57 protein-coding genes and 4 tRNA genes (2 of these 61 running past the window's edge) are annotated in these 55,433 nt (G+C 58.6%); 18 read left to right on the forward strand and 43 right to left on the reverse strand.

Going from position 1 to position 55,433, the window contains the following annotated elements; genetic code table 11:
• The 10 genes from V6N02_RS12860 to V6N02_RS12905 form a co-directional block, all read right to left on the reverse strand.
• A protein-coding gene (locus V6N02_RS12860) for a slipin family protein (protein ID WP_371226008.1) crosses the window boundary here: on the reverse strand, positions 1-936 show its 5' portion. The gene continues 213 nt to the left of window position 1, outside the view; the window shows 936 of its 1,149 coding nt (coding positions 1-936); the start codon lies at positions 934-936; its stop codon lies off the left edge, out of view.
• Positions 937-1,325: 389 nt separating this feature from the next.
• Positions 1,326-1,399 (reverse strand) — tRNA-Asn (locus V6N02_RS12865).
• A 2-nt stretch (positions 1,400-1,401) separates the two neighbouring features.
• Positions 1,402-1,471: transfer RNA gene (locus V6N02_RS12870), tRNA-Gln, on the reverse strand.
• 278 nt (positions 1,472-1,749) lie between these two features.
• Entirely contained in the window at positions 1,750-2,979 is a 1,230-nt protein-coding gene (gene trpB / locus V6N02_RS12875; RefSeq protein ID WP_371226009.1) for a tryptophan synthase subunit beta, read from the reverse strand.
• Between the two features lie 69 nt (positions 2,980-3,048).
• Positions 3,049-3,795 (reverse strand): hypothetical protein, encoded by a 747-nt coding sequence (locus tag V6N02_RS12880; RefSeq protein WP_371226010.1) that lies wholly within the window; start codon positions 3,793-3,795, stop codon positions 3,049-3,051.
• Between the two features lie 54 nt (positions 3,796-3,849).
• The gene (locus tag V6N02_RS12885) at positions 3,850-4,302 is read right to left on the reverse strand and encodes a GNAT family N-acetyltransferase (protein WP_371226011.1); all 453 of its coding nucleotides are present in this window, start codon (positions 4,300-4,302) and stop codon (positions 3,850-3,852) included.
• Positions 4,293-4,940, reverse strand: a complete 648-nt coding sequence (locus tag V6N02_RS12890; RefSeq protein ID WP_371226012.1) for a phosphoribosylanthranilate isomerase — start codon at positions 4,938-4,940, stop codon at positions 4,293-4,295. Before V6N02_RS12890 ends, V6N02_RS12885 begins: the two co-directional genes overlap by 10 nt.
• 8 nt (positions 4,941-4,948) lie before the next feature.
• A complete protein-coding gene (locus V6N02_RS12895) occupies positions 4,949-5,299 on the reverse strand; it encodes a LapA family protein (protein WP_371226013.1) in 351 nt (116 codons plus the stop codon).
• Positions 5,300-5,302: 3 nt separating this feature from the next.
• On the reverse strand, positions 5,303-5,584 hold the full coding sequence (gene ihfB / locus V6N02_RS12900; RefSeq protein ID WP_371226014.1) for an integration host factor subunit beta: 282 nt from the start codon (positions 5,582-5,584) through the stop codon (positions 5,303-5,305).
• Positions 5,585-5,816: 232 nt separating this feature from the next.
• Positions 5,817-6,698: a LysR substrate-binding domain-containing protein gene (locus tag V6N02_RS12905; protein ID WP_371226015.1), complete on the reverse strand. Its 882-nt coding sequence runs from the start codon at positions 6,696-6,698 to the stop codon at positions 5,817-5,819.
• Positions 6,699-6,801: 103 nt separating this feature from the next.
• On the opposite strand from V6N02_RS12905, the gene V6N02_RS12910 reads away from it, so the two are divergent.
• Both V6N02_RS12910 and V6N02_RS12915 read left to right on the forward strand, forming a co-directional pair.
• On the forward strand, positions 6,802-7,506 hold the full coding sequence (locus V6N02_RS12910; protein WP_371226016.1) for an SDR family oxidoreductase: 705 nt from the start codon (positions 6,802-6,804) through the stop codon (positions 7,504-7,506).
• Positions 7,496-7,747: a DUF6552 family protein gene (locus V6N02_RS12915; RefSeq protein ID WP_371226017.1), complete on the forward strand. Its 252-nt coding sequence runs from the start codon at positions 7,496-7,498 to the stop codon at positions 7,745-7,747. The genes V6N02_RS12910 and V6N02_RS12915 overlap by 11 nt, the downstream gene beginning before the upstream one ends.
• Positions 7,748-7,844: 97 nt before the next feature.
• Here V6N02_RS12915 and V6N02_RS12920 read toward each other — a convergent pair whose 3' ends face one another.
• The gene (locus V6N02_RS12920) at positions 7,845-8,759 is read right to left on the reverse strand and encodes an aldo/keto reductase (RefSeq protein WP_371226018.1); all 915 of its coding nucleotides are present in this window, start codon (positions 8,757-8,759) and stop codon (positions 7,845-7,847) included.
• 161 nt (positions 8,760-8,920) lie between these two features.
• On the opposite strand from V6N02_RS12920, the gene V6N02_RS12925 reads away from it, so the two are divergent.
• On the forward strand, positions 8,921-9,796 hold the full coding sequence (locus tag V6N02_RS12925; RefSeq protein WP_371226019.1) for an AraC family transcriptional regulator: 876 nt from the start codon (positions 8,921-8,923) through the stop codon (positions 9,794-9,796).
• Positions 9,797-9,907: 111 nt separating this feature from the next.
• On the opposite strand, the gene rpsA is transcribed toward V6N02_RS12925, so the two are convergent.
• Positions 9,908-11,662: a 30S ribosomal protein S1 gene (rpsA, locus tag V6N02_RS12930; RefSeq protein ID WP_371226020.1), complete on the reverse strand. Its 1,755-nt coding sequence runs from the start codon at positions 11,660-11,662 to the stop codon at positions 9,908-9,910.
• Between the two features lie 203 nt (positions 11,663-11,865).
• On the opposite strand from rpsA, the gene V6N02_RS12935 reads away from it, so the two are divergent.
• Together V6N02_RS12935 and V6N02_RS12940 are read left to right on the forward strand one after the other, a co-directional pair.
• Positions 11,866-12,273, forward strand: a complete 408-nt coding sequence (locus V6N02_RS12935; protein WP_371226021.1) for a hypothetical protein — start codon at positions 11,866-11,868, stop codon at positions 12,271-12,273.
• Positions 12,274-12,404: 131 nt separating this feature from the next.
• Positions 12,405-13,772 (forward strand): DUF3179 domain-containing protein, encoded by a 1,368-nt coding sequence (locus tag V6N02_RS12940; protein WP_371226022.1) that lies wholly within the window; start codon positions 12,405-12,407, stop codon positions 13,770-13,772.
• Here V6N02_RS12940 and cmk read toward each other — a convergent pair.
• On the reverse strand, positions 13,769-14,380 hold the full coding sequence (gene cmk, locus V6N02_RS12945) for a (d)CMP kinase (protein WP_371226023.1): 612 nt from the start codon (positions 14,378-14,380) through the stop codon (positions 13,769-13,771). The genes V6N02_RS12940 and cmk overlap by 4 nt on opposite strands.
• Positions 14,381-14,499: 119 nt before the next feature.
• On the opposite strand from cmk, the gene V6N02_RS12950 reads away from it, so the two are divergent.
• Positions 14,500-14,573 (forward strand) — tRNA-Gly (locus V6N02_RS12950).
• Between the two features lie 96 nt (positions 14,574-14,669).
• Positions 14,670-15,953 carry an NADH:flavin oxidoreductase/NADH oxidase family protein gene (locus tag V6N02_RS12955; protein ID WP_371226024.1) on the forward strand — a complete coding sequence of 428 codons (1,284 nt, stop codon included), beginning with the start codon at positions 14,670-14,672 and terminating at the stop codon, positions 15,951-15,953.
• Positions 15,954-16,006: 53 nt separating this feature from the next.
• On the opposite strand, the gene V6N02_RS12960 is transcribed toward V6N02_RS12955, so the two are convergent.
• Positions 16,007-16,354: an H-type lectin domain-containing protein gene (locus tag V6N02_RS12960; RefSeq protein WP_371226366.1), complete on the reverse strand. Its 348-nt coding sequence runs from the start codon at positions 16,352-16,354 to the stop codon at positions 16,007-16,009.
• Positions 16,355-16,479: 125 nt separating this feature from the next.
• Positions 16,480-18,078, reverse strand: coding sequence for a hypothetical protein (locus tag V6N02_RS12965; protein WP_371226025.1), 1,599 nt, complete (start codon positions 18,076-18,078; stop codon positions 16,480-16,482).
• 181 nt (positions 18,079-18,259) lie between these two features.
• On the opposite strand from V6N02_RS12965, the gene V6N02_RS12970 reads away from it, so the two are divergent.
• On the forward strand, positions 18,260-18,445 hold the full coding sequence (locus tag V6N02_RS12970; protein WP_371226026.1) for a hypothetical protein: 186 nt from the start codon (positions 18,260-18,262) through the stop codon (positions 18,443-18,445).
• A 72-nt stretch (positions 18,446-18,517) separates the two neighbouring features.
• On the opposite strand, the gene V6N02_RS12975 is transcribed toward V6N02_RS12970, so the two are convergent.
• From V6N02_RS12975 to V6N02_RS13000, 6 genes are all read right to left on the reverse strand, one after another.
• A complete protein-coding gene (locus V6N02_RS12975) occupies positions 18,518-18,943 on the reverse strand; it encodes a F0F1 ATP synthase subunit epsilon (protein ID WP_371226027.1) in 426 nt (141 codons plus the stop codon).
• 94 nt (positions 18,944-19,037) lie between these two features.
• Positions 19,038-20,462 carry a F0F1 ATP synthase subunit beta gene (atpD, locus tag V6N02_RS12980; RefSeq protein ID WP_371226028.1) on the reverse strand — a complete coding sequence of 475 codons (1,425 nt, stop codon included), beginning with the start codon at positions 20,460-20,462 and terminating at the stop codon, positions 19,038-19,040.
• Between the two features lie 20 nt (positions 20,463-20,482).
• Positions 20,483-21,364 (reverse strand): F0F1 ATP synthase subunit gamma, encoded by an 882-nt coding sequence (locus tag V6N02_RS12985; protein ID WP_371226029.1) that lies wholly within the window; start codon positions 21,362-21,364, stop codon positions 20,483-20,485.
• Between the two features lie 13 nt (positions 21,365-21,377).
• Positions 21,378-22,916 carry a F0F1 ATP synthase subunit alpha gene (gene atpA, locus V6N02_RS12990; protein ID WP_371226030.1) on the reverse strand — a complete coding sequence of 513 codons (1,539 nt, stop codon included), beginning with the start codon at positions 22,914-22,916 and terminating at the stop codon, positions 21,378-21,380.
• Positions 22,917-23,477, reverse strand: a complete 561-nt coding sequence (locus V6N02_RS12995) for a F0F1 ATP synthase subunit delta (RefSeq protein ID WP_371226031.1) — start codon at positions 23,475-23,477, stop codon at positions 22,917-22,919.
• Between the two features lie 510 nt (positions 23,478-23,987).
• Positions 23,988-24,185 carry a hypothetical protein gene (locus V6N02_RS13000; RefSeq protein WP_371226032.1) on the reverse strand — a complete coding sequence of 66 codons (198 nt, stop codon included), beginning with the start codon at positions 24,183-24,185 and terminating at the stop codon, positions 23,988-23,990.
• Positions 24,186-24,476: 291 nt separating this feature from the next.
• Here V6N02_RS13000 and V6N02_RS13005 point away from each other — a divergent pair, with 291 nt between their 5' ends.
• The gene (locus V6N02_RS13005; RefSeq protein WP_371226033.1) at positions 24,477-24,815 is read left to right on the forward strand and encodes a VanZ family protein; all 339 of its coding nucleotides are present in this window, start codon (positions 24,477-24,479) and stop codon (positions 24,813-24,815) included.
• 3 nt (positions 24,816-24,818) lie between these two features.
• On the opposite strand, the gene V6N02_RS13010 is transcribed toward V6N02_RS13005, so the two are convergent.
• A complete protein-coding gene (locus tag V6N02_RS13010; RefSeq protein WP_371226034.1) occupies positions 24,819-25,559 on the reverse strand; it encodes a methyltransferase domain-containing protein in 741 nt (246 codons plus the stop codon).
• Between the two features lie 63 nt (positions 25,560-25,622).
• Between V6N02_RS13010 and gloB the strand changes: the two genes are divergently transcribed.
• From gloB to V6N02_RS13025, 3 genes are all read left to right on the forward strand, one after another.
• Positions 25,623-26,390: a hydroxyacylglutathione hydrolase gene (gloB, locus tag V6N02_RS13015; RefSeq protein ID WP_371226035.1), complete on the forward strand. Its 768-nt coding sequence runs from the start codon at positions 25,623-25,625 to the stop codon at positions 26,388-26,390.
• A gap of 157 nt (positions 26,391-26,547) precedes the next feature.
• Positions 26,548-28,884, forward strand: a complete 2,337-nt coding sequence (clpA, locus tag V6N02_RS13020; protein WP_371226036.1) for an ATP-dependent Clp protease ATP-binding subunit ClpA — start codon at positions 26,548-26,550, stop codon at positions 28,882-28,884.
• Positions 28,884-29,855 (forward strand): M23 family metallopeptidase, encoded by a 972-nt coding sequence (locus V6N02_RS13025; RefSeq protein ID WP_371226037.1) that lies wholly within the window; start codon positions 28,884-28,886, stop codon positions 29,853-29,855. Before clpA ends, V6N02_RS13025 begins: the two co-directional genes overlap by 1 nt.
• On the opposite strand, the gene V6N02_RS13030 is transcribed toward V6N02_RS13025, so the two are convergent.
• From V6N02_RS13030 to V6N02_RS13040, 3 genes are all read right to left on the reverse strand, one after another.
• Entirely contained in the window at positions 29,842-31,590 is a 1,749-nt protein-coding gene (locus V6N02_RS13030; protein WP_371226038.1) for a peptidoglycan -binding protein, read from the reverse strand. The two genes, V6N02_RS13025 and V6N02_RS13030, sit on opposite strands and share 14 nt — an antisense overlap.
• 3 nt (positions 31,591-31,593) lie before the next feature.
• Complete coding sequence (locus tag V6N02_RS13035; RefSeq protein WP_371226039.1) at positions 31,594-32,808, reverse strand: biopolymer transporter ExbB; 1,215 nt, start codon at positions 32,806-32,808, stop codon at positions 31,594-31,596.
• A gap of 67 nt (positions 32,809-32,875) precedes the next feature.
• Positions 32,876-33,406, reverse strand: a complete 531-nt coding sequence (locus V6N02_RS13040; protein WP_371226040.1) for a gamma-glutamylcyclotransferase — start codon at positions 33,404-33,406, stop codon at positions 32,876-32,878.
• Between the two features lie 68 nt (positions 33,407-33,474).
• Here V6N02_RS13040 and V6N02_RS13045 point away from each other — a divergent pair, with 68 nt between their 5' ends.
• On the forward strand, positions 33,475-34,482 hold the full coding sequence (locus V6N02_RS13045; RefSeq protein WP_371226041.1) for a DUF2125 domain-containing protein: 1,008 nt from the start codon (positions 33,475-33,477) through the stop codon (positions 34,480-34,482).
• Here the strand turns inward: V6N02_RS13045 and V6N02_RS13050 are convergent.
• From V6N02_RS13050 to hisC, 3 genes are read right to left on the reverse strand one after another with little or no spacing between them, the layout of a single operon-like run.
• The gene (locus V6N02_RS13050; RefSeq protein ID WP_371226042.1) at positions 34,479-35,060 is read right to left on the reverse strand and encodes an extensin-like domain-containing protein; all 582 of its coding nucleotides are present in this window, start codon (positions 35,058-35,060) and stop codon (positions 34,479-34,481) included. The two genes, V6N02_RS13045 and V6N02_RS13050, sit on opposite strands and share 4 nt — an antisense overlap.
• Before the next feature lie 49 nt (positions 35,061-35,109).
• A complete protein-coding gene (locus tag V6N02_RS13055) occupies positions 35,110-36,027 on the reverse strand; it encodes a prephenate/arogenate dehydrogenase family protein (protein ID WP_371226043.1) in 918 nt (305 codons plus the stop codon).
• Positions 36,024-37,109, reverse strand: coding sequence for a histidinol-phosphate transaminase (gene hisC, locus V6N02_RS13060; protein WP_371226044.1), 1,086 nt, complete (start codon positions 37,107-37,109; stop codon positions 36,024-36,026). The genes V6N02_RS13055 and hisC overlap by 4 nt, the downstream gene beginning before the upstream one ends.
• A gap of 232 nt (positions 37,110-37,341) precedes the next feature.
• Here hisC and V6N02_RS13065 point away from each other — a divergent pair, with 232 nt between their 5' ends.
• On the forward strand, positions 37,342-40,503 hold the full coding sequence (locus V6N02_RS13065) for an ABC transporter transmembrane domain-containing protein (RefSeq protein WP_371226045.1): 3,162 nt from the start codon (positions 37,342-37,344) through the stop codon (positions 40,501-40,503).
• Between the two features lie 109 nt (positions 40,504-40,612).
• Here the strand turns inward: V6N02_RS13065 and rpsD are convergent, their stop codons facing one another.
• The 11 genes from rpsD to V6N02_RS13120 form a co-directional block, all read right to left on the reverse strand.
• Entirely contained in the window at positions 40,613-41,233 is a 621-nt protein-coding gene (rpsD, locus tag V6N02_RS13070) for a 30S ribosomal protein S4 (RefSeq protein WP_371226046.1), read from the reverse strand.
• Between the two features lie 145 nt (positions 41,234-41,378).
• Entirely contained in the window at positions 41,379-42,443 is a 1,065-nt protein-coding gene (locus V6N02_RS13075; RefSeq protein WP_371226047.1) for a Hint domain-containing protein, read from the reverse strand.
• 140 nt (positions 42,444-42,583) lie between these two features.
• Positions 42,584-43,726, reverse strand: a complete 1,143-nt coding sequence (locus V6N02_RS13080; protein WP_371226048.1) for a M24 family metallopeptidase — start codon at positions 43,724-43,726, stop codon at positions 42,584-42,586.
• A 77-nt stretch (positions 43,727-43,803) separates the two neighbouring features.
• The gene (locus V6N02_RS13085) at positions 43,804-44,388 is read right to left on the reverse strand and encodes a GNAT family N-acetyltransferase (protein WP_371226049.1); all 585 of its coding nucleotides are present in this window, start codon (positions 44,386-44,388) and stop codon (positions 43,804-43,806) included.
• Positions 44,385-44,777: a ketosteroid isomerase-related protein gene (locus V6N02_RS13090; RefSeq protein ID WP_371226050.1), complete on the reverse strand. Its 393-nt coding sequence runs from the start codon at positions 44,775-44,777 to the stop codon at positions 44,385-44,387. The genes V6N02_RS13085 and V6N02_RS13090 overlap by 4 nt, the downstream gene beginning before the upstream one ends.
• The gene (locus V6N02_RS13095; protein ID WP_371226051.1) at positions 44,774-45,235 is read right to left on the reverse strand and encodes an arsenate-mycothiol transferase ArsC; all 462 of its coding nucleotides are present in this window, start codon (positions 45,233-45,235) and stop codon (positions 44,774-44,776) included. Before V6N02_RS13095 ends, V6N02_RS13090 begins: the two co-directional genes overlap by 4 nt.
• A gap of 5 nt (positions 45,236-45,240) precedes the next feature.
• The gene (locus V6N02_RS13100) at positions 45,241-45,720 is read right to left on the reverse strand and encodes a UPF0262 family protein (RefSeq protein WP_371226052.1); all 480 of its coding nucleotides are present in this window, start codon (positions 45,718-45,720) and stop codon (positions 45,241-45,243) included.
• Positions 45,721-45,829: 109 nt separating this feature from the next.
• Positions 45,830-47,131, reverse strand: a complete 1,302-nt coding sequence (gene hisD, locus V6N02_RS13105; protein WP_371226053.1) for a histidinol dehydrogenase — start codon at positions 47,129-47,131, stop codon at positions 45,830-45,832.
• 27 nt (positions 47,132-47,158) lie between these two features.
• Positions 47,159-47,629 (reverse strand): DUF2948 family protein, encoded by a 471-nt coding sequence (locus tag V6N02_RS13110; RefSeq protein WP_371226054.1) that lies wholly within the window; start codon positions 47,627-47,629, stop codon positions 47,159-47,161.
• On the reverse strand, positions 47,626-48,894 hold the full coding sequence (murA, locus tag V6N02_RS13115) for a UDP-N-acetylglucosamine 1-carboxyvinyltransferase (RefSeq protein WP_371226055.1): 1,269 nt from the start codon (positions 48,892-48,894) through the stop codon (positions 47,626-47,628). Before murA ends, V6N02_RS13110 begins: the two co-directional genes overlap by 4 nt.
• 5 nt (positions 48,895-48,899) lie before the next feature.
• Positions 48,900-49,055, reverse strand: coding sequence for a hypothetical protein (locus V6N02_RS13120; RefSeq protein ID WP_371226056.1), 156 nt, complete (start codon positions 49,053-49,055; stop codon positions 48,900-48,902).
• A gap of 86 nt (positions 49,056-49,141) precedes the next feature.
• Between V6N02_RS13120 and V6N02_RS13125 the strand changes: the two genes are divergently transcribed.
• Positions 49,142-49,216 (forward strand) — tRNA-Thr (locus V6N02_RS13125).
• A 41-nt stretch (positions 49,217-49,257) separates the two neighbouring features.
• Here the strand turns inward: V6N02_RS13125 and V6N02_RS13130 are convergent.
• From V6N02_RS13130 to parE, 3 genes are all read right to left on the reverse strand, one after another.
• Positions 49,258-49,974 carry a BglII/BstYI family type II restriction endonuclease gene (locus tag V6N02_RS13130; RefSeq protein WP_371226057.1) on the reverse strand — a complete coding sequence of 239 codons (717 nt, stop codon included), beginning with the start codon at positions 49,972-49,974 and terminating at the stop codon, positions 49,258-49,260.
• 2 nt (positions 49,975-49,976) lie between these two features.
• A complete protein-coding gene (locus V6N02_RS13135) occupies positions 49,977-50,609 on the reverse strand; it encodes an MT-A70 family methyltransferase (RefSeq protein WP_371226058.1) in 633 nt (210 codons plus the stop codon).
• Between the two features lie 71 nt (positions 50,610-50,680).
• The gene (gene parE, locus V6N02_RS13140; protein WP_371226059.1) at positions 50,681-52,639 is read right to left on the reverse strand and encodes a DNA topoisomerase IV subunit B; all 1,959 of its coding nucleotides are present in this window, start codon (positions 52,637-52,639) and stop codon (positions 50,681-50,683) included.
• Positions 52,640-52,758: 119 nt separating this feature from the next.
• Between parE and V6N02_RS13145 the strand changes: the two genes are divergently transcribed.
• Positions 52,759-53,433: a hypothetical protein gene (locus V6N02_RS13145; RefSeq protein WP_371226060.1), complete on the forward strand. Its 675-nt coding sequence runs from the start codon at positions 52,759-52,761 to the stop codon at positions 53,431-53,433.
• 97 nt (positions 53,434-53,530) lie between these two features.
• The gene (locus V6N02_RS13150) at positions 53,531-54,286 is read left to right on the forward strand and encodes a hypothetical protein (RefSeq protein ID WP_371226367.1); all 756 of its coding nucleotides are present in this window, start codon (positions 53,531-53,533) and stop codon (positions 54,284-54,286) included.
• An 8-nt stretch (positions 54,287-54,294) separates the two neighbouring features.
• On the opposite strand, the gene V6N02_RS13155 is transcribed toward V6N02_RS13150, so the two are convergent.
• Entirely contained in the window at positions 54,295-54,690 is a 396-nt protein-coding gene (locus V6N02_RS13155; RefSeq protein WP_371226061.1) for a c-type cytochrome, read from the reverse strand.
• An 82-nt stretch (positions 54,691-54,772) separates the two neighbouring features.
• On the opposite strand from V6N02_RS13155, the gene V6N02_RS13160 reads away from it, so the two are divergent.
• Positions 54,773-55,433, forward strand: the 5' portion of a protein-coding gene (locus V6N02_RS13160) for a DNA-3-methyladenine glycosylase I (protein WP_371226369.1). The gene runs 2 nt beyond the window's last position; 661 of the gene's 663 nt are visible here — the first part of the coding sequence; its start codon is at positions 54,773-54,775; only part of the stop codon is in view: it crosses the right edge, with 1 base visible at position 55,433.

Genomic DNA, 55,433 nt, shown 5'->3' on the forward strand with positions numbered 1-55,433 from the left:
CTCAGCCGTGACAACACGGTTGAGGATTTCGCGCATCTCGCCGGGCAGGATCACGTCTTTCAACGCGATCTCGCCCAGTTCGATCCCGATCCGGGCCATGTCGGCCCGCACGGTTTCGGCCGCTTCGGCATCAATGGTCACTTTCTCGGCCAGCAGCCGGTCCAGTGTCATCGCACCCAGCGTCCGGCGAAACGCCAGCTGTAGCGCGCGGTGCAGGGCCTCGTCATGGTCCCGCACAGCAGCAACGGCACGCTCAGGATCAGTGACCCGGTAGGTCGCCGTCAGGTTGACCCGGATGGTCACCCGGTCCTTGGTCAGGATTTCCTGTCCAGTGACCTCGTGGGTCCGCATCCGAAGATCGACTTGCCGCACGGCCACGTGCCGTCCCAGCCGCCAATGCGCATGGATCCCGGGGGCAAGCCGCCCTTTCAGATCCCCATCGACGGTCAGCAAGCCAACATGCCCCTCGGCCACATGGGTGGCCGCGTAAGCCTGGGTCAGCCCGGCACGGGTGAGCGCATCCATCAGTGCCTTGGGCACTGTCAGCGTCTCGGTAACCGCGTGACGCTCTACCTCCCAAGGGCCTGCGTCGGTCCAGTAGACCACGCGTGTCCCGGTCAGCAAAACATCGTAGAGACGGCCATCACGCCGCACGATCAACACCTCACCGTCTTCTGCTCGCAGCTCGGTCAAATGCGCCGCGACCAGATCGGGACGATCCCGAAAGAGGGCGCCCTCAAGGGGCGTTGCCAGACGATGTTGTGTCAGATCGTGGGTCTCAAGGGTCAGCCCACGCCGCTTCAGGCGGTGCTCCCCTGCGCTCAGGATACCATCGATCCGCCCGTGCCGCAGCACCAGCATCCGCTCGGTTTCCATCACGGTGACGCGGGTAATCCCGGCCAGCGTTTCGATCAGTCGTGTCAGTGTATGTATCATCGTCTTTTTCCTTCTCTCTCGTCCTATCGTCGTCGCAAGGTGCGATCTCCTTTTGGTTGGGTGGGTTGCGGCAGAAGTGCCGACAGGTGTTAAGCTCCATGTTGGAACGTTGAAGTGGATCCGGAGCCGCCCCGCGCCAAAGCTTCGCGCGGGATGGGGCGAGAGGGCGTTGCGGTGATCCGGCGCGCGTTCCGGGGTAACCCCCGGCCTGCGGGCCGCCTCACGGCGTTTCCATCATCCCCGCTCCGGCGCAAATGCCAGAGCAGCGGCAATCCTTTGCCCTTCCCCTCCGAAGAGAGGTCAGGCACCGGGTGCCCCTGCTGAGACGACCCCGGACCCGTGATGTGACTGGCGTGGAAGGCCAGTGCTCCTGTTCAGGGAGCTTGAGGTGCAATGGCAGGATTCGAACCTGCGCCAAAACGATTAACAGTCGTTTGCTCTAACCAGACTGAGCTACATTTGCAGTTGCTTGGAAGGGAATCGAACCCTCGCCCACAGAACCAAAATCTGTTGCTCTACCACTGAGCTACCAGCATTCCCGCGCCGCCCGGCCCTGGCATACGGGGCTGGCAGGGCCGCCCGCACCGGCGGAGGTGAAAGCTCCAACCGCTAGGGTCCGATCCGCGTGATCGGGAGGCAGGTGATACCGCTAACGGCGCGAGTCGGACTACAGGGTAAAATACCAGCGCAAAACACTCGTGATCTTTGCGCAACAATATTTCAAGCCCAGGTAATAAATGAAAAAGCGCGCCCACTGGCGCGCCCTTCATTCGTCAAATCACGCCCTAAAGACGCAATTATCCTACGCGTCCCTCAGTCCGCCTCGGCCATCTCAAAACCCAGATGCTTGGCGACGGTAAAGATATCTTTGTCGCCCCGCCCGCACATGTTCATGACGATCAGATGATCGGCGGGCAGTTCGGGCGCGATCTTCATCACATGGGCCAGCGCATGGCAGGGTTCCAGCGCAGGAATAATGCCCTCTTTCTCACAAGACAGCTGGAACGCACCCAGCGCTTCTTTGTCGGTGATCGAAACATATTCGGCCCGGCCCGTGTCATGCAGCCAGGAATGCTCGGGGCCGATGCCCGGATAATCGAGGCCCGCCGAAATCGAATAGCCTTCCAGAATCTGACCGTCATCATCCTGTAGCAGATAGGTGCGGTTGCCATGCAGCACGCCGGGGCGCCCACCGGTCAGGGACGCGCAATGTTCCATCTTGGCATTCACACCTTTACCGCCGGCCTCAACACCGATGATCTGCACATCCTTGTCATCGAGGAACGGATAGAACAGGCCCATCGCGTTTGACCCGCCGCCAATCGCGGCGATGATCGTATCCGGGTAGCGGCCCTCGGCAGCCATGATCTGTTCCTTGGTCTCCTTGCCAATGATAGATTGGAAATCACGCACCATTGCCGGGTACGGGTGCGGACCCGCGACCGTGCCGATGCAATAGAACGTGTCGCGCACATTGGTGACCCAGTCGCGCAGCGCATCGTTCATCGCGTCCTTCAGCGTGCCGCGACCGGAGGTCACGGGCACCACTTCGGCCCCCAGAAGGCGCATGCGGAACACGTTGGGCTTTTGGCGCTCCACATCATGTGCACCCATATAGACCACGCATTTCAGGCCAAACTTGGCGCAGACCGTAGCGGTCGCCACACCGTGCTGCCCCGCGCCGGTTTCGGCAATAATACGGGTCTTGCCCATGCGGCGGGCCAGCAGGATCTGCCCCAGCACATTGTTGATCTTATGCGCGCCGGTGTGGTTCAGCTCATCCCGCTTGAGGTAAATCTTGGCCCCGCCCAGATGCTCGGTCAGACCTTCGGCGAAATACAAAGGCGAGGGGCGGCCCACATAATGGGTCCACAGATCGTTCATCTCGGCCCAGAAGCTTTCATCGGTTTTGGCGTGCTCGTACTGTTCCTCCAACTCCAGGATCAGCGGCATCAGGGTTTCGGACACGAACCGCCCGCCGAATTTGCCGAACCGGCCCTTTTCATCGGGGCCAGTCATGAAGGAGTTGAAAAGATCATTCATCGCAGAGTGCCTATCGCTATGGGTCTGCGTTTGAATATGGGACGCGCTCAGGATTTTCCAGCGAAAAGCTTAGTTTCCCAGCGCGCGCCAAGGCTTGGGCATAAACACCCAGCGGTCATTCACATGGATCAGCCCGTCAAAGGCCATGCCAATAGTTTCGCCGGGTTCAACGAACTTGAAGCGCACGATCGGAAAGTTCCCCTGCAAATAGGGGCGCACATCACCATACCCGCCTGGGAAATCCTCAAGCACAGGGTCACCGTCGCGCAATGATCCGGTGGTCCCGTGCCAGACAAGCACCTGGGTCTGCCCCTGTTTTGGGCCGATCTGCGCATCCGGGGTGAACATGCCTTCATACATCGGGATCAGCCGCTCGGCCAATTCTGGCGCATAGACCGCACGGATATCCGCCTCGGTCGGTTTCAGTGCCGCCGTCAATGCAATGCGATCCGCAGATGGGTCGAGGAACTGGTTCAGAAACGCTTCGGCATTAGCTTTGGTGCCAGCGGTCTCGGGCGTGTTCTTCTGGCTGGCCTGTACGATCTGGATCAACGTGGCCTGCGGGTTGGACTCGCAAAAGGCAGCCACATTGCGCATGACCGTCACAGCATTATCCACCCGGATCAACGTGCTTTGGGTGTTGTTGACGCTGTCAAGATAGCCCGTGACCCAAGCCCCCAGCATGACGCGTTCGATATCCGAGGCGTTTTCAAATATCTGCGCACAGCTGTCCGTGGTCTGAAAACCGTCGTTCGCCTTAGCCAGTGTGGGTGCCATCATCAGCCCAGCCACAAGGGCGCATGTAAAATCTCTCATCTAAAGCTCCGATAAAATAACCTTGGACACAGGTTACAGGGCAAGAGCCGATTTTCAATCCAACATGCGCTTAAAGCCTGTATGGGTGGGCTCAAATCCGATCCCGGTGTAAAACCGGTGGGCGTCTTCGCGCGTCTTGTTCATGGTTAGCTGGATCAAGCGACACCCAGCCTCCCGCGCACGTGTCTCAACATCCTCAAACATCTGATGACCAAGGCCCTGCCCGCGCATAGCGCTGCTGATCCGCACCGATTCCACTTGCGCCCGGCGCGTGGCCGACAACGACAGGCCGCTGATAAAGGTAATCTGGTAGGTGGCAACAAGGCTGCCATCCGGAGCTTCGCCCACGATCAGATGATTGGCCCCCTCGGCCTGCATCTGCGCAAACGCCGCTTGATACCGGGCAAGGTCATCTATCTCGCGGTTTTTTCCCAAGATATCATCGCTGAGCAGAGCAAGGACCTGCGGAACATCCTCTGCCCGCGCGACCCGAAAGTTCATGCGCATCTTGCGGCTTCTATAAAGACATGGATCAGCGCCGGATCCTTGACGCCCGGAGCACTTTCGACACCCGAAGACAGATCAATCTGGCGTGCGCCAGTCTGGGCAATCGCCTGCCCCACGTTCTGTTGCGTCAAACCACCCGCCAGCATCCAAGGCACGCTCCAACGCCGCCCGGCGATCAGGTTCCAGTCAAAGCTGGTGGCATTCCCACCGGGTCGATCGGCGCCCTTGGGCGGTTTGGTGTCGACCAACAGCTGATCGGCCACCTGCGCATAAATATCCAACTGCGCCAGATCGCTGGCATCTCCCACGCCCACGGCTTTCATCACCGGCAGACCATAGCGCGCTTTGATCTCGCTCACCCGTTCGGGGGTCTCATGGCCATGCAGCTGAAGCATATCAATCGGCACGACCGAGGTGAGTTTGTCGAGAAACGTATCATCGGCATCCACGACCAGAGCCACCTTGGCCACGCCCGCAGGCACCGTTGCCGCCAATTGCGCGGCCAGTTCAGGTGTCGCATAGCGCGGCGATTTAGGGAAGAAGTTGAACGCAACATAGGCTGCTCCCGCTTCAACGGCAGCATCCACGGCGTCTTGTGTGGTGAGACCACAAATCTTTACACGAATATCCTGCGGCATGGCCCTGCTTAGCTGGCCTGCTCCAAAAGGGCCAGCACCTCGTCCTTGCCTTCATGCTTTTCGCCTTTAAGACGCGCAATCTCGGCGCGCAGGCGTTGCATTTCGCGGGCCTGACGGGCGGCCTCGGCGCGCTCTCCGGCTTCGCGGATCCATTCCCATATGAACCCAACAATCAGCCCTGCCAGGACGCCACCAAAGATCACCATGAACAACGGCACTTCAAAGGTGGGATTGGTCGCGGCCAAACCCGCCAACTCATCCGGCCACACCTTGAGCGACACCATTCCTCGGTTGGCCAAAGCAATCAGGATCAGCGCCACCGCGAAGATGGCGATCGAGGCATAGCGAATGTAACGCATGACTTACTTTCCGTTCAGGCGGTCACGCAGCAGCTTTCCGGTCTTGAAAAACGGCACGTGCTTTTCATCGACATGCACCGATTCACCGGTGCGCGGGTTGCGCCCAATACGGGCGTCACGTTTCTTGACCGAAAATGCTCCAAACCCGCGTAACTCAACACGGTTTCCACTGGCCATTGCTTCGGTGATTTCATTGAAAATCGTGTTAACGATTCTTTCCACATCGCGGTAGTAGAGATGTGGATTTTCGTCGGCGATCTTTTGAATCAATTCCGATCGGATCATCGGTGTCCTCTCCCCCGTGCTTTTTAGCGCGTTATCCGAAGACTATAGATAGAATTGCGGGAAACAAAAACGTTTAGGCGGGTTGTGAGAGGGTGTTTTGGCTAAAATTCGCGCCTCAAGTCCCGAAAAATGGCGCAAGCCGGGTGCACAATCCACTTTGCAGCGCCGAAGCGCCAATCTCGAACTTAATCAAAAAGCCATTGATTCGGCTGCACAATCGCCGAACCCACCCCTAACTGGCGTAGCCCGACAACCAATCCCAGGCCTTCGCAGCCGCTCTCTGATCGCGGGATTTGCGTGCCATGAGAAGGTAGAAATCCTGCTGTCCTTCCAACGCCCGGTCCACGGGTTGAACAAGGCGGCCAGCATCCAGATCGCGCTGCACCAAAAAGCGGCTGGCCAGCGCCACTCCCTGCCCGGCCAGCGCGGCCTCAATGCTCAAAGACGTCTGGTTGAATTGCAGTCCATGGTCACGACGAGACCCGGCCAGACCAGCCTTTCCACCCAGAAATTCGGGCCAGAGATTGTGAGTGTCATGCAGCAGGACAAGCCCGTCGAGAGGGTTTCCTTCGCCGTGGGTGTGGCTTTCCAGAAGGTCAGGCGCGCAAACCGCAATGATGTCCTGACGAAACAATCGCAGCTGCCGCAGGCTGGCCCCAAACGGAGGGCGGCCCTGCCGAACGGCCAGGTCAATGCCGTCGCTGTGGAAGCTCGACACACGTTCGGTCGCCAGAATGCGCAGATCGATACCGGGATACCGGGTTGTGAATTCGGGCAAATGCGGGATCAACCAACGGGACGCGAAACTGGGTGTTACGCTGATCGTGACCTGTTGGGCCGAAGGTTTCAGTGCGCGTGTCGCCGCTTCCAGCGTTTCGAAGGCACCCGTTATCTGCGCATGATAAGCGCGCCCGGCCTCGGTAAACGCCAGACCGCGCGGCAACCGGTCGAACAGACGCATGCCAAGATCGGCTTCAAGCCCGCGCACCTGTTGGGCCACCGCCCCCTGCGTGACCGACAAAGCCTCGGCCGCAAGACGAAAGTTCAGGTGCCGCCCTGCCATGTCAAAGGCGCGCAGCGCGTTCAGTGGTGGAAGGTGATCTGAAGTAGGCAATAGTTTTTCTACATCCTTACAGTTGGTATTCTCATCTGCTTATCCTGCATTTTTCATATATATAATACAGAAAGATGACAAACTGACCCCGAAGGATAGCTCTATGACAGTAGAAAAAGTGGCTCTTGTGACAGCTGGAGGCAGCGGGATGGGTGCGGATGCAGCGCGCCATTTGGCGGCAGATGGATTTCAGGTTGGGATTCTCTCTTCCTCTGGCAAGGGCAAGGCCCTGGGGGAAAGCTTGGGGGGATTTGGTGTGACTGGGTCAAACCTTGACCCTGATGCGCTGCAAGAACTGGTTGATGGCGCGACCGAACGTTGGGGCCGGGTGGACGTTCTGGTCAACTCGGCCGGGCACGGTCCGAAAGGTCCGGTGCTGGAGATCGGCGATGACGATTGGCACAGCGGCATGGAGGTGTATCTGATGAATGTGATCCGGCCCACGCGGCTTGTGACCCCATTGATGCAGGCCCAGGGCGGCGGTGCGATCATCAACATCTCGACCTTTGCGGCGTTCGAACCGGACCCGCTTTTCCCCACCTCGGGTGTGTTCCGCGCCGGACTGGCGGCGTTTACCAAGCTTTACTCTGACAAATACGCCGCCGACGCTATCCGGATGAACAACGTGCTGCCCGGCTTTATCGACAGCCTGCCCGAAACGGATGACCGGCGTGCGCGTATCCCGATGGGACGGTACGGACGCACCGACGAAGTATCATCGCTGATCTCGTGGCTGGCCTCTGATGCGGGGGGATACATGACCGGTCAAAACCTGCGGGTCGATGGCGGACTGACCCGTGCTGTCTGAGCCCATTGCACAACAGGTCCGGCGCGACAGGCTTGCCTTCGGGGTGAAATGGGTGGCTTCGGCGATCCAGATTGCCGGCTATGCCGCGACGGGGATGGGATGGACCCCTTGGAACCTTTACCTCTTTGTTGTGGGGGTCATCGGCTGGTTCATGGTCGGAGTGCTGTGGAAGGACCGCGCAATCATGCTGGTGCATATCGTGGCACTTGGGGCGATGCTGGTGGGCATGGCCGCCAGGTAGTTCATCCCTTGGATAACCGCCGGAACATAATAAACAATCATCCTCAAACCGGCATGCTGGGCCAGCCAAGCAATCCAAGCAGGCCCGTTTAATGGCATCATTCAGCGGTGCTTGGATCGCCCGTTGCCCAGGCAACACCCTCGCCCCGGTCCATGGTTCGGATCATTGCCATATCTGAGTCGTCGATTTCGAAACCGAAGAGACTGATGTTCTGTCGCATGCGATCGGGGTTCAGGCTTTTGGGCAGCACGGCATATCCGTTTTGTACGCCCCAACGCAGCAAAAGCTGTGCTTCTGAGACGCCGTATTTTTGCGCCATACTCGTGAAGACACTTCCATCGGCTTTCATCTTGTCGGTCTTGGCGCTGGCCTGCCCCTCTTCGACACGCCATGTCGAAAGCGGCACAAGGCTACTATAGGCAATCGGCGCAATTCCGTTTTCGGCCATGTAGGCCAGCAAATCGGGCTTCTGAGACCAGGGATGAAGCTCGATCTGGTTCGCATCCGGCACCTGAAGGCCAGCGGCTTTAATCTCATCAAGGTGGGATTGGTTGAAATTGCTCACCCCGATCGCACGTGCCTTCCCGGCCTTTTGCAACTCAATCAGAGCACGCCATTGCTCGAGGCGCCTGGAGCCGCCGTATGGGGCATGGATCAAATAGAGATCTACGTACTCCAGGCCAAGCCGCTCCAGGCTGGCATCGCACTCCGCCACGGTTTGCGCCCCGGATTTCGGCTCATCGCCCCACGCCGGATTGCCGGGCCAAAGCTTGGTTGTCACAAAAATGTCGTCGCGCGACAGGCCGGTCGAAGCCAGCCCGGCGCGAATGCCCTCACCAACGGCCTCTTCGTTCTGATAACCGGCAGCAGCATCGATATGGCGATACCCGGCTTCGATGGCCGCCTTTACCACGGAGGGAGCGTCTTCATTGGAAACCAGGTAGGTGCCGAATCCAACGGCGGGTATGTTGGTATTGCGATTGAGGGGAAAGGTGCATTGCGTGGTGGTCATGGTCATCTCCGGTGGTTGACGTGTTTGGGGTCACCATACCGGGCTGGCGCATCGCCTGCCTGCCACTTTCTATAGTTTATCTATCAATTCCTACAAATATCTGAAGAATAAGATGCATCGGCATGTTCCTGATGCTAGGAAGCAGAAAGGAGGGTTAGCCAATGCATATTCGTGATCTTATTGAACCTGCACTGATGCATCTGGAAGAAATAAAGGAAAAGAAGGATGGTGAACTACCCAACCTGTTTGTTTTTCGGGCAGATGGGATCACGGAGTTCGAGGCGGTTGTCTATAATCCTGTAGTCTGCCTGATCCTTCAAGGCTCTAAAGAAACTGTCATTGGCGATCAGGTCAGCAAGTTAGATGCGGGCGATGCTTTGGTGGTCAGCCACGACCTGCCCGTTCACTCGAAGATCACCATGGCATCCGCCGACAGACCCTATCTTGCCTTGATCCTCTCCTTGGATCTGAGCGTGGTAAGAAGTCTCTATGAACAGGTTGGGGCACATCTGGCCGAGGTACCAAGCGCGCGTGCACTCTCCTCTGGTCCGGCCAACCCCGAATTGATTGGGTCAATTGCGCGATATCTTGCTTTGTTGGACAGCCCCTTGGACGTCGATGTTCTGGGGCCACCTATTTTGCGCGAAGTCCACTACCGGCTGCTGATGTCGCCCATCGGGGGCATGTTGCGCAGCCTTCTGTCTGTCGACAGCCACGCGAGCCGGATATCAAAAGCGATCCTGAAGATCCGATCAGAATACCGCCACCCCCTGACCGTTGCGGATCTGGCGCACACCGCCGGGATGAGTCAATCGTCATTTCACGGCCACTTCAAGCTTGTGACAGGCACGACACCCCTGCAGTATCAAAAAGACCTGCGCATGATCACAGCACGCGATTTGCTGCGTACCGGACAGCACAGCGTGGCAGCGGCAAGTTTCGAGGTCGGATACGAAAGCCCAACCCATTTCAGTCGTGACTATCACCGAAAGTTCGGCGTGGCTCCGAGCAAGGAGTTCGCATTGGAACGCGCATAGGAACGGACGCTTGGGTTAATGCGTCATCCAGCGATCACGGCCGCAGGAGGCAATCATGAAAAAGGCCCCGCCAGTTTCCCGGCGGGGCCTTTTTATCTTCAGCTGTCAGACTTACTTGTCGTCGTCGCCTTTCAGCGCCGCGCCAAGGATATCGCCCAGCGATGCGCCCGAGTCAGACGAACCGTACTGTTCCACGGCTTCTTTCTCTTCCGCGATCTCGCGGGCTTTGATCGACAGGCCCAGACGGCGGGTTTTGCTGTCCACGTTGGTCACGCGCACATCCACCTTGTTGCCGACCGAGAAGCGCTCGGGGCGCTGCTCGGAGCGGTCACGCGACAGGTCGGAACGACGGATGAAGGATTTCATGCCTTCGTATTCGACCTCGATGCCGCCATCCTCGATCGAGGTGACTTCAACGGTGATGATCGAGCCACGCTTCACGCCGCCCACGGCTTCGGCGAACTTGTCACCGCCCAGGGCTTTGATCGACAGCGAGATACGCTCTTTCTCCACGTCCACTTCGGACACAACGGCCGAAACCATGTCGCCCTTCTTGTAGCCCTGGATCGCGTCTTCGCCACGCTCGTCCCACGAAATGTCGGACAGGTGAACCATGCCGTCGATCTCGCCTTCGAGGCCAATAAACAGACCGAATTCGGTGATGTTCTTGACTTCGCCTTCGACCTCGGTGCCCTCGGGGAATTGCTCGGCGAACACTTCCCACGGGTTGCGCATGGTCTGTTTCAGGCCCAGAGACACGCGGCGCTTGGCCGAGTCGATTTCCAGAACCATGACTTCGACTTCCTGAGAGGTCGACACGATTTTGCCGGGGTGGACGTTCTTCTTGGTCCAGCTCATCTCCGAGACATGCACGAGGCCTTCAACACCGGCCTCCAGTTCAACAAAGGCACCGTAATCGGTGATGTTGGTCACGCGGCCTGTGTGGACTGAGTTGAGCGGGTACTTGCCAGCCACCAGATCCCACGGATCGTCCTGCAGCTGTTTCATGCCCAGGGAGATACGATGCGTTTCTTTGTTGATCTTGATGACCTGAACCTTGACCGTTTCGCCAATCGTCAGGATTTCCGACGGGTGGTTCACACGGCGCCAGGCCATATCGGTGACGTGCAGCAGGCCGTCGACACCGCCCAGGTCCACGAAGGCACCGTATTCGGTGATGTTCTTGACCACGCCGTCGACATTCTGACCTTCGGTCAGGTTGCCAATAACCTCGGCGCGCTGTTCGGCACGGCTTTCTTCCAGGATGGCGCGACGCGACACAACGATGTTGCCACGGCGACGGTCCATTTTCAGGATCTGGAAGGGCTGCTTGAGACCCATCAGAGGGCCGGCATCGCGCACGGGGCGCACATCCACTTGCGAACCGGGCAGGAACGCAACAGCGCCGCCCAGATCAACAGTAAAGCCGCCTTTGACACGACCAAAGATCGCACCTTCAACGCGCTGATCATCCGCGTAGGCTTTTTCCAGACGATCCCAGGCTTCCTCGCGGCGGGCCATCTCGCGGCTGATAACAGCCTCACCGCGGGCGTTTTCGGCCGCGCGCAGATACACCTCGACCTCATCGCCAACTGCGATTTCGGGGGCTTCACCGGGATTTGCGAATTCTTTGAGCTCGACACGGCCTTCCATTTTGTAGCCGACGTCGATGATGGCTTGGCCCGCTTCGATCGCGATGACCTTGCCTTTGACAACAGACCCTTCTTCGGGTGTGTCCATTTCGAAGCTTTCGTTCAGGAGGGCTTCGAATTCCTCCATTGATGTGTTTTCAGCCATGTGGCGTTTCAATCCTAACGTTTCGTGTTTCTGGCCGTGCGGTTGTCTCCGCCGGTCTTGGGGTTTCATTGGTCAAGGCAAAGCGCAAAACAAAGAGGGCCGGTATTCCCGACCCTGCTCTCTCATTAATTTCGCGACGGTCTCCGCCGTGTCGACAGGGGCCGTATAGACAGGCCTATTGAAGGAATCAAGACCTAAGCGGGGGCATCGGTGGTCCTTTGCCTTGCCTTAATGCGTTTGCGCACTCCTTATTGGGCATAAAGGAGACATGCATGACATTTGCCGAGGCCGCCGCAACCCAACCGTTTCATCTGCAAATCTGGTTCGCCTGGCTGATAGGCGTGATGTTTCTCGCCCCGGTCGCCCTGCTGGCCTTTGCGCAAAGTCGGCGGATCGGGCTGGTCTGTCTGATCGTGGCGCTGGTCACGGGCCCGGTGATGCTGTGGCTTTATGCGCAAGTGGGATATGTGCGTCTGTTGGGCCTAGGGCATGTCGTGCTGTGGACACCGCTGCTGGTGTGGCTCTGGCCGCGCCTGCGTTCCGGAGCCTTGAATGGCTTCCCCCTGATCATTGCCTGGGTGTTCTTTGGGACGTTGGGCGCGTCACTGGTGATCGACTATGTGGATGTGATCCGTTGGGTGATGGGCGACCGCGCGTCCCTGATTCCTCGCCCCAGCTAACAAAGCCTTGCGGCCCGGTTCATCATTCCCCGTGAACTGACGCTGGCCCTCACCCTTTTATCACTCAGATGTTTGATGCGTGTGAGCGGCAATGGCGTCATGTTGGTGTCACCCATAACGGAGCCACACCGATGCCCTTGACCCGCCGCCAATTCGCCACCTCGCTTGCCGGGCTGGGCCTAACCCCGACCATGGCTTTTGCCGCTACGCCGGAATTCGACATGTTGATGGCCACGGTCAACGGCCCCGGCGATGCCGCCTTCGCCGCGCTGAAACAGATCAGAGAGCGCGGACAACCCGACCTGGCCGCGGGCGTGATCATGGCGATGCGGTTTTCGCGCCTGCCGGTGGTGCACTTCGCCCAAACGCTGAGCGCCATCACCGGAGAAGACGCAGGGGATACATGGTTCGACTGGATGCTCTGGCAGGAGCGCAATCCCCAGATCATTCCGCATCAACCCTCGCTGATTGCCATGAAGCGCGAGATTTACCTGCGCATCGATCCCAATTTCGAGGTCTTCCTCGCCCCGCGCTACCTGCGTCGGGATAAAATGGCGATCCGGCTGGAGGAAATCACCTGGGGCGGCGTGCGCAAGGATGGTATCCCGTCGCTCGACAATCCCGCCCTGATTGCCGCTGCCCAGGCGACCTATATGCGCGATGATAACTTGGTCTTTGGCGTATCGATCAACGGTGACACCCGCGCCTATCCGCTGCGCATTATGGGCTGGCACGAGATGTTCAACGAGGTGATCGGCGGCGTGCCCGTGGCGTTGGCCTATTGCACGCTCTGCGGCGCGGGCATTCTGTTTGAAACCAAGGTAAGGGGGCGCTCAAAGCAACTGATCTTTGGCTCCTCCGGGTTCCTTTATCGCTCCAACAAGCTAATGTTTGACCGCGCCACCAACTCGCTGTGGAACCAGTTCACCGGGAAACCTGTCTCGGGCAAACTGATGGGGCGCGGACTCGAGTTGCAACAGCGCCCAGTGGTGATTGCCCCCTGGAAAGACTGGAAACGCAACAACCCCGACACCAGAGTGCTGTCTTTGGAGACCGGGCATCGGCGCAATTACGGCTCGGGCGTTGTTTATCAGGACTATTTCGCCTCGCGCGATCTGATTTTCCCGACGGTCGTGGATCAAAGCCGCCATCGCCAGAAGGATTACGTTTTTGGAATCCGCGAATTCGGCGGCGCCAAGGCCTGGCCGCTGAAGGCCTTCAGGCGCAAAAAGGTGATCAACGATTCAATGCAGGGCAGACCACTGGTTTTGATCGGGGATAACAAGGGGCGTACCGTGCGTGCCTATGAAAGCAACGGCGCGCGCTTTTCCGGCACGGCGCAAAAGCTGACCTCGGATGATGGCACGCGTTGGCAAGTCACAGAAGACGCGTTGATTGCCCCGGACGGGCTACGCTTGCCGCGCGTGGCCGGGCACGTAGCTTACTGGTTTGCGTGGAACGGGTATCTCGGGGCCGAAAGCGCGCTTTACGACGGTTAAGCGGCGTGCACGGTTTTAATTAACCGGATCGCCTCGGCCACAGCATCCTCGATGGTCATATGGGACGTGTCGAGGATCAACGCATCTGCAGCAGGTTTCAACGGCGCCGCCGCGCGCGCAGAGTCGCGGGCATCCCGCTGGCGCAGATCATCCAGCACCTCTTCGTAGGTGACGTCGTGGCCCTTCTCGATCAGCTCTTTGCGGCGACGACCCGCGCGGACGTCGTCACTGGCCGTGACATACAGCTTCACCTGCGCATTGGGGCAAATCACCGTCCCGATATCGCGCCCGTCCAGCACCGCGCCACCGGCCCGCGCGGCAAAGGCCCGTTGGAAATCCAACAACGCCGCACGCACCTCGGCAATGGCGGCAACCCGGCTGGCGGCCTGGGCCACCTCGGGCGTGCGAAGGTCTTCACCGTTAAGGTCTTCGGCCTGCAACGACCGTGCGGCTGCAATCGGATCGGTCCCATCCAACGTGCGCCGCCCGGTGGCACGATAAAGCAGCCCGGTATCGAGATGCCCAAAGCCAAAATGCGCCGCCACCTCCTTCGAGATGGTGCCCTTGCCCGCCGCGGCCGGCCCGTCGATTGCCACTGTAAAACTCATGCGCGCTGCCTAGCGGATGGTCCCCGGCGGCTCAAGCCCCCTGCGTCACAAGAAAACCCGTGGCAGCACACCCCGCCCCCTTGCATCGCGATCAGCGGCAAAGTAGACCATGGCGCGTTGCGGGTATGGTGAAAAGGTATCACGGCAGCTTCCCAAGCTTTAGTTACGGGTTCGATTCCCGTTACCCGCTCCATCATCAGACAATCTCGGGTGCAATTTGGAACACCTGTGGCCTTGCGTTCCGAGGTCTGACACACTCGCCCCGATATCAGGTATAGGGCAGGTCATCATGACGCATTCGGTTCTTTCTCAACCTCTGGACCTGCCATGCGGCGTTCGCCTGGAAAACCGCCTGTCCAAAAGCGCGATGACCGAGGCGCTGGCCGACCGCCGTGATCGGCCGACCGAGGCGCACCAAAGGTTGTACAAGCGATGGTCTGAGGGTGGGTTGGCGCTTCAGGTTACCGGAAACGTCATGGTCGACGGACGCTATCTTGAGCGACCCGGGAATGTGGTTGCTGAAGACGAAAGCGGGCTTGAGGCGTTGAAGGCTTGGGCCGAGGCAGCGAAATCAGGGGGCAGTCACATCTGGATGCAGATCAACCATCCCGGCCGCCAGTGCCCCGTCGTTGTGAACACCAAGCCCCTGTCCCCCTCTTCGGAAAAACTGCGGATTCTGGGACTGTTCGGCAAACCCAAAGAAATGACAGAGGCAGACATCGACGATGTGATCGCGCGCTATGCTACAACGGCCCGGATCGCGCAGAAGGCAGGATTTGACGGGGTGCAGATCCACAGCGCCCATGGGTATCTGATCAGCCAGTTCCTGTCGCCGATCACCAACCGACGCAACGATCAATGGGGCGGATCGCTGGAGAACCGGGCGCGGTTCCTGCGCGGTATTTACGCGGCAACCCGCGCGGCCGTCGGCCCGGATTTTCCAGTGGCGGTCAAGCTGAACTCGGCTGATTTTCAGAAAGGCGGGTTCACTTTGGAGGACTGCGCACAGGTTGCCAAATGGTTGGAAGCGGACGGCATTGACCTGATCGAACTTTCGGGGGGAACTTATGAGCAGATGAGCTTTGTCACCGGCACCGAGGAAGAACAGCGCGAGAGCACGCAAAAGCGCGAGGCCTATTTTTTGGACTATGCGCGGGAAGTGCGCCGGGCGGTAAACGTTCCGATCATGGTGACCGGCGGCTTTCGCAGCCGCACAACCATGGAACAGGCGGTTTCTCAGGATGGTATTGATATGATCGGCCTGGCCCGACCAACCTGTGTGCATCCGGACGCCGCCACATCGCTGCTGAGCGGGACGAGCGACAGGATCGGCATAGAAGAGGACGGGCTGGTGATCGGGCGCGGACGGTTTGGGGTGAACGCAAAAAACTGGCTGATCAACCTGATCAATACAGTGTCTCGGGTCGAGTATTTTGCGTGGCAAATGACCCGGATGTCGCGTGGACAACCGCCCCAGGCCGAAGGCCGGGCCAACGCGCTTGGCTGTTTTATCTGGTATCTCAGCCGAACCACGTTTTTGGGCCTGCGTCGCAAACTGACGCGCCTTGGGTAAGTCAGCGCTCTCGGCAGTCTTCCGCGCCGCCTCTCAAAACAAATCGCCGACGGTCAATAGAGTTGCCAGTCATCCTCGTGTTCGACCTCGCCAATCGCCATCCAGCGGATGCGGGCACGGGCCACGCGCGTATCGGCCCAGGTGCGGAAAACCACCTCGAACCCTTTTTCGGTAATCTTTTCTGCCGCCACATCGGCGCGGGCATTGGTGGCGCTGTCCATATCCCAGAGAGACAGACTGATATGCACGGCAGGAACGGCCTTGAACGGCTGCGAGAACTTGACCCTGTGCCGCCGCTCGCGCGCGCCACTGCCGGTCCACATTTCACCGCCATCCTCATAGTCAGAAAACAGGACGTCTTCGCCCTGATCAATGCCAATGGCCGTGTTGAAAAACTTCATCATCGTGCAAAAAATCCTAACCGCGCTCGACTAATATGGTTTTTGGGCAGAATTGCGAAGAAAAAAAGAAGGGCTGTGGCCTTATGCCTTGTCCGAGTGATCCGAGGCGCATCTGCACTGTGAACTCACACCGCAAACCCGGCCTTGGTAAAGCCTTCAACCCACCGATCAACAACAGTTTGGCTGTAACACTGACGCATCGGACCCAGAATATGATCTTCAAAGCTTCGCCCCTCGGGCAACCCAGCCTCGTAGAGCGCCCGCAGTTCGGTGGCCTCATCCAACTGCCCGGCCTGGGCATGGGCAGCGGCCAGTGATGCCAACAGGTTAAGCGGCAAATCGGTCCAGCGAGCGACGGTGGCCACGGCCTCGTCAAAGCGTCCGGCAAGGTAGTAAACTTCAAGGCAGGCTTCCATCGCCGCAGCCGTCCAAAGCGGATCATGAAGCTGGTACCGCGCCAGCCAGGTCAGGGATTGTTCGGTCTCGCCCAACCAGGCCAGGGTGCTGGCAGCGAATATCATCACCGAGTGGTGGTTTGGGTTCTGGCGGATTGCCTTGTCGATGCACTGGCGCGCCAGGGTGCTATCACCGACTGCGGCATATGCATCCGCCAGAATGGCCAGCACAATGGCATCTTTGGCGGCAAGGTTCAGCGCTATCTCGCCCATCTCGCGGGTTTTGCGATAGGCCTCTTCCGGGGGCACGAAATTGGAAAGGCTACTGCAAGCATGCCAGTTGGCGAGGTTGGCGTAGGCCCGGGCACATTCGGGATCAAGCGCAATGGCCTTCTCATACATGGCAACCGCCTCGGGGGCGGACCAGTCTTCACGTTGCGCCCGTTCGCCCAGCAACACGTAGTCATAGGCGCTGCGGTCGCGTTCCGCTCTGTCCACAGCCTCGTCATACGCATCGGCCTCGATCTTGAGCGAAACTGCGGTGGTAATCTCTTTGGCAACCTCTTCCTGCACGGCAAACTCGTCACCCAGATCACGGTCAAACCGCTGCACCCAGACATGGTTTACCGTCTCCGCGTCAAACAGCATCGCGGTGATACGGACCCGATCCCCGGAGCGGCGCACGCTGCCTTCAAGAACGTAATCAATCTCTTGCTCTTGCGCGATCTGCTCGGTCGTCATTTCGTCGTCATAGTGAAAGGACGACCAGGGCGAGTAGACGGTAAAGCCATTGAACCGGGTCAGTTCGGTGATGATATCCTCGGTGATTCCGTCCGAGAACGCATCCTGCTCGGGCAATCGTGACATGTTTTCGAAAGGCAGCACCGCGATATCAGGCATTTCCCGCGTGGTGTTGCCACTTCCGGTTTTGGAAGGCGCAGCTTCAAGGCGCAGCCGTTCATCGCGCAACCATTCCTCAAATGCGTCGTCGTTCAGGTGGAACCCCGCCAGCAGATCCTGACCATTACCCTCCATCACGGCAAGTTTGGACGGATCAAGGGCCACCTTTTCATTGTCGATACGCAAAACACTCTCGGCATCACCCAGCTCTTTGCGCAGACCGCTCAGCACCTGACGCAAAGAACCCCGCGCCTGTGCCTCGCCCCTGTCGGACCACAGCAGAGCCATGATTTCCTCGCGGCTGCGGGACAAGCCGGGTGACAGCGCCAGATAGGCCAAAAGCGCCTTGGCCTTACGCGATGTCAACGCGATTTTGGAGCCATTGGCATCGGCCAATGAAAAGCTCCCAAAAAGGGTCAAACGCAGCATCAAGGTCTCGCAATGTTCAAAATAACGCCTGTAGGCCCAACTTTAACGGTGAAATCACGGTTCTGCCAGCCGAAGCCCTGCGAAAATCACGGGCATTTTCACGCGCCGCTGACGGGAGGGAGTTATATCTTTGTCATCAACACGGCGGATCGGCCGCCCATCAAACCTAAGGACTAAGACTATGACACCTACTCTTCTGAGCAACGTCACCCTGGCCGGAGCCTTCTCAAACGCAACTCTGGCTGCGCAAAAAAGCGACAAGATGCAAAAAGCCTGTGATCGTCAGGATGTGGTCCGCACCGCACGCCCTTCCCTGATCCAGCGCCTTATGGGCACCTTTTGCCAGCCGGTGAGCCGTTCCGCCTGATCCCTTCTTGGGACGCGACAAAAGAAAAGGCCCGTCGCTGACGGGCCTTTTTTCATTCCATATGCGGGATGATCAGTTGGCGCTCAGGCCAATCTCGTCGCCGATGGCGACCATATCGGCCAGCATCTTGGCGGCTTCGTCAACCGGGCCAGGTTCATTCACATAGGTTTCCTGCGCCTTGGCCAGAGCGTCGGTGGCCTGATCCACCATCGCCTTGAACTGTTCCTGCGTGACATCGCCGCGCGGAACAGCCTGTTCGGCCAGCACCGAGATGCTTTCCTCGTTGATCTCGGCGAAACCGCCGGTCACGACGTATTCGTCGGTGCCCTTGTCGCTGGTCACTTTCAGAACCCCGGGACGCAAAGTGGTAATCAGCGGTGCGTGATCGGGCAGCGCGGTCATGTCACCTTCGGACCCTGGGATCTGTACTTCTTTGGCTGACACCGAGGCGAGCAGGCGCTCGGGGCTTACCAGATCGAATTGGACTGTATCAGCCATTATGGCCTCCTTTTCCGATGGAAGGCGCGTAAGATTACGCACCCTACACCAAGATCATCTCCGTATAGGGTGCGTGATTTCACGCACCCCGCCTTTAGGCGGCTTCGGCAGCCATCTTCTCGGCTTTCGCGATCACTTCGTCGATGCCACCAACCATGTAGAAGGCGCCTTCGGGAAGGTGATCGTATTCGCCGGCCACAACCGCTTTGAACGAGCTGATAGTGTCTTCCAGAGGCACCTGCACACCGTCCGAACCGGTGAACACTTTCGCAACGTCGAACGGCTGGCTGAGGAAGCGCTGGATTTTCCGGGCGCGGGCCACGGTCAGTTTGTCTTCTTCGCTGAGTTCGTCCATGCCCAGAATGGCGATGATGTCTTGCAACGATTTGTAGCGTTGCAGGATACCCTGAACGTCACGGGCCACCTGGTAGTGCTCTTCACCCACGATGGAGGGGTCCATCAGACGCGATGTTGAGTCGAGCGGGTCCACAGCCGGGTAGATGCCCAGTTCGGAAATCGCACGGCTCAGAACGGTTGTCGCGTCCAAGTGAGCAAAGGTTGTCGCAGGGGCGGGGTCAGTAAGGTCGTCCGCAGGCACGTAAACCGCTTGGATCGAGGTGATCGACCCCGCTTTGGTCGAGGTGATGCGTTCCTGCATGGCACCCATGTCGGTGGCCAGTGTCGGCTGATAGCCCACAGCCGAGGGGATACGGCCGAGCAGAGCCGACACCTCGGAGCCCGCTTGGGTAAAGCGGAAAATGTTGTCCACGAAGAACAGAACGTCGGTTCCGGACTGGTCGCGGAACTGTTCGGCCAGCGTCAGACCGGTCAGGGCCACACGGGCGCGCGCTCCGGGAGGTTCGTTCATCTGACCGTAAACCAGGGCAACCTGGCTTTCTTCCAGATTGTCGGGCTTGATCACGTTGGATTCGATCATCTCGTGGTAAAGGTCGTTGCCTTCACGGGTCCGTTCACCCACACCCGCGAACACCGAGAAACCCGAGTGCACTTTGGCGATGTTGTTGATCAGTTCCATGATGAGAACGGTTTTGCCCACACCGGCACCGCCGAAGAGGCCAATTTTACCACCCTTGGCGTATGGCGCCAGCAGGTCAACCACCTTGATGCCGGTTTCCAGCACTTCGGATTCGGTCGCTTGCTCTTCGAACAGCGGTGCGTCCTGGTGGATCGCGCGCATCTCGGAGGCTTTCAGCGGCTCGCCTTCGTCGACCGGCTCGCCGATCACGTTGAGAATGCGGCCCAGCGTCACGTTCCCAACGGGCACCATGATCGGGCCGTCAGTATCGGTCACATCCTGACCACGCACGAGGCCCTCGGTGGCGTCCATCGCGATGCAGCGCACGGTGTTTTCACCAAGGTGCTGCGACACTTCCAGAACCAGCTTTTTACCGTTGTTGTCGGTGTTCAGCGCGTTCAGAATTTCGGGCAGGTGGTCGTCAAACTGAACGTCCACAACGGCGCCGATCACCTGTGTGACTTTGCCTTTTGCATTTGCCATGTTTCGTTTCTCCGGTTCTCTTAGAGCGCCTCAGCGCCCGAAATAATTTCGATAAGCTCGTTGGTGATCACAGCCTGACGTGAGCGGTTGAACTCGATGGTCAGTTTGTCGATCATCTCGCCCGCGTTGCGCGTGGCGTTGTCCATTGCAGACATCCGCGCACCCTGTTCGGACGCCCCATTCTCCAGCAGGCCGCTGAAGATGGCCGTCGCAACCGCACGCGGCAGAAGCTGGGCCAGAATGGCACTTTCATCGGGCTCGTAATCGTAAAAGCTGTCGGCGTTGCCGCTGTCATCCTCACCGGCAGGCACATCAAACGGGATCACCTGCTGCATCGTCGGGATTTGCGTCACGACGTTCTGGAACTTGGCAAAGAAGATCTTGGCGACGTCAAACTCGCCCGCTTCAAAACGGTCAAGGATATCCGTAGCGACCGCTTGTGCATCCGCGTAGCCGACATTCTTCACCTCGGTCATATCGACATGGTGAATGAAATGATCGCCCAGATCGCGTTTCAGCGCATCGCGGCCTTTCTTGCCAACGGTAACGATCTTCACCGTCTTGCCATCCGCGATCAGCTTTTCAGCCTCGGCCTTGGCCAGCTTGGCAATGTTGCCGTTAAAGCCGCCACACAGCCCGCGCTCGGCGGTCATAACCACCAATAGCTGAACCTGATCGGCCCCTGTGCCACGCAACAACTTCGGTGCGCTTTCATTGTCGCCCACCGACGCCGCCAGCTTGCCCATTACATGGGTAAAGCGTTCGGTATAGGGGCGCGACATCTCGGCCGCTTCCTGTGCTCGCCGCAGTTTCGCGGCGGCCACCATCTGCATGGCCTTGGTGATCTTGCGGGTCGATTTGACCGACTCGATCCTGGTTTTAAGGTCCTTGAGACTCGGCATTGCCTATCTCCCCTTATGCGAAGTCTGCTGCGAACTCGTCCAGCGCGGCCTTGATCTTGTCCTCGGCTTCACCTTTGACCTTGGGGTCTTCGTCGGTGATGTAATCCAGAAGATCCTGGTGCTTGCCACGCAGGTGGTTCAGCAGACCGGATTCAAAGCGACCCACCTGGTTCACTTCGATTTTGTCCAGATAGCCGTTCACACCGGCGTAGATCATGCAAACAATCTCGGCGTTGGTCAGGGGCGAGTATTGCGGCTGCTTCATCAGCTCGGTCAGACGCGCACCACGAGCCAGCAACTGCTGGGTGGCGGCATCAAGGTCGGAACCGAACTGAGCAAAAGCCGCCATTTCGCGGTACTGAGCCAGCGACAGTTTCACAGGACCAGCAACCGATTTCATCGCGTTGGTCTGGGCGGACGAGCCCACACGAGACACCGACAGACCAGTGTTCACCGCCGGGCGGATGCCCTGATAGAACAGTTCGGTTTCCAGGAAGATCTGACCGTCGGTGATCGAGATCACGTTGGTCGGAATAAACGCTGACACGTCGCCGCCTTGGGTTTCGATGATCGGCAGAGCCGTCAGCGAGCCGGCGCCATTGTCTTCGTTCAGTTTCGCAGACCGCTCCAGCAGGCGGGAGTGGAGGTAGAAAACGTCACCCGGATAGGCTTCACGTCCGGGCGGACGACGCAGCAGCAGCGACATCTGACGATAAGACACGGCCTGTTTGGACAGGTCATCATACACGATCAGGGCGTGCCGGCCATTGTCGCGGAAATGCTCGGCCATCGCAGTGGCAGAATAAGGTGCCAGGAACTGCATCGGTGCAGGGTCCGATGCGGTGGCGGCCACAACGATGGAGTATTCCATCGCGCCGCTTTCTTCCAGTTTCTTCACCAGCTGCGCAACGGTCGAACGCTTTTGGCCAACAGCGACATAGACGCAGTACAGCTTCTTGCTTTCGTCTTTGCCAGCGGCTTCGTTGTAGGTTTTCTGGTTCAGGATGGTGTCGAGCGCCACAGCGGTCTTACCGGTCTGACGGTCACCAATGATCAGCTCGCGCTGGCCACGGCCAATCGGGATCATCGCGTCAACCGATTTCAGGCCGGTTGCCATCGGTTCGTGAACCGATTTACGCGGGATGATGCCGGGCGCTTTGACGTCGGCCACACCGCGGGTTTTGGCGTTGATAGGGCCCTTGCCGTCCAGCGGGTTGCCCAGACCGTCCACAACGCGGCCCAGAAGTTCGTCACCGATGGGCACGTCCACGATGGATTGCGTCCGCTTAACAGTGTCGCCTTCTTTAATGTCCCGGTCGGACCCGAAGATAACAACACCGACGTTGTCGGCTTCCAGGTTCAGGGCCATACCCATGATCGAGCCCGGAAATTCGACAAGCTCACCGGCTTGTACGTTGTCCAGCCCGTGAACACGGGCGATGCCGTCCCCCACCGAGAGAACACGGCCGACTTCGGCCACTTCTGCGTCTTGACCAAAGTTCTTGATCTGGTCCTTCAGGATCGCAGAAATTTCTGCTGCTTGGATACCCATTTATCCGACCTCTTTCATTGCATTCTGGAGGGAATTGAGCTTGGAGCGGATCGACGTATCGATCATCTTCGAGCCCACCTTAACGACAAGACCGCCGATGAGGGATTCATCAACGGTCGTATTGATATTCACGTCTTTGCCAATGCTGGCCTTCAGCGTCTTGGCCAGTTTGTCGGCCTGTGCCTTGGTCAGTTCTTTGGCGCTGGTTACGTCTGCGGTGACTTCGCCTTTGTCTTCGGCGATCATCGCGCGCAGCTGGGCGACCAGTTGCGGCATGACGAACAGGCGGCGTTTCTCGGCCATCAGGCTGAGACCGTTCTGCATCACGTCTTCCAGACCCATCTTTTTGCCAATCGCGGCAATCGCGGCACCTTGATCGGCACGGGTCAGAACCGGGCTGGAAATCAGGTCGCGCAGCTCGGCACTGTCATTCAATGCGCTGGCAAGGTCTGTGATGTTGGATTCAAGCTTCGCCAGAGATTTGTTCTCTTTCGAAATCTCGAAAATGGCGGTGGCATAGCGCGCGGCGATGCCGGAGGAGATCGAAGCTGGTTCGGACACGTCCACCCTTCCGATTGTCTGGCCCCGGTTAGTCGCATAGCAGAGCGCGTCCGGGGACGTTTAGAGGCATTAAGATACACGAAACACCCAAATTCGGCTGGGGTGTAGCAGAGCCTTGTCTACCTCGCAAGCCGCATGAATTGGAAGGCCGATGAAAGAATTTTCATAAATATCAGACAATTAACCAGACTGCGACCGAATGCGCCGATTTATCCAAGCAAAAAAGATCACTTTTCCACACCTTTTTGCGATTCCTTGATGCCATCGGGCTGCCGTTAGGTAAGTTTTGCGCGATTTGCTTGGCTCAGCGGCGTTAGCGCCACCAATTCGGTATCGGGCGCCTCACGCGCGAATGTCCCACTTCGCCCAAGGTTATATTTCTTGCTAGCCGGGCGCTCGCCTCCGCCTGCTCACTGTCGCAGCTTTTCAGGTGTAACCGAAAACCGCGCCGCATGGTTACGAAAGGGTTGTTGCATCCGGCCCTGCCTGGCAGCCGGAGACCCTCAGACCTCAAGTCACGGCCAGCGTATAGCCATCAAACTTGTAGGTACTTCGATCCGTGCCACTGCCAGACGCCATAACTGACCCGCCGCCTTTGTCTCGCTTGATCAAAACCGTGTATTTGCCTGTCCTGTTTTCAGGCGGCTCCCAGTCTTTCGAGCCATTGGCATCCAGCCAGCCACTGGCCAGAGCGATTGCCTGCATCATATCTTCATAATTATAGACAAACCAGGATCTCGGTTTTGAATCTCGGTTTTCAATACGCATTGTTTCTTCTAAGGCCCTCTGAAAGAGTATGAAATATTCAAACGGGTTCGCAACGGCGGCAAGCGGTAGCGGCCCGGACTTCGAGCGATGCTATTCCCACGCCTAAAACCAAGGGTAGAATATCAATCTGACTTTGCAATCTCAACACGAAATCCGATCTGAACAAGTATCGCGCAGCGAACCGTCATTCTCGGGCTTTCATGATCAAGCTTGAACGTATAGGCCCACACCATGAGCCGCTCTTTGCCCTTTTTGCTTACCCTTCTCATTTCCGTGATCATCGCCTATGGCACCCTCACGCCGCCTGGCGAGGGATCGGGCCTGCCCTTCACGGACAAACAACTTCATTTCGCGGCATTTGCCATGCTTGTGCTACCACTCAGCTGGGTGCGTCCGGGTTGGATACTTTGGCTGGTGCCGCTGGCCATCACCTATGGGGCAGTGATCGAACTGATTCAGCCTTTCGTGGGACGTTCAGGTGATTGGGATGACCTTCTGGCCGACGCGTTGGGCAGCCTGACCGGCAGTGTCCCCAGCCTGCTTAAAGGGCGATACCGTCAGGCGCGCTAAGAGTCACACTGGTTTCGCCTCGGGCTTGGGCCTGAGCACCTCCAGCGGTTTGCGCACGGTTTCGCGCAAGCCCGGGCCACTGGGGGCCTGTACGCGTTTGCTGGCCTCGACAATCAGAACCCCGCCCGCCACGACCACGCTCAACCGGCCACCCAGGCTTTCCCACATACCCGCCGTCTTGCGCCAGAAACGTCGCTCAGACGGGGGTTGATACAGCGTCGTCGCGTGGCGTTCGGGCAGAAAGCTGTGCGACTTCAGCTGTGTTTCCAGCTGGCTTTGACTATACGGGCGCCCGAATCCAAATGGCGTCTTGTCCGATCGTGACCACAACCCGGCGCGGTTGGGCACAACAAACAGGGCGGATCCGCCCGGCCCCAACACTCGCCAACATTCCTCCAACAGGTTCGAGGGTTGTTCAGAAGTTTCGAGCCCGTGGATCACAAACAATTTGTCAACATGCCCGGTTTCCAGCGGCCATGCGGTTTCTTCACAAAGCACCGATACGTTCGGCATCCCCTGTGGCCAGCCGATCACCCCCTGTGGTCCCGGCATCAGCCCGACCACACGACGCGCCTCGGGCAGGTAAGGACGCAGAAAAGGCACGGCAAAGCCAAAACCCGCGACTGTTTGCCCTTTCGCCTCGGGCCACAATTTAGCGACTTCACCACGCACGGTTTTCTGCACCGCCCGGCCCAGCGCGCTGCGGTAATAGAAATTCCTAAGATCTTGCACATCAAGATGCATTGCGTCGGCGTTCCGATTGGGTCACTCTTGATCCTATCAGTATCGGGCAAAGGGGAAAACACAATGACATTGGAAATCCTGACCATTCCCTGCCTTTCGGACAATTATGCTTACCTGCTGCATGATCCGGCCAGTGGCGAAACCGCCGTAATCGATGCGCCCGAAGCCGGGCCAATTCTGGATGCCCTGGAAACCAGAGGCTGGACGCTTAGCCATATCCTGTTGACCCATCACCATTATGATCACGTTGACGGTGTCCCGGCCCTGCTTGAGAAATACCCTGCCAAGGTGATCGGCGCCGCCGCGGATGCTCACCGCCTGCCTCCTCTGCACATGGCCGTAAGCGAAGGGGATAACGTTCAGATTGGCCCTGAAACCGGCACTGTCATTGATGTATCCGGCCATACCCTGGGTCATATCGCCTTTCATTTCCCGGATAGTCAGGTGGTTTTTACCGCCGACAGCCTGATGGCACTGGGGTGTGGACGCCTGTTTGAAGGCACGGCCGCGCAAATGTGGGGCAGCCTGTCTAAACTGGCCGCATTGCCGGGTAACACCACCGTTTGTTCCGGCCATGAATACACCCAAAGCAACGCGAAGTTTGCACTAACCATTGACCCTGACAATCCCGCCCTTATCTCAAGGGCTAACGAGGTGAGTAACGCCCGCGCAGCGGGGCAGCCCACCGTACCGACCAAACTCTCTGATGAACTGGCCACAAACCCATTCCTCAGGGCGTCTGACCCTGCAATTCGCGCTCATCTTGGCCTGACTTCGGCCAGCGACGCCGAGGTTTTCGCCGAGATTCGCGCCCGAAAGGACAGGTTTTAAACCCGTCAATCCGCCCAAATCGGCATCACTCACGATAATTGTGACCGCTCTGGGGAAGAAAAAACTTGAAGGATGGCCGATATCGACCAAACTTTAATACTATGAGGCCAAGGTTGAGCCACCCGGTTCGACCCAAGATCTGGAAGGAGCACCAAACGTGCCTTCATTCTCAAATACGCTGGAACAGGCAATCCATGCGGCATTGGCCTTGGCCAATACCCGCCAACACGAATTCGCGACGCTGGAACACTTACTGCTGGCGTTGATCGACGAACCAGACGCATCGCGCGTTCTGAAGGCATGCAATGTCGAAACCGAAGAACTGCGCACCACCCTGGTCGAGTTTATTGATGATGACCTGGCCAATCTGGTCACCGACATTGAAGGGTCCGAGGCAGTACCGACTGCCGCTTTCCAACGCGTCATCCAACGCGCTGCCATTCACGTTCAATCCTCTGGTCGCACCGAAGTGACCGGCGCCAATGTGCTGGTCGCCATCTTTGCCGAACGTGAAAGCAATGCGGCCTATTTCCTGCAGGAACAGGACATGACCCGCTATGACGCGGTGAATTTCATCGCCCATGGCGTGGCCAAGAACCCCGCTTATGGAGAATCGCGCCCTGTCACCGGCTCGTCCGAAGGAGAAGACGGTGTCAATCGTGCCGAGGCGGAATCTGATGCCGTGGAGGCAGGCGAGTCCGCGCTGGCCAAATACTGTGTTGATCTGAACGAGAAATCTCGTGCCGGCGATGTTGATCCCCTGATCGGTCGCGACAGCGAGGTAGAGCGCTGCATTCAGGTGCTGTGCCGCCGTCGCAAGAACAACCCGTTGCTGGTGGGCGACCCGGGCGTGGGCAAAACCGCCATTGCCGAAGGTCTGGCCCACAAAATCGTGACGGGCGAAACGCCCAAAGTGTTGTCGGAAACCACCATCTTCTCGCTCGATATGGGCGCGTTGCTGGCTGGCACCCGTTATCGCGGCGATTTTGAAGAACGGTTGAAGGCCGTGGTGACCGAGCTTGAGGACCACCCTGATGCGGTGTTGTTCATCGACGAAATCCACACCGTGATTGGTGCCGGGGCCACATCGGGCGGGGCGATGGACGCCTCGAACCTGCTGAAACCGGCCTTGCAGGGCGGCAAGCTGCGCTGCATGGGCTCGACCACGTTCAAGGAATTCCGTCAGCATTTCGAAAAGGATCGCGCCCTGTCGCGGCGCTTCCAGAAGATCGACGTGGTGGAACCAACGGTAGAGGACGCAATCAAAATCCTCAAAGGCATCAAGCCCTATTTCGAGGATCACCATTCGGTCAAATACACCAATGATGCGATCAAATCGGCTGTCGATCTGGCCGCGCGCTATATCAACGACCGCAAGCTGCCCGACAAGGCCATCGACGTGATTGACGAGGCGGGCGCGGCTCAGCATCTGGTGGCTGCCTCCAAGCGTCGCAAGTCGATTGGCACCAAGGAAATCGAGGATGTTGTGGCCAAGATCGCCCGCATCCCGCCCAAGAATGTGTCCAAGGATGACGCAGAGGTTCTCAAGGACCTTGAATCCTCCCTGAAACGGGTGGTCTTTGGACAGGATACGGCGATTGATGCGCTGTCCTCGGCGATCAAACTGTCCCGCGCAGGCTTGCGCGAACCGGAGAAACCCATCGGTAACTACCTCTTCGCGGGCCCTACTGGCGTCGGCAAGACCGAAGTGGCCAAGCAACTGGCCGATACGCTGGGGGTGGAACTGCTGCGGTTCGACATGTCGGAATACATGGAGAAACACGCTGTCAGCCGCCTGATTGGCGCCCCTCCGGGTTATGTCGGCTTTGATCAGGGCGGCTTGCTGACCGATGGGGTTGATCAACACCCCCATTGCGTGCTGCTGCTGGATGAAATCGAAAAGGCGCATCCGGATGTGTTCAATATCCTGTTGCAGGTGATGGATCACGGCAACCTGACCGATCATAACGGGCGCACGGTGAATTTCCGCAACGTGGTTCTGATCATGACATCGAATGCCGGTGCCGCTGAACAGGCCAAATCGGCCATCGGCTTTGGGCGCGATCGTCGCGAGGGTGAAGACACCGCCGCAATCGAACGCACCTTCACGCCCGAATTCCGAAACCGTCTGGATGCGGTAATCAGCTTCTCGCCGCTACCCAAAGAGGTCATCCTGCAAGTGGTCGAAAAGTTCGTGTTGCAGCTTGAGGCGCAACTGATGGATCGCAACGTGACCATCGAGCTGACCAAACCTGCCGCCGAATGGCTGGCCGACAAGGGTTATGACGACAAGATGGGCGCCCGCCCGCTGGGTCGGGTGATCCAGGAACATATCAAGAAGCCGCTGGCCGAGGAATTGCTGTTCGGCAAGCTCGCCAAGGGTGGTGTGGTCAAGGTGGGGATCAAGGATGGCAAGATCGACCTGAAGATCGAGGGCCCCGATCAGCCCCGCATCTCGGGCAAGAAAAAGCCACCGCTGCTGACCGCAGACTGATGCGCGCTGTTGCGCTAGGCAGTTTCGTTCTTATCGCGCAGGCGGCCCATGCCGGGCCGCCTGAATTGTATCTGCCGCTGGACTGCACGCTTGGTCAGACCTGTTACATTGAGGATTACGTCGACGCCGATCCCGGTGACGGTATGTCCGATTTCACCTGCGGCATCAAAAGCCGCGATGGGCATCGTGGCACGGATATCGTTCTGCAGTCTTTTGAGGCCATGGAAACCGGCGTGAGCGTTCTCGCCGCCGCGCCCGGTGTGGTGGCCGCTACCCGTGACAGCATGCCCGATATTGCCGTCACCGTCGACACGCGCGACAAGGTGAAAGGCCAGGAATGCGGCAATGCGGTGCGCATTGATCACGGCGATGGGTGGCAAACCCTGTACTGCCACATGAAGCAAGGCTCTGTGGCGGTACAAACCGGCGACTGGGTGTCAGTTGGTGATCCGCTTGGCCTAGTCGGTCTCAGCGGGCTGACCAACATTCCGCATGTTCACCTGACCGTTCTCAAGGATGGCAAGGTGATTGACCCCTTCGCGCCGGATGCCGATGGCACCTGCGACAGGCAGGCAGGGCAAGACGGGCTGTGGGCCACCCCGCCCGCCTACGATCCAACAGGGCTGTTTAACGCTGGCTTCTCGACATCGGTGCCCAGCTTTGAGGCCGTCAAATCCGGTGCTGCGCGAGCAACGACCTCATACACGGACGAACCGTTGGTCCTTTATGCCCATGCTTTCCATGCCCAGCCAGGTGATCTGCTGGAAGTCTCCGCCACAGGCCCGGACGGCATCGTGTTCGAGACCACAATTCCGCTGGAGGATCCGCAGGTACAGCTGTTCCGCGCCTATGGCCGCAAGGCTCCGGACGCGGGCTGGCCCGTGGGGGACTATCGCGGCATGGTCAGACTGATGCGCAGCAATGAGTTGATCGCCTGGCGTCGCGCCGATATCACAATCACTTCCCGGTAAACTTCAATTCGATCCGCCGGTTCTGTGCCCGCGCTTCGGGTGTGTCGTCAGGATTGATCGGCTGATACTGTCCAAACCCGTTGGCCGACAGACGATCGGGCGGGATCCCAAGAAAATTCACCATGTACCGCACGACCGACAGGGCGCGTGCCTGGCTGAGTTCCCAATTGTCGGCAAACTGCGCGCCCCGGATCAGGGGTACGTCATCCGTGTGGCCATCGACCTGTAAGACCCAGTCAATCTCGTCCGGGATTTCATCGGCCACATTGCTCAGGATTCCCGCAACCTTGGAAATCTCGCTTTGCCCCTGGGGTGACAGCCGCGCTTCGCCTGGGGCGAATAACACCTCCGAGGAGAACACGAAACGGTCCCCGACAATCTGCACCCCTTCCTGCGCGCCGATGACATCCCGCAAGCGACCGAAGAACTCAGATCGATACCGCTCAAGATTCTCTTTCTCCTGCTCCAGCAGCTTGCGTTTTTCCTCTTCAGCCTCGGCGCGGCGGCGTTCTTCTGCGGCCACACGGGCCAGCGCGGTGTTCAATTCGTTGCCCAAGGATTGCAGTTGCACCTCGGTGGCCGCCTCCCGGACCTTCGCATCATCCAAAAGCGCCTGAAGCCCGGAAAGCTGTTGGCGCAGGGCCGCGACTTGTTGGTTCAGCAAGGCCTGCTGGCGCTGTGCCTCGTCGGTGATCTCTTCCTGCTCGGCCAGTTGCGCGCGTGCCTCGGCCAACAAGGCGGCCCGTTCTTCGGCGCGGCTGAGCTGTTCGGAAGCCTCGCTTTCCGCCGCCAGCTTCGCGGCCAGCGCAGCGGTCAACTCCGTGCGTATCGCTTCATCATTCAATGCATCGCTTTCGGCCGCAGCCATCAAAGCCGCCACCTGTTCTTCCAACGCCGCCGCCGTCGCCTCGGTTTCCTGACCTGCCAGAAGGGCCGCTGCCAGTTGTTGATTGAGATCCTCGCCCGCAGCCTGCGCAGCGGCCAACAGGGTCAGCGTCTCTTCGGCCTTTCGGCGCTCCTCCTCCAAAGCCAGCGTCATCGCGGTCAGTTCCGTATCAGCGTTTTGTAGCCTCTCGCGTAGGGCCTCGGCCGCTGCCGCTTCTGCCAGACGGGCCTGTTCTTCCTCGGTGAGCTGCGTTTCCACCTCGGCCAGTTCAGCGCGCAAAGCCGCCGTCTGGCCTTGTTCTTCTGCATTGCGGCGTCGCAGATCGGCAATCAGCGCATCCAGTGCTTCACGCCGGGCCGCCGCCAGCCGGGCCGCTTCGGCTTGGGCGTCCACCTCGTCGCGCAACCCCGCAAGGGCCAGTTCCAACGCCTCGGCATCCGACAGCAATTGATCGCGCTGCCCTTCCAATTCGCCCACCCTGTCAAGGGCGGTGTCGCGCGCAGCCAGAAGGCTGGCGACCTGTTCCTCGAAACTGGCGATCCGGGCGGCTTGTTCTTCCTGCAGGCTGCGCGCCGCACCCAAGGTCGAGGTCAATTCGCCCACGCGTTCGGTCAGCGAGGCGTTACGATCTTCTTCCAGCCCCAGTGCGTTGGCCAGCGCTGCCACTTCGGCGCTGAGCGCGTCCAGCTCACTTTCCTGCCCTGTGATGGTTTCGCGCAGCACGAATTGCACCACCATAAAGATGGTCAAAACGAACATCAGCACCAGCAACAGCCCCGTCATCGCATCCACGAACCCCGGCCAGATCGAGGCCTGAAAGCGGGTTCCGGTGCGGCGCGACAGGGCCATCGCTTAACTGTCCTGCTCGGGGTCCTGCCCCTTGCGCAGTTTGCGCGGGCTGGGAGGAGGATTGCGCAGCTGGTCGAAAATCTTGGTCAGGGCGGCCAGATCGGTGCGCAATTCGGTCATGGTTTCCTGACGGCCCGCGCTGATTTCCTCAAGGATGCGCAACATCTGAACATCGATCGAGCGCAGGCGCATCCGGCTTTCGGCATCCATGCCATCGCCACCGCGATCCTGATTTTCGAGGGTTTCGATCAAACGGTCTTGCCCTTCCGCCACGCGCATCAACGCGGCGTTCACGGGGTTCGTATCGCCCATACGGTGGGTCAGCCGTTCGATGGAATCCGCCACGACCCCCAGTTTTTCATCAACCATGGCGCGGCTGACATCGGATTGCGTCAGCATCATCTGCAACGCCTCCATCTGTTCAGTCATGTGGTCCAGAACACCGGCCACGGCATGGGTTTCGACGCTGCCTTCGCCATCTCCGGCAGAAAATCCGACCCGTGTGATGGTTGACATCCATTCCTCAAGCTCGCGATAGAACCGGTTTTGCCCATGACCTGCGAACAGCTCCAGCAAACCCACCACCAGCGACCCGGCGAGCCCCAACAGGGACGACGCAAAGGCGACACCCATCCCCCCCAACTGCGCCTCAAGCCCCGTCATCAGGCGGTTGAATACCTCAACGCCAGCCTCGCCCTCTTGCGGGGCCAGGCTGCGGATCGTGTCGACAACGGCCGGAACCGTTGTCGCCAAGCCATAGAACGTCCCCAAAAGCCCAAGGAAAATCAGCATATTGACGATGTAACGCGTGATTTCCCGCGCTTCGTCGATGCGTTGTGCCACCGAATCCAGAATGGATCGCGCCGAGGTTGATGCGATTTGCATCCGCTTGCCGCGTTGACGCAGCAATGTCGCCAGCGGGGCCAGTAATTGCGGCGGCTGAACCATCTCGTGACCGGGCGTTTTCGCAACAAACCCTTCGATCCAGCGCGCCGATCCGATCAGTTGGAACACCTGCCAGAAACAGGCGACAACCCCGATGATAAACACGAAAACGATGAAGCCGTTCAGCCATGGATTTGCCTGGAACACAGGCAACACCCGGGGCAAGGCCAAAAAGGCCCCTAGCCCCGTCAGCCCCAAAACGATCAGCATCAGCATGATCTGTCGGACAGGGTGGGAAAACTGCGGCTCGACCTCGCGGTCCGGCTGGTCCATCTGGACGGCTCCCGGCTCTGATTTTGTTATGGGGAGCCTACGCGCTCTGCCCCTTTAAGCCAAGGGTTTATGCGGCCAGGCTGCGCACCCGGCGGCTCAGCCATGCCAGATCAGGATCGTGGATACCCAGCTCGTTCAGATGGGCGGCGGTGTTGTAGAGATATTCATCATTGGGTCCACGTCCACCAACCGCCCGCGCGATGATGCGGGCCTGTTCTTCAAGGTCCAGCCCGCCGCAATACTGCACGTGATCCGGATCGACCACATAGGTCACAGCCTCAACCTCGCGACCGTCCGCTAGCGTGATCTGCAAGAACTTTTCCAGATAGGCGGACGAGATCAATTCGCGCTCACGCAGATAGGCCAGCACCTCGTCCTGGCGATCGGTGGCCACAGACAGCGCCACGCCTTCACAGACCGATCTCGGACATTCATCAAGGGCCAGAACCAGGCCGGGATTCTCGTCGGTCCCGCGGTGATGGATGCTGCGCATACAAAAGCTGCGCGCATATCTCGGCAAGGTCGCCAGAACCCGTTCCTGCGCGTCAAAGCCGGGATTCCAAACCAGCGATCCGTACCCAAAGACCCATAGTGTCATTTTGCTGTTCCTCACGGCGTTTGACCCTATAAACACCATGTCGATGAGGCAGGAAAGGGGCGATACCGATGCGGTTGCTATTGACGGTAATGCTTGTGGCGGTGGCAGGCTGGTCGGGTTATTGGTTTTTGGGCTCGACGGGCGTCAAGTCCGGCTTCGAGATCTGGTTCGACGAACGCCGCGCCGACGGTTGGGTGGCCGAGTACAGCGACCTTAGCGTTGCGGGTTACCCGAACCGGATCGACACCAGTTTCACCGATCTGGCGTTGGCCGATCCTGCGACCGGATTGGCGTGGGAGGCGCCGTTTTTCCAGATATTGGCGCTGAGTTATCGGCCAAATCATGTCATCGCCGTCTGGCCGAACGCTCAACGTATCGCGTCGCCTTACGAAAAACTGGATGTAAACAGCAGCGATATGCGCGCCAGCCTGGTGTTGGAAGCCTCCACGCTGCTGACGCTGGCCCGAACCACGCTGACAGCCGAAGATCTGGTGATCACGCCAGTGGGAGAGAGCGAGGCCACCAGGATTGCAGCACTGACGCTCGCAGCCGAACGCGTGCCCGTGGACGGCGATGCCAGCTACCGGCTGGGACTGTCCGCAGACGGGTTCGCACCCTCGCTGCCGTGGCGCGCGCATCTGGACCCGGGCGGCACACTGCCCGAGACACTGGACGCCCTCACGGCGGATATCACCGTCACGTTCGACAAACCTTGGGACCGGCTGGCCATTGAACAGGCCCGCCCGCAACCGCGTCAGATCAAGGTCAAGCTGGCCGAGGCGCGGTGGGGGCAGTTGGAATTGCAGGTCGCGGGCGATCTGAACGTAGACGCAAATGGCATGCCCGACGGGTCTCTGACAATCAAGGCGCGCAACTGGCGGGATATTCTGGCCCTGGCGGTCAAAGCCGGAGCGTTGCCCGAAGGATTGGCAGGCACGTTGGAAGACGGGCTTGGATTGATCGCTGGCCTAGCGGGCAACCCCAAGACCCTGGACATCCCGTTGGATTTTCGCAATGGCCGTGTGTTGTTGGGGCCTGTGCCGATTGGCCCCGCCCCGGTTCTTAAGCTGCGCTAACGGCAATAAGGTCCGCTGCGATAGTCGGCTATATCAAAGTGGAAATGGTCTTGATGGTGGCGGTCTGATTTCGGGCCAAGCACTGTGCCAAAGGGACCGCAGGCAGAAGCGTGCAAATCCTTCATGATCCGGCCCTTTTTACCGCCACTCCAATGTTGTGTCACGGTCAGCGCGCTGCCATCGGCCAGACGGAATTCCGAGATATCAATCGCATTGCCCTTGGCGTGTTCTGACAAACGTCCGCCGCGTTTGTGGTTGCGATTACGACAAGCATAGTGCGCCGCTACTTTCAGCGATTTCAACCCTCCGCCAGTATCTCCAATTGTCGGGATCGCAGAACCAAGCACCCAGCCATTCAGCGCCCTGGCAGTTCCACAGTTGATCGTCGCCGACTGACTCAGCGCAATCCCGCCCACAGACGTGACCCGCACCGCATTTTCCACGCCACAGGCACCCGGGCCAGGCACATCGCCAATCTCTTCGCCCTTGATTGCAGGAACCCCGCAGACCGATCCTTCGGCGCTGAAACTGGCCGTATCGCCTTTGCCACCCATCACGTTGCGGACATTATCAACCACAGAACATCCCATTAAAACCAACGGGATAAGAAGCATCACTCGCATAGGTTCACCCTTTTTTCACGCGCCCAAAATCTGGTGCGTCAGTATCTTGCCCAGCCTCGATAATACCACGGCGGATTGCGCGTGTCCGGGTGAAATAGTCATGCAGGTGATCGCCGTCGCCGGTGCGGATAGCGCGCTGCAGGGCAAACAATTCTTCCGTAAATCGGCCAAGAATTTCCAGCGTCGCGTCCTTGTTGTTCAGGAAAACATCGCGCCACATGGTCGGATCGCTGGCGGCAATCCGGGTGAAGTCACGAAACCCGGCGGCGGAGTACTTGATCACTTCGCTGTCGGTGACCCGGCGCAGATCGTCGGCCACGCCCACCATCGTGTAAGCGATCAGGTGCGGTGCGTGGCTGGTGACAGCCAGAACCAGATCGTGGTGATCGGCGTCCATTTCCTCGGTGTTCGAGCCAAGCCCCTGCCAGAAACGTTCCAGTGTCTCAACGGCGGTGCGATCACTTCCCTCCTGCGGAACGATCAGGCACCAACGGTCGTCAAACAGTTCGGCAAAGCCCGACTCGGGACCCGAATGTTCAGTCCCTGCCAACGGGTGCGCAGGGACAAAATGAACATTGTCCGGCAGATGCGGAGCGACAGCGTCGATCAGTTCACGCTTGACCGAACCGACATCGCTGACAGTCGCACCGGGTTTGAGTGCCGGAGCGATTTCGGCGGCGACGGCGCCCATCGCACCCACCGGCACACAAAGCACAACAAGGTCGGCACCCTCAACCGCCTCGGCAGCACTGTCGCAAACCCGGTCACACAGCCCGATCCTGCGCGCCGTGTCTCGTGTGGCCTGAGATCGCGCATAGCCCGTGACATCGCCCGCCAGGTTGGTGCGTTTCATCGCCCAGAACATGGACGAGGCGATCAAACCCAGTCCGATCAGGGCCACGCGGTCGTAGATCTGTGTCATCGTGCTCGTTCCATGAACTTGCCCACGGCATGGGCCACACGGCGGCAACCGGCCTCGTCGCCGACGGTAATACGCAGGCAGTGGGGCAGGTTATACCCCGCGACCCGACGCACGATGATGCCTTCAGATTGCAGGTACTCATCGCAGGCCTCGGCCTCGTCCTGGCTGGCAAAACGGGCAAGGATGAAATTCGCCGTCGAGGTGTCGGAAGGCACGCCATGCTCGGCCAGTGCCTCGGCAAGCCAGGCCCGCAGGCGGGTATTGTCCTCACGGCATTTGGTGGTCCAGACTGCATCGCGCACTGCCGCCTCGGCGGCAGACAAGGCGGGTTGGCTGACGTTGAACGGCCCCCGCACGCGGTTGAGTACGTCAATCACATGTTGCGGGCCATATCCCCAGCCGACGCGCAAGGCACCCAGCCCGTAAATCTTGGAAAACGTGCGGGTCATCACAACGTTTTCGCGCGCATCGACCAACGCGGCACCGCCATCATAGCCGTCGACATATTCAGCATAGGCCCCATCGATCACCAGCAGAACCTGCTCGGGCAGCCCACGCGCCAGACGGGCCAGTTCGGCCTCGCCCACCATCGTGCCGGTGGGATTGTTAGGATTGGCCAGAAACACCAGTTTCGTGCGTTCCGTGCAGGCGGCCAGAATCGCGTCCACATCCGTCACGCGCTCGCGTTCTGGCACCTCAACAGGAGTGGCACCGTTGGCCATGGCCGAAATCCGGTACATGGCAAAGCCGTGTTCGGTATGGACAACCTCGTCGCCCGGACCGGCGAAGGCCTGACAGAGAAAGGCGATAATCTCGTCGCTGCCCTGACCACAGATCACACGGGCAGGATCGACGCCATGCACATCACCGATCGCCGCGCGTAGGCCAGCATGGTCAGAGGACGGATAGCGATGCAGCTCGAACGCCAGTTTTTGATAGATTTTCTTGGCAGCTTCACTGGGCCCGAACGGATTTTCGTTCGAGCTGAGCTTGGTCACATTCGTGATCCCCTCGATATGTGACGCCCCACCCTGATAAAGCGCGATATCCAGAATGCCGGGCTGTGGTGTGATCTTGGTCATCCGTTCGCTCCTTCCCACGCGGTTCTAGCGACGGTTCGCAATCAAGGCCAGCACCAAACGCAGCACAGCAAGCGCAGTGTTACAAGCCTGTCACGCATACCCAATCGGCAATCACCAAGAGTTGTCCAAACAATCAAAAAATCCAATATGCAATGGTGCCCTTTTGTGAAATGTAGATGAATGGTCCTCACCAGACTGGAAACGATCAGGTTCGTTACTTTGCACCAGAGCCGTGCGGGCTGATGTAGAAGTCCAGTTTCATGTTTTCATGAATGGTATCCCGTCAAAGGAATTCGAATACATGGAAAAAAGCCTGTTTCAGTTCATCTGGAAGCACTCCAAGCGCAGCCAGCTTGTATTGCTGGCGGTCACCATCCTGACATTTCCGGTGCTCTATATCTCGCTGGAGTTGCCAAAGCGCATTATCAACGACGCGATCGGCGGGACCGGAGAGGACATCACGGTTCTTGGCGTGACATTGAGCCAGGTCCGGTTCCTGATGGTTCTCTGTTTTGCATTCCTTCTGGCCGTGCTGGTGAACGGGTTATTGAAGATGCGCCTCAACACGATGAAAGGCGTTCTGGCTGAACGGCTTCTTCGGCGGTTCCGGTTTCAGATGTTGACCCGCGTCTTACGATTCCCGCGTCCGTACTTCCAGACAACCAGCCAGGGAGAGCTGGTTTCAATGATCACCTCAGAAGCGGAACCCATGGGCGGGCTTATGGGGGATATGATATCTCAGCCGGTGTTCCAGGCGGGCCAGATGCTGACGATTTTGGCGTTTCTGTTTGCCCAGAGTGTCTGGTTCGGGCTGGCGTCTGTCGCGCTGATCCCACTCCAGGCGTGGCTCATCCCCATGCTTCAGCGACAGATCAACCAGTTGAACAAGAAACGCATTCAGGAAGTCCGCAGACTGGCGACGGAGATCGGGGAAACCGCCGCAGGGGTAAGCGACATTCGAACGAATGGTGGCATGCGTTACCGGATGTCACTGTTTTCTGATCGTTTGGGACATCTGTTTAAGATCCGTTTCGAGATTTACCAAAAGAAATTCTTCATGAAGTTTCTGAACAACTTCATCAATCAGCTGACACCCTTCTTTTTCTACTCGGTTGGAGGATACCTGGCCATCAAGGGGCAGATTTCGGTCGGCGCACTCGTGGCCGCACTTGCGGCTTACAAAGATCTGTCGTCGCCGTGGAAAGAGCTTCTGATGTACTACAATCAAACTCAGGACATGGCGCTTCGCTGGAGCGTTGTGACCGAGAAATTCGCGCCAAAAACGCTTGTCCGGGACGAACTGTTCGACGGCACGCCCGATGCCCTTCCCAGCCTGAAGGGTGACATTGAACTCCATAACCTCACCGTGATCGACGACGGAGGGCATAAGATACTGGAGGATATCAACCTCACCATCCCGCAAGGGGCGCGCGTGGCCGTCAAGGCAAAGAGCGAAACCGCCGCCCGGGCTTTTGCCGATGTCTTGACGCGTGAAATCATCCCCCATCGCGGCACAGTGCGGATTGCCGGCCACAACCTGAACGATCTGCATCAGACTGTGGTGGCCAACCGCATTGGTTATGCGCATTCCAAGCCACATATCTTTCAGGGCACTCTGGGTGGCAATCTGATGTTACCATTCAAGCGCAAGCCCGTCCTTGAGGGTGACCTGCCTGCGAACATCACGGACTGGCAGCAAGAAGCTCAGCGGTCTGGGAACAGTTTGGATCCCTTCGAGTTGGAATGGGTCGATCCAGGTGCCGCCGGATTGGAAACAGCCGACGCCATCCACGAGTGGTGGTTTCAGCTGGTTGAGGCGATGGGAATCGATGATTTCATGGTGCGGCGTGCCTTGCGATCTCATCTTAATCCAAACACCCAGAAGGAATTTGCAGACGCCATCGTCAAGCTGCGGCCCGAGGTTGCCAAACGCCTGGCCGAGGCAGGCATGGGCGACATCGTCTACGCCTTTGATCCTAATAAATTCAACCCGGTCTCCCCTTTGGGCAGCAACCTTCTATACGCATTGCCAACCGAAATGCTGACACAAAGAACCCTTGCCCAGGATGCGAATTTCGTTCGAATTCTGGAGGAGGAGGGTATTGTGGGCGAATTGGCGCAAATGTCGGTCGATCTGATCGAAGGCTTGGCCGCCACCTTTGGCGAGGATGGGACCGACCATCCCTTATTCCTACGTTTGAATATGGATGACGGTCTTTATGATCAACTCCGCACAATTCTGGCCAAATGGCATAAAGTGAGCGCCGCCGGGCTTTCCAAAGAGGAATTTGCCCTGATGCTGACCGTGCCTTTCGCGTTTTCTGCCGAACAATTCGGCCCGGCATTCAGCGATGATTTCAAAGAACGAGTCCTCGAAATCCGAAAGGCAAGCGCGCAGCGTCTGGTTTCGCAGCTTGAAGGCCTATTTGAACCGATTGATCCACAGCGATACTTCCCTGTGATGACAGTTCTGGGGAACACGATCTTTGGCCGTATTTCAAACATGGCTGGTGGGCGGGAAAAACAGATTGAAGACATCGTGGTCGAGGTCATCAAGGAGGCTGGATTGAGGCGTTTGGCAGCTCAGTCCATTTTTGATGTGGACACAACGCCGGGCGGTGAAAACCTTCCGGCGGTGTTCCGTGAACGCATCGCTTTCAGCCGTGCAGGTATAAAGAAACCCGATATCCTTATTCTCGGAAATGCCCTGGCCAGCCACGACAGCGCTGCTCGGGCAAAAATGAGGCAGCGCATCAGCAGGTTGATGCCGGACGCAACCAAGATTTTCATCGAAACCAACTTCCATAACCCGCAAGATTACGACCTGTTTGTCGAAATACTGGATGGGCAGATCAACGGTGTAGAGCAAGCGGACCGTCCGGAGGATGAAAATGCGCGTCAGGATCTGAACCGAAAACTCAAGGCCATCGACCAGACCGAATTGTTTGGCGACCTTGATCGCAAACAGCAACGTTTGCTGGCGTTCAGCAGCCAGTGGTACAAGGCCAAATCAGGGCAGAAAATTTTTGCGGCCGGGCAAACCGCAGACGCGGCGTTCCTGTGTGTCAAAGGACGGGCTGGTCTGTACTGGCCCGCCGAAGACGGCCATGCGCGTTTGGTGACCGAAGTAGAGCCAGGTCGGATCATCGGTGATCTTGCGGCTATTCTTGAAGATGATCGTCAATTGGACCTGATCGCCATTGAAGACAGTGTCTTTCTTCGTATCGGCGCAACTGAACTTATGGCGGTTGTCGAACATGACGCCAAGGTCGCGGGCAGCCTGCTGCGCACTGTCGCAAGCCACCTTATGGAAGCCGCGGATCGATCACGAGCAGCGCACGAGTACGCCACCAGTAAGGGCATCGATTTCACGGAATTTGATAACAGAGAATAGTGGTGAGAAACGGGCTGCTATGACCTTCCTCGATGCTTAGCCGTTGCCTGAGAAACGAAAAAAGCGGCCCACAAGGGGCCGCCCGTTTCGTCGAACTAACGCAGCGCGGTTAGTTCTGTGCGTAGAATTCGATGACGAGGTTCGGTTCCATCATCACCGGGTAAGGCACATCGCCCAGCGCCGGTGTGCGCACGAAGGTGGCGGTCATTTTGGAATGATCGGCATCGATGTAATCAGGAACATCACGCTCGGGCAGTTGAACGGCTTCCAGCAGGGCAGTCATTTGCTTGGAGCGATCGCGCACTTCGATCACGTCACCCTCTTTCACGCGGTAGGAGGGGATGTTGACCTTCTTGCCGTTCACACGGACATGGCCGTGGTTCACGAACTGGCGGGCCGCAAACACGGTGGCCACGAACTTGGCGCGGTACACGACAGCGTCCAGGCGGCGTTCCAACAGACCCACCAGGTTTTCACCGGTGTCGCCTTTGACCCGCTCGGCCTCGGCAAAGATGCGGCGGAACTGTTTCTCGGTCAGATCGCCGTAGTAGCCTTTCAGCTTCTGCTTGGCACGCAGCTGCAGACCGAAGTCTGACATCTTGCCCTTGCGGCGCTGGCCGTGCTGGCCGGGCGCGCTTTCGCGGCGATTGACGGGGGATTTCGGACGACCCCAGATGTTTTCACCCATCCGGCGGTCAATTTTGTACTTGGCAGACGTGCGTTTGGTCACGGCTGATCTCCTTCCTAGATGTGAAGGGCGTTGTCCTTTGGATTGCTCCCGACAGGCATCCCCTTGCGGGGGCCACCAACACCAATGAAGCCGCGCTTATACAAGCCCGTCAGCCAGTGTCAACCATGCGTGATGCGGCCCCGGTTCAGGCCGCTTCGTGCGTCAAAATGGCCGCCTCGGATCCGTTCAGATTGCGCCGTGCAAAACTGCCATAGGCGTGAGGTTCATATTCCAGCGCCGGCAGCAGATCGACCAACCGCTTGCGGTCATCTTCGGCAAGGGTGGACAGTGCCGTGCTGGCGGGATGAAAGCTTTCCGTTTCCACACCATTGGCCCATAAAATCTGATGCTGGGGCAACAGCATGTGGATATACGTGATCTCTCGCACCGCCAGATCGACCGTGATGGTCGAGTTGTTGATCAAATCCTTGGCTGAAACCAGCACTTCGGGCGTATTGAAAAGCGCCTGCGCAACGTCGCCCGAAACCAGCATCCTGTGTTCGGGGGAAACCAACAATTCCTCATCCGGACGCTCGACCCCCAAAGCACCCGCACGAATACGGATGGGCCGCAACTTGGGCATCGCAAACAGGCGCGCGCCGCTCATCCGCCGGCTTCCAAGCCATTGGATTTCCTGCGCGCCATTGTCCTTGGTCTGCACCCAGTCACCTTCACGCAGCTCTTCGACAAGGCGCGGGCCGTCAGGAGTTTCAATCCGCGTGCCCGGAGTAAAACAAATCACACCGCCCGTGTCAGGGCCGGTTGATCCACTGGCGTGACCCTGAAGCGTGTGGTGAACCACCCACATTTCCGTGCCACGCGGCGGAATTTCGTCGATAAAGATCAGCAAGGGCGGAGCACCTCCCCCAACTTCGATCAGGGTGACAGTATAGCTTTGTGCGCCATCCGTAACCACGAAGCCGCTATCCATCAGCGGTTCGTCAATCTCGACCTTGCTGAGATCCTTGGTGTTTGTCCGTGCCGCACCCACCAACCTGCGCACCATGCGCGCAGCGCGTTTGCGGCTGTTTTGTTCGCCGTCTGCATTCTCGAGTCGCAATAACTCACTTGGCCCGTCAACGCGCACAACTTCTCCGCGCCAGGACCACGCCGTGCCCACGTCCAAAGACTGGACCGGGGCGGCCTCTAAACCGTCCACTTCCGTCTGCGACCAGGAGATGACAAACGTGCCACGAAAGCCCGTTTTCATTGCCTGTATGCTGCCTCTTTATTCTTTTTATTACCGGAAGGTTAACAGCCGCGAATCACCGTGGGAAGCCCCCTGATTCGTTTTTCGCGAAAAATTCTCGAAACCGTCACGCCAGCCCCACATAAGGGACCTGCCAGCCGTTACTTTACAAAGGGTCCCGGCGGGGTTGTTGTCAGCGCCTCCGCACCATCGGGACCCAACAGAACGGTGTTGGACACAAAGTAATTGCCGCGCCCGGTTTCCGTGAACCAGGACATTAGGTGGCAGGTCATCCCCTCCTTGATTTCCAGGTCCGAGTCATGACGCAACCCGGTCACCCGTGGCCCTCCTGTCCAACTGGGCGGGAAGCCGATGCCCACCAGATACCCGCAGTGATGACGGCGATATTCGGGCATCCCGGCGGCATTCACCACCTCTTGCCATGCGTTGTAAGCATCCCGCGCCCGTATCCCCGGTTGCAAGGCAGCCATCACCGCTTCAAAGGCGATCTGGCTTAACTCGGCCATCTGCGCATCTTCGTCCGAGATATGGCCAATCGAAACCAATCGCCCCATGGGCGCGTTGTAGCGTGCGACACAACCCGCGACTTCCAGAAAGACAGCCTCACGATGTACGCCGTCGCCCCATGTTGTGTGTTCTTCCGCCATGCGCCAGGCAGGGCGCAGGAACGGACCGAAACCGGGCGGGCCACCCCCGGCGCGCGTCATCGCTGCCAGGCATTCGGCCGCCACATCCACCTCGCGAGCACCGTCGTGAATGGCATCAATCGCTGCTTGTGTGCCCGCATCCGCCGCCTTAGCGGCCGCCCGCATGAAGCCTTGTTCTTCCGGGGATTTAACGAGGCGCAACTTGTCCACCACCCCGGTGATGTCCTGCCAGGCGCCTGCTGAAATACCCTCGTTCAACTGCGACCCCATGGCATAGGCCAGACCAGACGACCCGGCCTCGATACCGATGGTCTTCCCCGTGGTGGCCCCGGAAAGCTGTGATATCACAACATCCGCTGCGCTCTCAGAATCGCTGTGTCCCACAAAAACGGCATTGCGCACCATGTTGCGGATCGCCACCTGCTCCATCTGACGCGTGACCAGTGTCAGGTCTCCCTCGGCAGGCACGATCAGGACATGCGGCGCGAAATAGCCCCAGTGATCCAACCCGATAAGGTAGAAGATGTTCTCAGGCGACGATAGAAGCGCGATATCCACACCTCGCTCTGACATTGCGGCCTGGGTTGCGGCCACGCGACGGGCAAGTTCCTGATCAGAAAAAGGGTTACTGTGCATGATGGGCGCTCCGTCCTTGGATGCGCAACGTTGGACGGGTCAGAATGGCCCCGCAAGAAAATAATGCGCAGCGTGCGCTACAACTCGCGCATCCAGAACTGCAACGGATGATTCGTTTCGCCACTCTGATCCCGGTCTTTCCACCGATAATGCGCAATCACACCATCCAAAGGCGCATAGCCCCGCTTGCGCCAGAACCCGTCCAGTGGCTGGTACCTTTCGGGACGCAACGGATGATCAGCGGGGCGCACGACACCACAAAACGCAGAATAGCGGCGGCCAAGGGCCCGGGCGTGCGCCTCGCGTTCGTCGAAAAAGGCATGGCCAATCCCCTGCCCCCGGTATTCGGGCAACAGCACGCTTTCCGCGCAGTAGAAGATATCACTCAGCGGGATGTTCTGACCGGCAAAAGCCGCGGCGAACTCACCCGCGTGCTCTTCCATGGGCGAGCCGGTCGACGCCCCCACCAACCGGTCACCATCAAACGCCCCCACCAGAATGGCGTTTTCGCTATCGCGATAAGTCTGAAGATAGCGCCGCTCGTATTCCACATCACCGTCATAGAGATAGGGAAAGACCCGGAACACCTCGATGCGCAGCTGCGCCAGATCGTCCAGCGCGTCTTCCAGCGCAGCCCCTGTCAGCCGCGCAACCCGGATCACGACACCTGCGCCGTCCAATCGGCAAGGTTGTAATAGGTCACCACGCGCGTGATCAGCCCGTCGCGCAGGGTAAAGAACGATCCCGCAGGCAGGCGGTAGCTCTGACCTCTCGCTTCGGGCAGGCCCGGATCAGTGTCCAGATAGGTGCCATTCACGATGTATTCCGCCGCCGCACGGGTGCCGTTTTCAGCCTCGAAAATCACCATATCGGTCAGGGTTTCGCGATAGCGCGCGTTCATATGCTCGCAAAAGGCGCGAAACTGCTCTTTGCCGGTGCGCACAATCCCTTCGTTGACGTGATGGGCCACATCCTCGGCCAGACACGCCAACATGGCATCTACATCCCCGGCATTGAACGCCTCAAAGTACTGTTTGACGGTGTCGTTCACAGATCGCTCCTCGGTTCGCCCCACTTGTCTTTGAGATGCGAGATAATCTGATCGCGGGTCTGCCGATACGCATCCAACTTGGCCTCGCGGGTCTCGCCCAGACCCGTTGGGTCCATGATCGGCCAATAGACCACGTCCAGATGAAAAACACGGGTCAGTTCCTGCGCGCGCCGCTGGCTGGCCGGGCTGAGCGCGACCACCAGATCGAACGAGCTGAGGTCATCGCCCCATTGCTCCATCTCGTCAAAGCTGCGGGTGCGGTGGCGTTCCAACTCGACCCCCATCTCGCGGCAGACCGCCACACTGAACCCGTCAATGTCGCGTTCGCTTTTGACCCCGGCGGATTGGACATAGGTGTCCGTGCCATAGAATTTCTTCATGATCCCTTCGGCAATCGGTGAGCGAGCCGAGTTGTGATCACAACAAAACAGCACCGATTGGGGAAGTTCAGATACCATATGGTTCAGGCCCCGAAATGCAGCACGCAAATCAGCGTGAACAGGCGCCGCGCCGTGTCATTGTCAATATCGGCCTTGCCGTCCAGCCGCTCTTCAAGGATGCGCGCGCCCTCGTTGTGAATGCCGCGCCGGGCCATATCAATCGTCTCGATCTGGCTGGGGGGCATGTTCTTGACCGCATCGAAATAGCTTTCGCAAATCGCCCAGTAATCCTTGACCACCTGGCGGAACGGCGACAGCGACAGATGAAATTCTGCAGCCGGCTCTTCGGCCTCGGTGCGGATATCAAACACCAGCCGCTTTTCGCGGATTGACAGGCCCACTCGGTAAGGACCCTCGGGCATTACGCGGTCATCCCGTTGGGGCAGCGCAAACGTATTGTCCTCGATCAAATCAAACATGGCGACTTTGCGCTCTTGCTCGATCTCGGGCGTGGGGGGCGGCAGGTTGGCGTCATCCAACGCGATATGGCAGATGCGGGTCATCTTGAAGTCTTTCGCACGAAAATCTGACAAATGCCTAGCGCAGCCGCGAAGGCGGGGCAATGCGGCATCCGCTCTTCACGGCTAGAGCGAGGCGTTCCGGCCACGGCGTTCAGTCGTTCAGGTGTTTCAGACGCGCGGTGACAGACAATCCATGCGCCTCAAGACTTTCAGATCGCGCCAAGGTTTCGGCCGCCGGGCCAATGGCGCGCAGGGCGGCCGGTGTCATCAGCGCGAGAGTGGTGCGCTTGATGAAATCCATCACGCTCAGGCCCGAAGAAAACCGCGCCGAGCGGGCCGTGGGCAGCACATGGTTGGGCCCGCCGACATAATCGCCAATGGCCTCGGGCGTCCATGCGCCAAGAAAAATCGCCCCGGCATGGGTGATCTTTCGGGAATAAGCGTCCGGATCGGCCACACAAAGCTCAAGATGTTCAGGGGCAACACGGTTTGACAGCTCTGCTGCAACGCTCAGATCAGGCACCGTGATGATTGCGCCGTAATCGCGCCAGCTGGCCCCGGCAATCGCACGTCGCTCCAGTGTTTCGAGGAATTTGCTGACCGAGGCATCAACGGCCCGCGCCAGTTCGGCGCTGTCCGTGACTAGGATCGACTGGGCGCTTTCGTCATGTTCCGCCTGGCTCAGCAGGTCCAGCGCCAGCCAGTCCGGGTTGTTATCCCCATCCGCGATCACCAGGATTTCCGACGGCCCGGCGATCATATCAATGCCCACCTTGCCGAACACCCGGCGTTTGGCCGCCGCCACAAAAGCATTGCCCGGCCCGGTGATCTTATCAACGGGCGCAATGGTTTCCGTGCCGTAAGCCAGCGCGGCAATCGCCTGCGCCCCACCGATACGATAGACCTCATCCACGCCCGACAGGCGCGCGGCCAGCAAGACCAGCGGATTGGCCTGCCCATCCGGCGTGGGCACGGTGATGGCCAACCGTTCGACCCCTGCTACCTTGGCCGGGATCGCATTCATCAGCACCGAGGACGGGTAGGATGCCAAGCCACCCGGCACGTACAGCCCGGCAGCCGAGACCGGCGTCCAGCGCCAACCGAGCATTGCGCCGCTCTCATCCTCCCAAGCCTCATCGGCCGGCATTTGCCGCGCGTGATAAGCACGGATACGCTCGGCAGCCAGTTCCAGTGCAGCGCGTTCCGCCTCGGGCACATTGGCGATATGGGCGTCAATCTCGGCCTCGGAAAAGCGGATCGTGTCGGGCGTCAGGGTCAACCGGTCGAACTTTTCGGTCAGTTCGATCACAGCTGCATCGCCACGCGCGCGCACATTGGCGATGATGTCCGCCACGGCGGCATCCACATCCGGCGATTCCTCGCGCTTGGCCCCGAGAAGGGCGGCAAACTGGGATTCAAACTCGGGATCAGCGGCGTTCAGATAGATCGGCATTGGCGTTCCTTATCGGCGTTCAGCGACTCAAATCTTGTGATCAGGGGTTTTGCCCGACGCAGCCCGATAGGGCCGCGTGACATCGCGCAACGTCACTTCAAGCGCCTCGACCTCGAGGCGGATCGCGCCATCCCCCGCGAGGGTCAACAAGACATGGCCCGCGCCATCATCACCCGGTTCAAACGTGACGCTGAGCAGCGACAGGATCATGTCCGGGTCAGACCGGTCGATCCCCTGGCTGGCCACTTTCAGCACGTTATCGATGGCCAGAACCGATCTCACCCGCTCGGGACCATGGCGCGCCTGTCCTTCATCTTCCCAGCGAAACCGATTGAGCAGGAGCGCAAAACGATGATCCACCGCGCGCCAGGTCATTTCGGTGATCGGAAACACCGCGTCCTGCCCCAGCGATGAAATCACCTTGAGGTCTTCACCATCCATCGCGCCCAGGTTCAGCGGTGCCTCGCGCCCGTCTTCAAATGTTGCATCCCTGCTCATACGCCCTGCACCCGTTCGATTTTCGCGCCCAGATCGCCCAGCTTTTGTTCGACGCGCTCATACCCGCGATCCAAATGATAGACACGGTTCACAATCGTTTCGCCCTCGGCCGCAAGGCCCGCAAGGATCAAAGATACGGAGGCCCGCAGGTCGGTGGCCATCACCGGCGCGCCCTTAAGGCGTTCCACACCTGTCACCGTGGCATGACCACCATGCACCTCGATCTGCGCACCCATCCGCATCAATTCAGGGGCATGCATAAAGCGGTTCTCAAAGATCTTCTCTTCCAGAACGCTGGTGCCCTCGGCGGTGCACATCAGCGCCATCATCTGCGCCTGCAGGTCGGTGGGAAAGCCGGGGAATGGCTCGGTCGTGACATCGACCGCCTTCACGCGGCCATTGGTGCGGGTGACTTTCAGACCGTTCTTGGTCTCGCTCACGCTGATCCCCGCAGCGTCCAGTTTCTCGCAAAACGCACCAACAAGATCGATCCGCCCGCCAAGGCACTCCACCTCGCCCCCGCAAATCGCCGGGGCCAGCATATAGGTGCCCAACTCGATCCGGTCGGTGACAACCTGGTGGGTGGCCCCGTGCAACCGATCCACACCCTGAATGGTGATCTCAGGAGTGCCATCCCCTTCGATCTGCGCGCCCATCGCCCGCAGGCAATCCGCCAGATCAACGATCTCAGGCTCGCGTGCGGCGTTTTTCAGAACCGTGGTGCCCTTGGCCAAAGTCGCGGCCATCAGCACGTTTTCAGTCGCGCCCACGGACGCAAACCGCATCTCGTGCACCGCCCCTTTCAGTCCGCCCTTGGCCACGGCGTGCAGATAGCCGTCTTTCAATTCGATCTCAGCACCTAGCGCCTCGAGCGCCTCGATGTGCAAATCCATCGGCCGCGCGCCAATCGCACAGCCACCCGGCAGCGAAACCACCGCATGGCCCAGTCGTGCCAGCATCGGCCCCAGCACAAGGTTCGAGGCGCGCATTTTGCGCACGATGTCATAATCGGCGACGTGGTTGTTCACATCATGGCTCGACATGGCAAGAACCTGCCCGTCCTGCATCGAGGTGACCTCGGCGCCCAACGACTGCAACAGCTCGGTCATGGTCTTGATATCTGACAAGCGCGGCGCGTTGGTCAGGGTCAGCGGCTCTTCACTCAGCAACGTGGCCGGCATCAGCGTCAGACCCGCGTTCTTGGCCCCCGCAATCGGGATCTGGCCATTCAGGGGGCCATTGCCCGTGACGATAATCGAATCCATCTGCTCTACCTTTTACCTTTATTATCCAGCGGCTTATCCTCGGCGCGGGCGCGGGCCTGTGCCTTGCGCCGTCCCATATTGGCCTTCAACGCAGCCTTCAGCCTGTCTTCGCGCGTCTCGCCCGTTTTCGGGGCCGGTTTGCCGGGTTTTGGTTTTGTCATGGCCCCTCTCTATCGCAGGTGTCAAAAAGGGTCCAGTTACCCCTTGCACCAAAGCGCATAAGGGTCTAATCAGCGCGCCACGGTTCGCTGTTGTAGCTCAGTGGTAGAGCGCGTCATTGGTAATGACGAGGTCGGGAGTTCAATCCTCCCCAACAGCACCAGATTCTCCAACAATTGTTCGGCGTCACTGTCTGATGGTGAGTTATCTGTCAGCTACGCTTCTGGGTGTGATGCCGATCGCCAAAACTGGACATCCACCATTCCGCCCCGCATCTAGCCTATATAAAAGCTTGCCCATCCAAGTGGTTGAGGCACCATATTTTTTGTAGACGTCTTCAGTCCCAACGCCGCCGTCTTTCTTCAGAACTTTTCCCAAACTCCTGAAAAAATGATTGTCCAGACTAGATCCTCTCGTCAAAATAACACCAACATCAATCGCCCCGGCATCATAGAATGCTGCAAAGGCGTACAAATCCCGGTCATAAGTTTGGTCTTTGCTATTCCACTCGAGGTCCAGCGCCACTTTGCCTTTGACGAAATCAATTCGATGGCCGTCTAGAAAACCCTCACGAGTATATTGGTGTAGAATGCGATTCTTCTGCTTTGCGTGTACCAATTTGACATGCAGATCAGCGGATATGCGGGTTTCCTCCCATTCATCGTCAAACAAAGTGTCTACGTATGAAGCGATCTCACTTTTGCTACCACCCGGAGAGCGGATCATCGTTTTGGTGATTTCAAAACGACGCAGAGCTTCTATCAACTGATTGAACTGAAGCGGAAAACTCGACTTGAGAATTCCAGCAGCATTGCGATAGCTAAACAGCTCAAAACGCTCTCTAATATCTTCGGGAAAAATAGTTTCAAGAACTATGGCCGCATCGGCCACATCCCCTGACGATGTATCATCATCTGTCATAACTATTCGGCGGCAACGCCGGAATTGTACTTGTATGTGTCCCAAGTAGGTTTGTAATCGTCGTCAGCCTGATTTCCCCAAACCGTCCAGTTCTTGCGAACACCACGGCCAAACAACTCGAGATAAGGTCCCCAACTGCATGACTCGATAATGTCGTATTGCTCATCAGGTTTGCGTGAATGTTCGCGTTTTCGAGTGCTGAACAGGTTCACCTGGCGACGACCTGGTGCAAGAGTTCGAGCATTTTTTCCTCTAACACCGAACAACACAACTTCGGTGACATTGCGAAAGTAGAACCCAACACCGCGCCCATCGGAGCCGCCATCCTTACGTACTTTGTGCCATATGATGTTGGACTTGTATTGGAACCCCCAAGACGAGAGGACTTGCAAGCCATCAGGCAACAGTGCGTTAGGCACCCAGAGATAGCAATGTGCCTTATCCTCAAGATGCTCAGCAACTGGGAGACTACAAATGTCTTCAAGTGTCATGGTCGGATAGCGTGAGAGGCGTTTGTGTTCTGGCGCAACCTTACCAGTGCGATTGGTAAAGCGCCAAGGCGGGTCAGCCATGACTGTAGCAAACTTTTGGCCCTCCAAAAACTTACGTAGTTCATCCGGCGCTTCATGTGACATTAGATTCTCTTTCAGGAGTTACTACTGTATATAGAACAAATGCGGGCCAAATTATCAATATTTAGTTAAGCTCATACATCCAACTCCTCCACGAACCGCGCGTTCTCTTGAATGTACTGGAACCGCAGCTCGGGCTTTTTCCCCATCAAACGCTCCACCAGATCGCCGGTTTCGCCCGGTTCGTCCTCGTCAATCGTCACGCGGATCAGTTTGCGGGATTTCGGGTCCATCGTGGTTTCTTTCAAATCCTTGGCGTCCATCTCGCCCAGGCCTTTGAACCGCTGCACATCGATCTTGCCTTTGCCGCCCAAGCCCTTTTCCATCAGCGCGTTTTTCTCGGCATCCGTGGCGACGTACACCCGCTTGGCCCCTTGGGTCAGGCGGTAGAGCGGCGGGCAGGCCAGATAGAGATGCCCGGCGTCAATCAGAGGGCGCATCTGGGTGAAGAAGAACGTCATCAGAAGCGAAGCGATATGCGCGCCGTCCACATCCGCGTCGGTCATGATGATGATCTTTTCATAGCGCAGATCGTCGATATTGAACCGCGTGCCGATGCCACAGCCCAGCGTTTCGCAGAGGTCCGAAATCTCGGCATTGCTGCCCAGCTTGGAACTCGCCGCCCCCAGCACGTTGAGGATTTTGCCCTTGAGCGGCAACAAAGCCTGCGTCCTACGATCCCGCGCGCCCTTGCCGGACCCACCGGCGCTATCGCCCTCTACGATGAACAGCTCGGTGCCAGCGCGATCTTTCGAGGAACAATCAGTCAGCTTGCCGGGCAGGCGCAGCTTCTTGGTGGCACTTTTACGTGCGGTCTCTTTTTCCTGCCGACGGCGCAGGCGTTCTTCGGCGCGCAGGACAAGGAAATCAAGGATCGCCCCGGCCGATTTGGTATCGGCGGCCAGCCAATTGTCGAAATGGTCGCGCACGGCTCCTTCGGTCATTTTCTGCGCCGCTTCGGTCGACAAACGGTCCTTGGTCTGGCCCACGAAAGCCGGGTCGCGAATGAAACAGCTGACCAAGGCGCAACCGCCCGACATCAGGTCGTCGCGGGTGATTTGCGCCGCCTTTTTGTTGTTGATCAACTCGCCATACGCCTTGATCCCCTTCAGGATCGCCGCCCAGAAGCCCGCCACATGGGTGCCGCCCTCGGGCGTGGGCACGGTGTTACAATAGCTTTGCAGAAACCCATCGCGCGACGGGGTCCAGTTGATCGCCCATTCCACCTTGCCCGGTTCGCCGAACTTCTCCTGAAAATCGACCGTGCCGGAAAAGGCCACATCGGCATAGGTCGACGCCGAGCCCAGCGTTTCGGTCAGGTAATCAGACAGCCCGCCGGGGAAGTGAAAGGTCGCTTCGCGCGGGGTTTCGCCATCGTCAATCGCCGATTTCCAGCGGATTTCGACGCCCGAGAACAGGTAAGCCTTGGAGCGAATGGATTTGAACAATCTCGCGGGTTTGAACCGGTGATGGCCAAAAATCTCTTCATCCGCATGGAAGGTCACCGTGGTGCCGCGCCGGTTGGGGGCTGCGCCGATCTCGGCCAGCGGGCCCAGAGGCAGACCACGCGAAAACCGTTGTTCATACAGCTTCTTGTCACGCGCGACCTGCACCACCATGGAATCGCTTAGCGCATTGACCACCGAGGCCCCTACCCCGTGCAAACCACCCGAGGTCTGATAGGCCTTGCCGGAGAACTTGCCGCCTGCGTGCAGCGTGCACAGGATCACCTCAAGCGCGGATTTGTCGGGAAACTTGGGATGCGGATCAATCGGGATACCCCGACCATTGTCGCGCACGGTCAGGGCGTAATCCTCATGCAATTCCACCTCGATCCGCGTGGCGTGGCCCGCCACCGCCTCGTCCATCGAGTTGTCCAGCACCTCGGCCACCATGTGGTGTAGCGCGCGCTCATCCGTGCCGCCGATATACATGCCCGGGCGTTTGCGGACTGGTTCCAGCCCCTCAAGCACCTCGATCGAGGAGGCATCGTATTCCGCGCTGTCCTGGGTGGCGTCCAAAAGATCGTTCATACCGCTGCTCTTTTTTTGTTGGTTCCGCGCAGTATGCCAGCACCGTCGCGATGGGAAAAGACCAAAGCGCGTGCATTCCCCCCTCGCCTCGGGAAAAATCCCCTGTTACGGTTCGCCTTATGCGCGCGATCCTACTCCTGTCTCTGCTGTTTCTGGCGGCCTGTGGCCGCCCTTTGACCGTGTCCGAGGCACGGTTTGCTCAGTCCATCCACGGATCGGAACTTGACATCGGGCGGGTCAGGTTCGTGCAGGGGGCGCTGGTTGGATCGATCACCTATCAGCGGGAAAAGCGCCCACGCCTGGCCTGTCGCGAGCGGATTTTCCCGGAACCCAAGGAAGAGATGGTGACAGTCGGGCCTGCGGCCATCGCACTTTACAACAAGGTGTTTTACACGCAGCCCTATTACCTCAAGGATTTCATGGCGAATTACCCCGAAGAGATGAACCTGTTCGCCGCGATGATCTTTGCCCATGAGATCACGCATGTCTGGCAGTGGCAAAACCGGAAAAAGACAGGCTTTACACCGTGGCGGGCGGGGCGCGAGCATACCCGCAGTGACGATCCTTATCTTTTTGATATATCAACCGATAACGATTTTCTGGACTACGGTTACGAGCAACAGGCAGGGATCGTCGAGGAGTATGTCTGCTGTGCTGCGCTTGACCCGAAGGCCACCCGCACGGCCCGTCTGAAAGAGATGCTGAGCGGGGCGTTTCCGATGGGCGATCTGGTGATACCGGAGAAGGTGCACCTGCCCTGGCCCGAGGCCGAAACCCGGGGGATCTGTCGCTAAGGGGTACCGCACGGTTCAGGTCACGATACCGCGCGCGCTCTGAAACGTTCTTGTTCCAAGCGGGTACTGATCCCTAAATACCTCCGAGATCGGGGGCATCATGTTCATCATCGAAAATCAGCTTATCCTGTTGATCGCGTTTTTTGCATCCGGTTGCCTTGGCACCGCCTTTTTGCTGCGCAAACCGGCGGGGCATCGTGGCTGGTTGGTTGCAGACCTGGTCTGGGTCGTGCTGGGCGGATTTGGCGCGCTGGTGGCGGTCCTGGCGGGCACATACAAGGCCGACAGCAGCCAGATTGACCGCCAGATCGACGTGGCCTTTGCCGCAACCGCCTCGTTTGATCGCGATGCCGCGCGATTCCGGCTGCGCTATTGCGAAACCCCTGCCGGGGATGCGGTGGCTGTATTATGTGACAAGGCAGATTTCCTTTCAGCCTCAACCGCCGAAAACAGCGATCTGCCACTCTTTATTGCCATCACGGATCAGGTCAGCCCCTTGCAAAGCCTAAGCTTTTTTGGATCACGCGATAAAGGCCCTGCCATGACAGAGACGATGGAAACGGCCAATCAGTTCGATCCGGATCAGTTGCTGATCTTCGCTACGCTGGATGACGCAACGACCGCCGCGCTGACCGATATTCAGAGCGCCGACCCCACGCTTGCCGCAGATTTCCGTATCCTCGCCTCCAGCTACGACACCCTGATCGAGCAGGTCAGCACCCTGAAAGAAGAGTGGGATTACCTGCAGCAGAATGCCTATATCCTGCTGATCCAGATCATCGCAATTTGCCTGGTCAGTTTCGCCGCCCCGTTCAGGCTGGGCAAATCAGTGGTAGAACTGATCAGCCGCTAGCCAAAGCGTTATTCCTGGATGCTTTCGAGATAGGCCAGCAGCGCCGCAAGAGGCCGGGGTGTGGGCGTCAACACGCCATCCCCCACATCAATCGGCACGGTATCGCCTTCCAGCAACAGGCCGAATTCCGGCATCGTCTGGCCCGGCAACCCGGTACGGTCATAACCATCAATCACCGAAAGCACCCGTGCGCGGGGGAAGACCCCATCAACCGACAAAGCCGTCAGATCAGCCGGAGCGGGGCGCATCCCCACGGACCACGGGCCATCGCCCGTGCCCGACGTCCCGTGGCATTGAACGCAATTCTGTGCAAACAGGCGCTCGCCTTCGGGTGCTTCGGGCATCGACACTTGCGTGCAGGCCGTTGCCACAACAAGAACTCCAACACATCCCCAAAACCGCATGTCGCCTCCCAAACTGTACAGAATTGTCAGTTGCACCCTTTGGTACCCGCAGGCAAAATCTGCGTCAATGAAAGGACGTGCCATGCGACATTTCGGCGAGATTTACGAGATAGCAGCAGACCGCAAAGGCGGAGCGAAGGCTGTGGAGGCCCTGTTGGAGCGCCCTAAATCCGCGGCGGAGTTGGCAAAAATACCCGAGGATCGCTGGCTTTCCACGATGACGCGCTGCATTTTTCAGGCTGGCTTCAGCTGGAAAGTGATCGAGGCGAAATGGGACGGGTTTGAAGACGCCTTTGAGAGGTTCGATATCGGCCGATGTGCGTTCATGGATGACGAGAAATTCGATGCGCTGATGCGCAACACCGCGATTGTGCGCAATCCGATCAAGATCGCCACAGTCCGTGACAACGCCGCCTTCCTGCTGGAGCTGCGCCACGAGGGTGGGGTTGGCAAAGTGTTGGGCGAATGGCCGTCTCAGGATTTCATCGGCCTTCTGAACCTGCTGAAAAAGCGTGGATCGCATCTGGGCGGCAATTCGGCGCAATATGCCATGCGGTTCATGGGACGTGACAGCTTTATGCTGAGCCCGGATGTCACGGCCCGGTTGATCGCCGAACGGGTGATCGACAAGCCTGCGACCTCCAAAACAGCGCTAAGGGCCGTGCAGGCGGCATTCAACACCTGGATGGAGCAGTCCGATCGCTCTCTGACGGAAATCAGCCGGGTTCTGGCACTGTCGGTCT

Origin of the sequence: Roseovarius conchicola (assembly GCF_041403425.1) — a bacterium.
GTDB classification, from domain to species: Bacteria; Pseudomonadota; Alphaproteobacteria; order Rhodobacterales; family Rhodobacteraceae; genus Roseovarius; species Roseovarius conchicola.

Excerpts from the sequence above, each read along its gene's own strand:
- V6N02_RS12975 (WP_371226027.1), bottom strand. The coding sequence starts at position 18,943 with ATGGCTGATACAGTCCAATTCGATCTGGTAAGCCCCGAGCGCCTGCTC.
- V6N02_RS13110 (WP_371226054.1), bottom strand. The coding sequence starts at position 47,629 with ATGAGCAGGGATGCAACATTTGAAGACGGGCGCGAGGCACCGCTGAAC.
- V6N02_RS13000 (WP_371226032.1), bottom strand. The coding sequence starts at position 24,185 with ATGATGCAGGCAATCGCTCTGGCCAGTGGCTGGCTGGATGCCAATGGC.
- V6N02_RS13005 (WP_371226033.1), top strand. The coding sequence starts at position 24,477 with ATGAGCCGCTCTTTGCCCTTTTTGCTTACCCTTCTCATTTCCGTGATC.
- V6N02_RS13100 (WP_371226052.1), bottom strand. The coding sequence starts at position 45,720 with ATGACCCGCATCTGCCATATCGCGTTGGATGACGCCAACCTGCCGCCC.
- V6N02_RS12965 (WP_371226025.1), bottom strand. The coding sequence starts at position 18,078 with ATGCTGCGTTTGACCCTTTTTGGGAGCTTTTCATTGGCCGATGCCAAT.
- V6N02_RS13040 (WP_371226040.1), bottom strand. The coding sequence starts at position 33,406 with ATGACACTATGGGTCTTTGGGTACGGATCGCTGGTTTGGAATCCCGGC.
- V6N02_RS13075 (WP_371226047.1), bottom strand. The coding sequence starts at position 42,443 with ATGAAAACGGGCTTTCGTGGCACGTTTGTCATCTCCTGGTCGCAGACG.
- V6N02_RS12910 (WP_371226016.1), top strand. The coding sequence starts at position 6,802 with ATGACAGTAGAAAAAGTGGCTCTTGTGACAGCTGGAGGCAGCGGGATG.
- V6N02_RS12960 (WP_371226366.1), bottom strand. The coding sequence starts at position 16,354 with ATGAAGTTTTTCAACACGGCCATTGGCATTGATCAGGGCGAAGACGTC.
- V6N02_RS12880 (WP_371226010.1), bottom strand. The coding sequence starts at position 3,795 with ATGAGAGATTTTACATGCGCCCTTGTGGCTGGGCTGATGATGGCACCC.
- V6N02_RS13135 (WP_371226058.1), bottom strand. The coding sequence starts at position 50,609 with ATGTCACATGAAGCGCCGGATGAACTACGTAAGTTTTTGGAGGGCCAA.
- V6N02_RS12885 (WP_371226011.1), bottom strand. The coding sequence starts at position 4,302 with ATGCGCATGAACTTTCGGGTCGCGCGGGCAGAGGATGTTCCGCAGGTC.
- V6N02_RS13130 (WP_371226057.1), bottom strand. The coding sequence starts at position 49,974 with ATGACAGATGATGATACATCGTCAGGGGATGTGGCCGATGCGGCCATA.
- V6N02_RS13095 (WP_371226051.1), bottom strand. The coding sequence starts at position 45,235 with ATGGTATCTGAACTTCCCCAATCGGTGCTGTTTTGTTGTGATCACAAC.
- trpB (WP_371226009.1), bottom strand. The coding sequence starts at position 2,979 with ATGAATGATCTTTTCAACTCCTTCATGACTGGCCCCGATGAAAAGGGC.
- ihfB (WP_371226014.1), bottom strand. The coding sequence starts at position 5,584 with ATGATCCGATCGGAATTGATTCAAAAGATCGCCGACGAAAATCCACAT.
- rpsA (WP_371226020.1), bottom strand. The coding sequence starts at position 11,662 with ATGAAACCCCAAGACCGGCGGAGACAACCGCACGGCCAGAAACACGAA.
- hisD (WP_371226053.1), bottom strand. The coding sequence starts at position 47,131 with ATGCCGATCTATCTGAACGCCGCTGATCCCGAGTTTGAATCCCAGTTT.
- V6N02_RS12955 (WP_371226024.1), top strand. The coding sequence starts at position 14,670 with ATGACGCATTCGGTTCTTTCTCAACCTCTGGACCTGCCATGCGGCGTT.
- V6N02_RS12890 (WP_371226012.1), bottom strand. The coding sequence starts at position 4,940 with ATGCCGCAGGATATTCGTGTAAAGATTTGTGGTCTCACCACACAAGAC.
- V6N02_RS13025 (WP_371226037.1), top strand. The coding sequence starts at position 28,884 with ATGCGCGCTGTTGCGCTAGGCAGTTTCGTTCTTATCGCGCAGGCGGCC.
- cmk (WP_371226023.1), bottom strand. The coding sequence starts at position 14,380 with ATGAGTTTTACAGTGGCAATCGACGGGCCGGCCGCGGCGGGCAAGGGC.
- V6N02_RS12940 (WP_371226022.1), top strand. The coding sequence starts at position 12,405 with ATGCCCTTGACCCGCCGCCAATTCGCCACCTCGCTTGCCGGGCTGGGC.
- murA (WP_371226055.1), bottom strand. The coding sequence starts at position 48,894 with ATGGATTCGATTATCGTCACGGGCAATGGCCCCCTGAATGGCCAGATC.
- V6N02_RS13080 (WP_371226048.1), bottom strand. The coding sequence starts at position 43,726 with ATGCACAGTAACCCTTTTTCTGATCAGGAACTTGCCCGTCGCGTGGCC.
- hisC (WP_371226044.1), bottom strand. The coding sequence starts at position 37,109 with ATGACCAAGATCACACCACAGCCCGGCATTCTGGATATCGCGCTTTAT.
- atpD (WP_371226028.1), bottom strand. The coding sequence starts at position 20,462 with ATGGCAAATGCAAAAGGCAAAGTCACACAGGTGATCGGCGCCGTTGTG.
- atpA (WP_371226030.1), bottom strand. The coding sequence starts at position 22,916 with ATGGGTATCCAAGCAGCAGAAATTTCTGCGATCCTGAAGGACCAGATC.
- V6N02_RS12895 (WP_371226013.1), bottom strand. The coding sequence starts at position 5,299 with ATGCGTTACATTCGCTATGCCTCGATCGCCATCTTCGCGGTGGCGCTG.
- V6N02_RS13155 (WP_371226061.1), bottom strand. The coding sequence starts at position 54,690 with ATGCGGTTTTGGGGATGTGTTGGAGTTCTTGTTGTGGCAACGGCCTGC.
- V6N02_RS13055 (WP_371226043.1), bottom strand. The coding sequence starts at position 36,027 with ATGACACAGATCTACGACCGCGTGGCCCTGATCGGACTGGGTTTGATC.
- parE (WP_371226059.1), bottom strand. The coding sequence starts at position 52,639 with ATGAACGATCTTTTGGACGCCACCCAGGACAGCGCGGAATACGATGCC.
- V6N02_RS12920 (WP_371226018.1), bottom strand. The coding sequence starts at position 8,759 with ATGACCACCACGCAATGCACCTTTCCCCTCAATCGCAATACCAACATA.
- gloB (WP_371226035.1), top strand. The coding sequence starts at position 25,623 with ATGACATTGGAAATCCTGACCATTCCCTGCCTTTCGGACAATTATGCT.
- V6N02_RS12970 (WP_371226026.1), top strand. The coding sequence starts at position 18,260 with ATGACACCTACTCTTCTGAGCAACGTCACCCTGGCCGGAGCCTTCTCA.
- V6N02_RS13010 (WP_371226034.1), bottom strand. The coding sequence starts at position 25,559 with ATGCATCTTGATGTGCAAGATCTTAGGAATTTCTATTACCGCAGCGCG.
- V6N02_RS13030 (WP_371226038.1), bottom strand. The coding sequence starts at position 31,590 with ATGGCCCTGTCGCGCCGCACCGGAACCCGCTTTCAGGCCTCGATCTGG.
- V6N02_RS13045 (WP_371226041.1), top strand. The coding sequence starts at position 33,475 with ATGCGGTTGCTATTGACGGTAATGCTTGTGGCGGTGGCAGGCTGGTCG.
- V6N02_RS12925 (WP_371226019.1), top strand. The coding sequence starts at position 8,921 with ATGCATATTCGTGATCTTATTGAACCTGCACTGATGCATCTGGAAGAA.
- V6N02_RS12985 (WP_371226029.1), bottom strand. The coding sequence starts at position 21,364 with ATGCCGAGTCTCAAGGACCTTAAAACCAGGATCGAGTCGGTCAAATCG.
- V6N02_RS12935 (WP_371226021.1), top strand. The coding sequence starts at position 11,866 with ATGACATTTGCCGAGGCCGCCGCAACCCAACCGTTTCATCTGCAAATC.
- V6N02_RS13035 (WP_371226039.1), bottom strand. The coding sequence starts at position 32,808 with ATGGACCAGCCGGACCGCGAGGTCGAGCCGCAGTTTTCCCACCCTGTC.
- V6N02_RS13120 (WP_371226056.1), bottom strand. The coding sequence starts at position 49,055 with ATGACAAAACCAAAACCCGGCAAACCGGCCCCGAAAACGGGCGAGACG.
- V6N02_RS13145 (WP_371226060.1), top strand. The coding sequence starts at position 52,759 with ATGCGCGCGATCCTACTCCTGTCTCTGCTGTTTCTGGCGGCCTGTGGC.